48 protein-coding genes and 5 pseudogenes (1 of these 53 cut by a window edge) are annotated in these 57,298 nt (G+C 65.3%); 24 read left to right on the top strand and 29 right to left on the bottom strand.

Going from position 1 to position 57,298, the window contains the following annotated elements; genetic code table 11:
* Positions 1-799, top strand: the 3' portion of a protein-coding gene (gene dgcA, locus ALC15_RS34685; protein WP_050631174.1) for an N-acetyl-D-Glu racemase DgcA. It extends 203 nt beyond the left edge of the window; 799 of the gene's 1,002 nt are visible here — the last part of the coding sequence; the start codon falls outside the window, past its left edge; it ends in the stop codon at positions 797-799.
* Here the strand turns inward: dgcA and ALC15_RS34680 are convergent.
* Complete coding sequence (locus ALC15_RS34680; RefSeq protein ID WP_050631173.1) at positions 769-1,971, bottom strand: MFS transporter; 1,203 nt, start codon at positions 1,969-1,971, stop codon at positions 769-771. The genes dgcA and ALC15_RS34680 overlap by 31 nt on opposite strands.
* Positions 1,972-2,046: 75 nt before the next feature.
* On the opposite strand from ALC15_RS34680, the gene ALC15_RS34675 reads away from it, so the two are divergent.
* Positions 2,047-3,360: a hypothetical protein gene (locus ALC15_RS34675; protein WP_063781910.1), complete on the top strand. Its 1,314-nt coding sequence runs from the start codon at positions 2,047-2,049 to the stop codon at positions 3,358-3,360.
* Positions 3,361-3,498: 138 nt separating this feature from the next.
* Positions 3,499-5,082, top strand: a complete 1,584-nt coding sequence (locus ALC15_RS34670) for a caspase family protein (protein WP_050631172.1) — start codon at positions 3,499-3,501, stop codon at positions 5,080-5,082.
* Positions 5,083-5,156: 74 nt separating this feature from the next.
* Here ALC15_RS34670 and ALC15_RS34665 read toward each other — a convergent pair whose 3' ends face one another.
* The 4 genes and pseudogenes from ALC15_RS34665 to thiD all read right to left on the bottom strand — a co-directional run bounded on the left by ALC15_RS34665 (position 5,157) and on the right by thiD (position 9,126).
* On the bottom strand, positions 5,157-6,146 hold the full coding sequence (locus tag ALC15_RS34665) for a threonine/serine dehydratase family protein (protein ID WP_050631171.1): 990 nt from the start codon (positions 6,144-6,146) through the stop codon (positions 5,157-5,159).
* Positions 6,147-6,273: 127 nt separating this feature from the next.
* Positions 6,274-7,292 (bottom strand): annotated as a pseudogene (locus tag ALC15_RS34660) (glycosyltransferase family 4 protein); the annotation flags it as partial.
* Positions 7,289-8,101: a UDP-2,3-diacylglucosamine diphosphatase gene (locus ALC15_RS34655; RefSeq protein ID WP_050631170.1), complete on the bottom strand. Its 813-nt coding sequence runs from the start codon at positions 8,099-8,101 to the stop codon at positions 7,289-7,291. The gene ALC15_RS34655 and the pseudogene ALC15_RS34660, both read right to left, overlap by 4 nt.
* Positions 8,102-8,328: 227 nt before the next feature.
* The gene (gene thiD, locus ALC15_RS34650; protein ID WP_050631169.1) at positions 8,329-9,126 is read right to left on the bottom strand and encodes a bifunctional hydroxymethylpyrimidine kinase/phosphomethylpyrimidine kinase; all 798 of its coding nucleotides are present in this window, start codon (positions 9,124-9,126) and stop codon (positions 8,329-8,331) included.
* 191 nt (positions 9,127-9,317) lie between these two features.
* Between thiD and ALC15_RS34645 the strand changes: the two genes are divergently transcribed.
* The gene (locus ALC15_RS34645) at positions 9,318-9,563 is read left to right on the top strand and encodes an Lrp/AsnC ligand binding domain-containing protein (protein ID WP_016845986.1); all 246 of its coding nucleotides are present in this window, start codon (positions 9,318-9,320) and stop codon (positions 9,561-9,563) included.
* A 137-nt stretch (positions 9,564-9,700) separates the two neighbouring features.
* Here the strand turns inward: ALC15_RS34645 and ALC15_RS34640 are convergent, their stop codons facing one another.
* Positions 9,701-10,306, bottom strand: coding sequence for a TetR/AcrR family transcriptional regulator (locus ALC15_RS34640; RefSeq protein ID WP_063781907.1), 606 nt, complete (start codon positions 10,304-10,306; stop codon positions 9,701-9,703).
* A gap of 125 nt (positions 10,307-10,431) precedes the next feature.
* Between ALC15_RS34640 and ALC15_RS34635 the strand changes: the two genes are divergently transcribed.
* Together ALC15_RS34635 and ALC15_RS34630 are read left to right on the top strand one after the other, a co-directional pair.
* A complete protein-coding gene (locus ALC15_RS34635) occupies positions 10,432-11,106 on the top strand; it encodes a hypothetical protein (protein ID WP_128089664.1) in 675 nt (224 codons plus the stop codon).
* Positions 11,107-11,126: 20 nt separating this feature from the next.
* Positions 11,127-11,480, top strand: a complete 354-nt coding sequence (locus ALC15_RS34630; RefSeq protein WP_198961103.1) for a DoxX family membrane protein — start codon at positions 11,127-11,129, stop codon at positions 11,478-11,480.
* A 38-nt stretch (positions 11,481-11,518) separates the two neighbouring features.
* On the opposite strand, the gene ALC15_RS34625 is transcribed toward ALC15_RS34630, so the two are convergent.
* Positions 11,519-12,457, bottom strand: coding sequence for a c-type cytochrome (locus ALC15_RS34625; RefSeq protein WP_050631165.1), 939 nt, complete (start codon positions 12,455-12,457; stop codon positions 11,519-11,521).
* A gap of 165 nt (positions 12,458-12,622) precedes the next feature.
* Between ALC15_RS34625 and ALC15_RS34620 the strand changes: the two genes are divergently transcribed.
* The gene (locus ALC15_RS34620; RefSeq protein WP_050631164.1) at positions 12,623-13,045 is read left to right on the top strand and encodes a CHRD domain-containing protein; all 423 of its coding nucleotides are present in this window, start codon (positions 12,623-12,625) and stop codon (positions 13,043-13,045) included.
* A 90-nt stretch (positions 13,046-13,135) separates the two neighbouring features.
* Here ALC15_RS34620 and ALC15_RS34615 read toward each other — a convergent pair whose 3' ends face one another.
* The 6 genes from ALC15_RS34615 to ALC15_RS34590 form a co-directional block, all read right to left on the bottom strand.
* Positions 13,136-13,582 carry a c-type cytochrome gene (locus ALC15_RS34615; protein WP_050631163.1) on the bottom strand — a complete coding sequence of 149 codons (447 nt, stop codon included), beginning with the start codon at positions 13,580-13,582 and terminating at the stop codon, positions 13,136-13,138.
* Between the two features lie 102 nt (positions 13,583-13,684).
* Positions 13,685-15,994 carry a xanthine dehydrogenase family protein molybdopterin-binding subunit gene (locus tag ALC15_RS34610; RefSeq protein ID WP_050631162.1) on the bottom strand — a complete coding sequence of 770 codons (2,310 nt, stop codon included), beginning with the start codon at positions 15,992-15,994 and terminating at the stop codon, positions 13,685-13,687.
* Between the two features lie 128 nt (positions 15,995-16,122).
* The gene (gene murJ, locus ALC15_RS34605) at positions 16,123-17,652 is read right to left on the bottom strand and encodes a murein biosynthesis integral membrane protein MurJ (protein WP_050631161.1); all 1,530 of its coding nucleotides are present in this window, start codon (positions 17,650-17,652) and stop codon (positions 16,123-16,125) included.
* Positions 17,653-17,754: 102 nt separating this feature from the next.
* Entirely contained in the window at positions 17,755-18,906 is a 1,152-nt protein-coding gene (locus ALC15_RS34600) for a DegT/DnrJ/EryC1/StrS family aminotransferase (protein ID WP_050631160.1), read from the bottom strand.
* A 50-nt stretch (positions 18,907-18,956) separates the two neighbouring features.
* Positions 18,957-19,973 (bottom strand): Gfo/Idh/MocA family protein, encoded by a 1,017-nt coding sequence (locus ALC15_RS34595; protein WP_050631159.1) that lies wholly within the window; start codon positions 19,971-19,973, stop codon positions 18,957-18,959.
* Positions 19,974-20,220: 247 nt separating this feature from the next.
* The gene (locus ALC15_RS34590) at positions 20,221-21,633 is read right to left on the bottom strand and encodes a mannose-1-phosphate guanylyltransferase/mannose-6-phosphate isomerase (protein WP_050631158.1); all 1,413 of its coding nucleotides are present in this window, start codon (positions 21,631-21,633) and stop codon (positions 20,221-20,223) included.
* A gap of 348 nt (positions 21,634-21,981) precedes the next feature.
* Between ALC15_RS34590 and ALC15_RS34585 the strand changes: the two genes are divergently transcribed.
* A complete protein-coding gene (locus tag ALC15_RS34585; protein WP_050631157.1) occupies positions 21,982-22,950 on the top strand; it encodes a lysylphosphatidylglycerol synthase transmembrane domain-containing protein in 969 nt (322 codons plus the stop codon).
* A 28-nt stretch (positions 22,951-22,978) separates the two neighbouring features.
* Entirely contained in the window at positions 22,979-23,989 is a 1,011-nt protein-coding gene (locus ALC15_RS34580) for an MraY family glycosyltransferase (RefSeq protein WP_050631156.1), read from the top strand.
* Positions 23,990-23,994: 5 nt separating this feature from the next.
* Here ALC15_RS34580 and ALC15_RS34575 read toward each other — a convergent pair whose 3' ends face one another.
* From ALC15_RS34575 to rfaD, 7 genes and pseudogenes are all read right to left on the bottom strand, one after another.
* Positions 23,995-24,936, bottom strand: coding sequence for an NAD-dependent epimerase/dehydratase family protein (locus ALC15_RS34575; RefSeq protein ID WP_050631155.1), 942 nt, complete (start codon positions 24,934-24,936; stop codon positions 23,995-23,997).
* Entirely contained in the window at positions 24,933-25,895 is a 963-nt protein-coding gene (locus tag ALC15_RS34570) for a glycosyltransferase family 4 protein (protein WP_244486386.1), read from the bottom strand. Before ALC15_RS34570 ends, ALC15_RS34575 begins: the two co-directional genes overlap by 4 nt.
* Positions 25,896-25,933: 38 nt before the next feature.
* Positions 25,934-26,146 carry a hypothetical protein gene (locus tag ALC15_RS46700; RefSeq protein ID WP_244486385.1) on the bottom strand — a complete coding sequence of 71 codons (213 nt, stop codon included), beginning with the start codon at positions 26,144-26,146 and terminating at the stop codon, positions 25,934-25,936.
* A gap of 48 nt (positions 26,147-26,194) precedes the next feature.
* Positions 26,195-28,108 (bottom strand): nucleoside-diphosphate sugar epimerase/dehydratase, encoded by a 1,914-nt coding sequence (locus tag ALC15_RS34565; protein ID WP_050631154.1) that lies wholly within the window; start codon positions 28,106-28,108, stop codon positions 26,195-26,197.
* An 83-nt stretch (positions 28,109-28,191) separates the two neighbouring features.
* Complete coding sequence (locus ALC15_RS34560; RefSeq protein WP_050631153.1) at positions 28,192-29,472, bottom strand: O-antigen ligase family protein; 1,281 nt, start codon at positions 29,470-29,472, stop codon at positions 28,192-28,194.
* An 8-nt stretch (positions 29,473-29,480) separates the two neighbouring features.
* Positions 29,481-30,952: pseudogene (rfaE1, locus tag ALC15_RS34555) on the bottom strand (D-glycero-beta-D-manno-heptose-7-phosphate kinase).
* Positions 30,953-30,970: 18 nt separating this feature from the next.
* Entirely contained in the window at positions 30,971-31,951 is a 981-nt protein-coding gene (rfaD, locus tag ALC15_RS34550; protein ID WP_050631152.1) for an ADP-glyceromanno-heptose 6-epimerase, read from the bottom strand.
* A gap of 137 nt (positions 31,952-32,088) precedes the next feature.
* On the opposite strand from rfaD, the pseudogene waaF reads away from it, so the two are divergent.
* Positions 32,089-33,152: pseudogene (waaF, locus tag ALC15_RS34545) on the top strand (lipopolysaccharide heptosyltransferase II).
* On the opposite strand, the gene ALC15_RS34540 reads toward waaF, so the two are convergent.
* Entirely contained in the window at positions 33,134-34,174 is a 1,041-nt protein-coding gene (locus ALC15_RS34540) for a glycosyltransferase family 4 protein (RefSeq protein WP_050631181.1), read from the bottom strand. The pseudogene waaF and the gene ALC15_RS34540 overlap by 19 nt on opposite strands.
* A gap of 137 nt (positions 34,175-34,311) precedes the next feature.
* On the opposite strand from ALC15_RS34540, the gene galE reads away from it, so the two are divergent.
* Positions 34,312-35,325, top strand: coding sequence for a UDP-glucose 4-epimerase GalE (gene galE / locus ALC15_RS34535; RefSeq protein WP_050631151.1), 1,014 nt, complete (start codon positions 34,312-34,314; stop codon positions 35,323-35,325).
* A gap of 108 nt (positions 35,326-35,433) precedes the next feature.
* Positions 35,434-37,242: an ABC transporter ATP-binding protein gene (locus ALC15_RS34530; RefSeq protein WP_050631150.1), complete on the top strand. Its 1,809-nt coding sequence runs from the start codon at positions 35,434-35,436 to the stop codon at positions 37,240-37,242.
* On the opposite strand, the gene ALC15_RS34525 is transcribed toward ALC15_RS34530, so the two are convergent.
* Positions 37,243-38,436: a dipeptidase gene (locus ALC15_RS34525; protein ID WP_050631149.1), complete on the bottom strand. Its 1,194-nt coding sequence runs from the start codon at positions 38,434-38,436 to the stop codon at positions 37,243-37,245.
* A gap of 147 nt (positions 38,437-38,583) precedes the next feature.
* Here ALC15_RS34525 and ALC15_RS34520 point away from each other — a divergent pair, with 147 nt between their 5' ends.
* The gene (locus ALC15_RS34520; RefSeq protein WP_050631148.1) at positions 38,584-39,285 is read left to right on the top strand and encodes a fumarylacetoacetate hydrolase family protein; all 702 of its coding nucleotides are present in this window, start codon (positions 38,584-38,586) and stop codon (positions 39,283-39,285) included.
* Between the two features lie 62 nt (positions 39,286-39,347).
* Here ALC15_RS34520 and ALC15_RS34515 read toward each other — a convergent pair whose 3' ends face one another.
* Both ALC15_RS34515 and ALC15_RS34510 read right to left on the bottom strand, forming a co-directional pair.
* Positions 39,348-39,641: a hypothetical protein gene (locus tag ALC15_RS34515; RefSeq protein WP_050631147.1), complete on the bottom strand. Its 294-nt coding sequence runs from the start codon at positions 39,639-39,641 to the stop codon at positions 39,348-39,350.
* Positions 39,642-39,814: 173 nt separating this feature from the next.
* Positions 39,815-40,045, bottom strand: a complete 231-nt coding sequence (locus ALC15_RS34510; protein WP_050631146.1) for a hypothetical protein — start codon at positions 40,043-40,045, stop codon at positions 39,815-39,817.
* A 55-nt stretch (positions 40,046-40,100) separates the two neighbouring features.
* On the opposite strand from ALC15_RS34510, the gene ALC15_RS46695 reads away from it, so the two are divergent.
* Positions 40,101-40,520: a hypothetical protein gene (locus ALC15_RS46695; protein WP_244486384.1), complete on the top strand. Its 420-nt coding sequence runs from the start codon at positions 40,101-40,103 to the stop codon at positions 40,518-40,520.
* 3 nt (positions 40,521-40,523) lie between these two features.
* Here the strand turns inward: ALC15_RS46695 and ALC15_RS34500 are convergent, their stop codons facing one another.
* The 3 genes from ALC15_RS34500 to pdxR form a co-directional block, all read right to left on the bottom strand.
* Complete coding sequence (locus tag ALC15_RS34500; protein WP_050631145.1) at positions 40,524-40,901, bottom strand: SPW repeat protein; 378 nt, start codon at positions 40,899-40,901, stop codon at positions 40,524-40,526.
* 24 nt (positions 40,902-40,925) lie between these two features.
* Entirely contained in the window at positions 40,926-42,284 is a 1,359-nt protein-coding gene (locus tag ALC15_RS34495; RefSeq protein ID WP_050631144.1) for an MFS transporter, read from the bottom strand.
* A 118-nt stretch (positions 42,285-42,402) separates the two neighbouring features.
* Positions 42,403-43,851 carry a MocR-like pyridoxine biosynthesis transcription factor PdxR gene (gene pdxR / locus ALC15_RS34490; RefSeq protein WP_050631143.1) on the bottom strand — a complete coding sequence of 483 codons (1,449 nt, stop codon included), beginning with the start codon at positions 43,849-43,851 and terminating at the stop codon, positions 42,403-42,405.
* Positions 43,852-43,940: 89 nt separating this feature from the next.
* Here pdxR and ALC15_RS34485 point away from each other — a divergent pair, with 89 nt between their 5' ends.
* Entirely contained in the window at positions 43,941-44,399 is a 459-nt protein-coding gene (locus ALC15_RS34485; protein WP_200914723.1) for a cupin domain-containing protein, read from the top strand.
* 31 nt (positions 44,400-44,430) lie between these two features.
* Positions 44,431-45,456 (top strand): MFS transporter, encoded by a 1,026-nt coding sequence (locus ALC15_RS34480; RefSeq protein ID WP_244486383.1) that lies wholly within the window; start codon positions 44,431-44,433, stop codon positions 45,454-45,456.
* Between the two features lie 190 nt (positions 45,457-45,646).
* Here ALC15_RS34480 and ALC15_RS34475 read toward each other — a convergent pair.
* Positions 45,647-47,343 (bottom strand): annotated as a pseudogene (locus ALC15_RS34475) (NAD-dependent malic enzyme).
* Between the two features lie 382 nt (positions 47,344-47,725).
* On the opposite strand from ALC15_RS34475, the gene ALC15_RS34470 reads away from it, so the two are divergent.
* The 4 genes from ALC15_RS34470 to ALC15_RS44980 all read left to right on the top strand — a co-directional run bounded on the left by ALC15_RS34470 (position 47,726) and on the right by ALC15_RS44980 (position 51,536).
* Positions 47,726-49,063 (top strand): MFS transporter, encoded by a 1,338-nt coding sequence (locus ALC15_RS34470; RefSeq protein ID WP_094194307.1) that lies wholly within the window; start codon positions 47,726-47,728, stop codon positions 49,061-49,063.
* Positions 49,064-49,270: 207 nt separating this feature from the next.
* Positions 49,271-49,597 (top strand): hypothetical protein, encoded by a 327-nt coding sequence (locus ALC15_RS43690; RefSeq protein ID WP_128089663.1) that lies wholly within the window; start codon positions 49,271-49,273, stop codon positions 49,595-49,597.
* Positions 49,598-49,662: 65 nt separating this feature from the next.
* Positions 49,663-50,925 (top strand): caspase family protein, encoded by a 1,263-nt coding sequence (locus tag ALC15_RS34465; protein ID WP_050631141.1) that lies wholly within the window; start codon positions 49,663-49,665, stop codon positions 50,923-50,925.
* A 455-nt stretch (positions 50,926-51,380) separates the two neighbouring features.
* Entirely contained in the window at positions 51,381-51,536 is a 156-nt protein-coding gene (locus ALC15_RS44980) for a hypothetical protein (RefSeq protein WP_167350189.1), read from the top strand.
* Positions 51,537-51,620: 84 nt separating this feature from the next.
* Here ALC15_RS44980 and ALC15_RS34460 read toward each other — a convergent pair.
* Positions 51,621-52,549, bottom strand: a pseudogene (locus tag ALC15_RS34460) (aspartyl/asparaginyl beta-hydroxylase domain-containing protein).
* Positions 52,550-52,902: 353 nt separating this feature from the next.
* Between ALC15_RS34460 and ALC15_RS34455 the strand changes: the two are divergent.
* The 4 genes from ALC15_RS34455 to ALC15_RS34440 all read left to right on the top strand — a co-directional run.
* Positions 52,903-54,102 (top strand): ABC transporter substrate-binding protein, encoded by a 1,200-nt coding sequence (locus ALC15_RS34455; RefSeq protein ID WP_050631140.1) that lies wholly within the window; start codon positions 52,903-52,905, stop codon positions 54,100-54,102.
* A 10-nt stretch (positions 54,103-54,112) separates the two neighbouring features.
* On the top strand, positions 54,113-55,831 hold the full coding sequence (locus ALC15_RS34450; protein ID WP_200914722.1) for an FAD-dependent oxidoreductase: 1,719 nt from the start codon (positions 54,113-54,115) through the stop codon (positions 55,829-55,831).
* Entirely contained in the window at positions 55,828-56,592 is a 765-nt protein-coding gene (locus ALC15_RS34445) for an SDR family NAD(P)-dependent oxidoreductase (RefSeq protein WP_050631138.1), read from the top strand. The genes ALC15_RS34450 and ALC15_RS34445 overlap by 4 nt, the downstream gene beginning before the upstream one ends.
* Positions 56,593-56,621: 29 nt before the next feature.
* Positions 56,622-57,298 (top strand): IclR family transcriptional regulator (locus tag ALC15_RS34440; RefSeq protein ID WP_050631178.1); only part of this gene is annotated, 677 nt, incomplete at its 3' end.

The raw sequence follows: 57,298 nt of genomic DNA, 5'->3' as shown, positions 1-57,298 counted from the left end.
CATCCAGGCGATGCAGGAGCCGCTCGCCGGCGGCATGGATCGCGCGGCCTTGCAGGGGCGGATGCCGGCCGGGGCCGCCCGCAATGCGCTGGACTGCGCCCTGGCGGACCTCGAGGCCAAACGCGCCGGTCAGCGGATCTGGAACCTGCTCGGCCAGCCCGCACCGGAACCCCGCACCACCGCCTACACGATCTCGCTCGGGATACCCGAAGTGATGGCGGAGGCCACCGCGAAGGCCGCGCATCGCGCGCTGCTCAAGATCAAGCTCGGCGGCGACGGCGATGGCGCGCGGATCGCCGCCGTGCGCAAGGCGGCACCGCGCTCCGAACTGATCGTCGATGCCAATGAAGCCTGGACCGAGGACAACCTTGCCGCCAACCTCAAAGCCTGCGCCGATGCCGGCGTCACGCTGATCGAGCAGCCGCTGCCGGCGGGCAAGGACGAGGCGCTGGCGCGGATCAAGCGCCCGGTTGCGGTGTGCGCCGACGAGAGCGTGCATGACCGCGCCTCGCTCGCGGGCCTGCGCGGCCGCTATGACGCGGTCAACATCAAGCTCGACAAGACCGGCGGGCTGACCGAGGCGCTTGCCATGGCGGACGCCGCCCGCGCGCTCGGCTTCGAGATCATGATCGGCTGCATGGTCGCAACCTCGCTGTCGATGGCGCCGGCGATGCTGATCGCGCAAGCCGCGCGCTTCGTCGATCTCGACGGTCCGCTGCTGCTGGCGAAGGACCGCGACAATGGCCTGCGCTACGAGGGCAGCCTGGTCTATCCGCCCGACGCGGCGCTGTGGGGATGATGATGGGTTAGGCGACGACGCGCCAGCCACATCACGAGCCCGCCTGCCGCCGCCATCGCGGCCATCATGTCGTAGACGCCGAGCCCGAAGCGCGCATAGACCATGCCGCTGATGATCGCCGTGGTGCTGGCGACGATGCCGCCGCAGGCGGTGAGATAGCCCTGCGCGCGCGCCATCACATGAACCGGCACGTGATGCACCATCAGCCCCATGATGCCGACCTGGGTCAGACCGAAGCTTAAGCCATGTCCGAGCTGGACCACGGCCAGCACCGCAAGCGGCGGGTCCTGCGCGGTGATCGCCCAGCGCGCGACGGCGCTGGCGGCCGCGATCATCACCAGCACCGCCGATGGCAGCGTGAGGCGTGGCGAGGCAGCGAACAGCACGATCTCGGCGATTACGCCGAGCACCCAGAGCACCGCGATGGTCAGGCCGCTGAAGCCGGCCTGCTGCCAGGCAATCGAGGCGAAGATGTAGTAGGCGCCGTGGCTGCCCTGGATCAGCGCCGAGGCCACGATGATGGCGAGGAAAGTGGGATTGCGCAGGAGCCGCGGCGAACCGGCCGCGTGCGTGACTGCGGCGACCGGGCGGCCCAGCGGCCGCAAGGTCAACCCGACCAGCGCGCCGAGCACAGTCACGGCCGTGATGATCCAGATCAGGTCGACCTCCGCGACATAGCGCAGCAGGAACCCGCTGATCAGCGCGCAGACCGCGAAGGCGGCCGAGCCCCAGAGCCGCAGCGGTCCATAGCTGAGGCCGAACTGCCTGACGCCGCGCAGCGCGTAGGCGTCGGTGAGCGGCACCATCGGCGTCCAGACGCAGCAGGTCAGCGCATAGACCGCGAGCAGCACGAACGGCTGGTGCTGGGTGCCGATCACGGCAAAACCGAACGCGGTGGCTATTCCCGTGGCGATGATGGCGCCGCGCAGCATCTGGCGCCGTTCCGCGGCTGCTGTGACCAGCGGCAGCACGGTGAAGCGCGTCACCGGCGGCACCGCGGTGATGATGCCGATCCAGGTGGCGTCGATCCCGATCGCCTTCAGCCACACGGTGAAGAACGGCAGATGGACCCCGGTCATGCCGAACAGCGTGGCGTAGAATGCCGCGAGCCTTCGCGCGAATCGCCGCGATGCAACCTTTGCTGCAATGGGGATTTGTGATTCGGAAGACATCAATTCAATTGCGATTCGCGCGATATCGTGGTGATCGTTAGCGTAACGCGCTGTGATTTGCGCGAAGAGATTGTGATGGCCGAAGAAGCATTCGCCCTGTCGCCGATATCCGCCCGCGCGGCCCTGCCGAGCGAGGAGGACTATGCCGCGATCAGCGCGGCCTTCATGGAGACCTCGCGGGGCCGCTGGTTCCTCGGCGAATATGCCAAGCGCAACCGCAACGCCGACACCCGCATGGTGCTCGATGCCGTGGCGCGGATCGAGGACAGCCTCAGCGCGCAGCGGCAGGCTGCCCAAGCTGCCGTCAGGGACGAGCAATTGGCGCAAGCGCTGGCCGCGCTGCGCGGCGCGATCGAGGCCGCCCAGGCCTCCGCCATCACAGCGCTCGACGGCGTCAGCTTCGAACAGAATCTTGCGCCGGTGCGCAAGGGCGTGCGGGTGATCCGGGAGATCTCCTGGCGGCTGCGCGAGATCGGCAATGATGGGCGGATCTGCGACATCATCGATTCGCAGGCCGGTGCGATCGAGGCCGGCGCGTCACAGGTTTCGATGGACGACGCCAAGGCCGTGCTGGACGCTGCCTTCGCGGGGCTCGCCCGCCGGCTCAGCGAGTTCGATCCGGACAAGGCGGCAATGCCTGCGACCAAGCCGGTCATGGCCGAAGCACCGGTTGCGGAACCGGCAGCGGCCACTGCTTCATCGCCGCCGTCAGCCGAAAGCGCCGCAGAGAGCGCGATCCCCGTTGCGACGTCGCCGCCCGCGCCGTCGACACCGCCTCAGGAAGCCGCTGCAGCGCCGGCCGCCGAAGCCGCGATGCCCGCTGCAACGCCGCCCGCCGAGGCTGCCACGGTGGCAATACCGCAGCCGAGCGAAGCCTGGCTCAAGGCTGAAGCCGCACTGGCCGAAGCCGAGGCCGCCGAACTCGCCCGCGTCACCGACGAGGCGGCCGCCGACGCCCATGACGAAGCGGTGCTCGACCTGATCGCGATGGAAATGGGCGCACCCGATCCGGTCGACGAAGAGGCGATCGCCGAGGAAATGCGCGCCGCCGAGGAGCTGCGTGTCGCCGAAGCGATGGCCGCCGAGCCAGAGCCCGAAATGGTTGCACCGGCCATTCAGCCCGAGCCTGCACCGGAGCCCGAGCCGAAGGTCGAGGACAAGCTCGAGCCAGCACTGGTGGTGGAAGCGGCGGTTGCAGCGGCTCCGGCGGCGGTGCCACCGCCTCTCCCGCCGACCGTTGCGGCTGCGCCGGCTCCTGCGGCAGAGGTCTCGCTCGGCTCCACCATCATCGCCAGCGGCCTTTTGAAAAAACCGAACGTCGCGGCCAACGATCCGCTCGCGCCGATCCGCCGCATGACTCAGGCCGAGAAGATCGCGTTCTTCTCGTAAGCGCAGGCGTGCTCACGCTACGGCTTCACCTCCGATTGACCGCCCACGCTCCGTGACCCAGCTCACGTACCGCGGCCGCATCCGCGTCTAGCCTCCCCTGCGACCGGTCCGCACCGGGATCAGCATTGGGAGCGCGCGATGGTCCGCCTGACATCCATCATGATATCGGCCGCCTTGCTCGGCCTGTTGAGCCTTGCTGCGCCCGGCACAGCGTTTGCCGAGGCCACCGGCGTCACCGTCGGCAATGCAACGCAGGCACCGGCACCATCCATCGATCAGACCGCTTCGCCGGCAACACCGACCGCAGCGACGCCGGCTGTACTACGCGGCCCCGAGCAGCGCGTGGCGCTCGTGATCGGCAATGCGAACTATGAGAATGCGCCAAAACTCGCCAATCCCGGCAATGACGCGCAGTCGATGGCCGAGCTGTTGAACGCGGCCGGCTTCGAGGTGATCTCCGCGACCGACCTCCGGCAGGGCGACATGGTGAAGGTGTTGCGGGATTTCTCCGACAAGGTCGCGGCGCGTGGCCCGGGCACGGTCGCCATGATCTACTACGCCGGCCACGGCGTGCAGCTCGCGGGCGAGAACTATTTGATCCCGGTCGATGCGAAGATCGCGACGCCGTCCGACCTCGACGGCAATTCGGTGCGCCTCGTCGACGTGATGGGCACGCTGGAGAACATCCCGAGCCGGATGCGGATCGTGGTGCTCGATGCCTGCCGCAACAACCCGTTTCCCAACGTCAACGAAGCCGGCCGCGGCCTTGCCGTCGTCGACGCACCGAACGGCTCGATCGTCGGCTATTCGACCGCGCCCGGCATGGAGGCGCAGGACGGCAGCAACGGCCACAGCCCCTACACCAACGCCTTCCTGCGGCTGGCGCGCGAGCCCAACCTGCCGATCGAGCAGCTGTTCAAGCGCATTCGCCTCGAGGTCAACTCGACGACCGACGGCCGCCAGACGCCGTGGGAAAGCTCGTCGCTGACCTCCGATTTCTATTTCTTCGGCGACACCGCCGTCGCGTCATCGCGTGTGCCCGCGAACGACCCAGTCGTGCAGATGGCATCGAACCTGCCGAATCGCTCGGTGCGCCAGGCCTATGACTTCGTGCTGTCGGAGGGCCGGCCGGATTATTACGAGGAGTTCATCCGGCTCTATCCGCGCGATCCGCTGTGCGACCGTATCCGCTTCCTGCTGACCAACTGGCTGCAGGTCGCGGCATGGCACAAGGCGGTGCTTGCCAACACGCCGTTCGCCTACAAGACCTTCCACGACAATTTCGCCGGCGGTCCCTACGCGCAGCAGGCCTTGAAGCTGCAGATGCAGCCGAAGGCGGTGCCGCTGATGCAGTTCACGCGGCTTTCAAATCACCTGGCCTTGCAGCCGGTCAATGCGGGCCTGCAGGGCGCCGGCGGCAATGGCCAGATCGGCGGCGGCAGGATCGTCAACATGCCCGCGCCCGGAGCGAAGCCGGCCGGGATGCCGAGCACGATCGGCAAAGGCAACATCGCGAGCCTTCCTGCTGCAAATGCCGGCAAGAACGCATCAAGCCCGATCATGAAGGACGGCGACCGGCACCGCGTCCGCACCGGCCGGCAGACTATGCAAGTCGATCGGATGCGATCAGGCGGGGGTGGCCGTGCCGTGTTCCACGCAAGCCCGTCAGGCTCGCATCCCGGCGGAATGGGCGGCGGCCACCATGGCGGCTTCAGGCACTGATCGGCCACGCCGCACAACGAAACGGGGGCAGAGCGACCATCGCCCTGCCCCCGCAGCTTTTCAAAACGCCGATCTCAGGCGACGAGCTTCGCGAACAGGTCGGCGTCGACATTGCCGCCCGAGAGCACGATGACGACGTTCTTGCCCTTGGCGTCGATCCGCCCCGCAAGCAGCGCGGCGAGCCCGATGGCGCCACCGGGTTCGACCACGAGCTTCAGCTCGCGATAGGCAAAAGCAACAGCTGCACCAACCTCTTCGTCGGAAGCGTTCACACCGTTTGCGAGCAACTTGCTGTTGATCGCAAAGGTGAGCTCGCCCGGCATCATCGCCATCAGCGCATCGCAGATGGTGCGCGGCGCAACCGCATGCGCCTCGCGATGCCCGACCTTGAGCGACAGGGCGTGATCGTCATAGCCCGCGGGCTCGGCGACGATCACCTGGGCCTGCGGATATTTTGCCTTCACCGCGGTGGCGACCCCCGCGATCAAGCCGCCGCCCGACGCCGGCGCGACCACGATGTCGGGCGTGAGCCCGAGCGCCGCCATGTCCTCGGCGATCTCGCGGCCGGCGGTACCCTGGCCCGCGATCACAAGGGGATCGTCATAGGGAGGCACCAGGGTGGCGCCACGCTTGCTGGCGATGCCGCTCGCGATCGCCGCGCGGTCGTCGCGATCGCGATCGTAGAGCACGACTTCGGCGCCATAGGATTTGGTCCGCTCGCGCTTGGTGAGCGGCGAGTCCGCAGGCATCACGATGGTCGCCTGCATGTTGAGGATCTTTGCCGCCGCGGCGACGCCTTGGGCGTGATTGCCCGAGGAGAACGCCACGACGCCCCCGCTCCGCTGGTCCTGCGGGATCGAGGCGAGCTTGTTGAAGGCGCCGCGGAACTTGAACGACCCGGTCCGCTGCAGCATCTCGGGCTTGAGGAAGACCCGGCTGCCGACACGTTCATTGAGAACGGGGAAGGTCAGGAGCGGCGTGCGCACCGCGAACGGCGCGACCACCCTTGCGGCGGCATCGATGTCCGCGGCAGCGACGGGTGGATTTAGAACGGTGTCCGTCATTTGCGATTTGTATCGCGGTGGGATGCAGCCCGGCAAGACGCTTTAGTGTGACTTGTCTAGCGTGAGGTGGGATGCGGGGCCGGCAGGGCCGCGAAATGGTGCTCCTCGGCGCCGAATTCGAACACTTCCCCCTCGCCGTCGGGCGCGCGGGGCGGATGTTCATGCAGCGCTCGATGAACACCCGGGCCGACGCCTGCCAGGTGTGGAGCGCGGCGAAATCGACGCAGCCTGCGGCGGGATGCTGAGCGCCTCCAGGCAGGCATGGTGCAGATCCTCATCGAGCACGCCGACCGGCGCCGCGCCGATCACGTCACGGGGACCGGTGACCGGAAAAGCGGCAACCGGCAGGCCGCTCGCCAATGCCTCGAGCAGCACCAGGCCGAACGTATCGGTGCGGCTGGGGAAAACGAACACATCGGCCGCGGCATAGATTTCAGCCAATTCTTCCCCGTGGCGGGCGCCGAGGAAGACGGCTTCGGGATATTTCCGCTCCAGCGCCGCCCGCGCCGGGCCGTCCCCGACCACCACCTTGGTGCCGGGCAGATCGAGATCGAGGAATGCCTCGAGGTTCTTTTCCACCGCCACCCGGCCGACGCTGAGATAGACCGGCTGCGGCAGGCAGAGGTCGACGTCGCGCGGATGGAACAGCGCGGTATCGACGCCGCGCGACCACAGCACCACGTTGCGGAAGCCGCGCTGGCGCAGCTCGGCGGCCAGCGCCGGGGTTGCCGCCATCACCGCCCGGCTCGGCCTGTGGAACCAGCGCAGCGCGCGCCACACCCAGGCTTCCGGAACCGGCGAGCGGGCCGAGACATATTCGGGGAAGCGGGTGTGGAAGCTCGTCGTGAACGGCAGGCCGTGCTTGCGGCAATAGCGGCGAACCGAAAGCCCGATCGGGCCTTCGGTCGCGATATGGATGCTGTCGGGCCTGGCCGCCTCGATCAGGCTCGCGACCTTGGCGCGGTACGGCAGCGCCAGCCGGAGATCGCGGTAGCTCGGCATCGCGAAGGTGCGGAACTCGTCCGGCGTCAGGAAACTGACCTCGACGCCGAGCGATTTCGCCGCCTGTGCCATCATGGTCAGCGTGCGGACAACCCCGTTGACCTGGGGATGCCACGCATCGGTCGCGACCAGGATATGCGTCATGCAGCGCGTGCCGTCACTCGCGGAACTTGCGCGATCCGGCGCACCGGGTCGGTCCAGGTGATGATTTCGAAGCTGCCGTCCTCGTGCTCGGCGAGCGCGGTGCAGCTCTCCACCCAGTCGCCGCAATTCATGTAGCGGATGCCGTGTTCGTCATGAATCGTCGCGTAGTGGATGTGTCCGCAGATCACGCCGTCACAGCCGTGGCGCCGCGCCTCGCCCGCAAGCGTGGCCTCGAACGCGCCGATATAGTTCACCGCCTTCTTGACCTTCAGCTTGGCCCATTGCGACAGCGACCAGTAGGGAACGCCGAACATCTTGCGGAAGAAGTTGACGAAGCGATTCATCTGGATCGCGAAGTCGTAGGCCTTGTCGCCGAGATGGGCGAGCCAGCGCGCGTTCTGCACCACGAGATCGAAGATGTCGCCGTGGATCACGAGATAGCGCTTGCCGTCGGCGCCGGTATGGACAGTGTTCTCCACCACATCGATGCCGCCGAAATGCGTGCCGTAATATTTGCGCAGGAACTCGTCGTGGTTGCCGGGGACGTAGATCACCTTGGCGCCCTTGCGCGCCTTGCGCAGCATCTTCTGCACGAAATCGTTGTGGGTCTGCGGCCAGTACCAGTTCGACTTCAGCGCCCAGCCATCGACGATATCACCAACGAGGTAGATCGTGTCGGCATCGTGAGAGCGGAGGAAGTCCAGCAGACGGTCGGCTTGCGAACCGCGGGCTCCGAGATGGACATCGGAGATAAACAAAGTGCGAAAGCGCCGCTCGGGGCTTTCTTCACTCAAGGAGTCACTTCCCATGCCCGTGCACCTAACAGATTCCTGTGACAAGGCGATGACGATCCCCGCGACCTGAGGCTCCACAAAGAGTTAACGAGAATCAGCAGCGCGCCCCTGCCCTGCGGATAACAGCCGCATGCGACAATCTGGCGACATCGGCGGTCGCCGCTGTGCGCAACAGACGCGGTGTTGCTGCATGTCGCGGCGGAACAAGGTGCGCAGCCGACGGAGCTACGCGCTGCGGCAGCTCAATAATATTTGTGGAAGTGATGCACCGGCCCGTGGCCGCGGCCGACGGCGAAGCGATCGGCGGCGGCGATCGCCTCTGAGATCCATGTCTTGGCGTTGCGCACGGCGATCTCCATCGTCTCGCCCTTCGCGAGTCCTGCCGCGATCGCCGACGACAGCGAGCAGCCGGTGCCGTGGGTGTTTGATGTCGCGATGCGCGGCGCCGATAGCGCGATGCTGCACTCGCCTTCGATCAGGTAGTCGATGCTGTCGGCGCCGTGGCCGTGACCGCCCTTCACCAGCACCGCGCGACAGCCCATCGCCAGCAATCGTTTGCCCTGCCGCTCGACGTCGGCCTCGCTTGCGGCGACCGGCTCGTTCAGCAGCGCCGCTGCTTCCGGCAGGTTCGGCGTGACCAGTGAGGCCAGCGGAAACAGCATGGTCTTCAGCGCATCGACCGCCTCGGCGGCGAGCAGCCGATCGCCCGAGGTTGCGACCATCACCGGGTCGAGCACGATGTGCCGCGGCGCCCAGCGCTTCAGCCCATCGGCGATCGCCGCGATGGTCTCGGCCTGCGCCACCATGCCGATCTTGACCGCGCCGACGGCAAGATCGGAGAACACGGCATCGATCTGGGCGGTGACGAATGCGGCGGGCACCGGCTGGATGCCGCTGACCCCCGTGGTGTTCTGCGCGGTCAGCGCCGTGATGGCAGAGGCGCCATAGACCCCGAGCGCGGCAAAGCTCTTGAGGTCGGCCTGGATGCCCGCCCCGCCCGAGGAATCCGAGCCGGCAATGGTGAGCGCGACCGGCGTCATTTTGCGGCACCGGCGTTTGATAGGAATGAGACCATCTGGAATGAGACCATCATCTGTCCTAGCCCGGCCGCCGATTGCCAGCAAGTTCGCCTGACTTTACCGCAAGTTGGCCCTGCGCCTGCCCCCTTGTCCCCTTGCCTTGGCCGCCGGTTTTTGGCCTATAGTCGGCCAAATCCCCGGAGACGACTTTGATGGTTCCTTTCTTCGTCCAGATCAAATGCAAGCTCGGCCAGTCCTACACCGTCGCCAACGCGCTGGCGGAAGCCGAGATTGCCTCCGAGATCTATTCCACCGCGGGCAATTACGATCTGCTGGTCAAGTTCTATGTCGACCACGACACCGACATCGGCCATTTCATCAACGAGAAGGTTCAGGTGATCCCGGGCATCCAGGACACCCTCACCATCATCACCTTCAAGGCATTCGGCGCGAAGTAGCGCAGCGATCTTCACGCGTGCCGGATTGGACGGGCGCGCCGCTAAAGCGCGATTAGGTTGAACCATCATCGCGCTTTAGATTCTTGCTTAGGCATGATCTTTTCGGAAAACCGCTTCGCACTTTTCCGGATCATGCTCTAGGCTGATGGCGCCGCGTCGATCAACGCCTTCAGGAATGTGACGACGATCCGGCCACTGCGACTGACTTCGCCGGCCCGCGACAAGAGCGCCATGCCGCGGCCCAATGCGATGAAGCCGGTGGCGATCTCGACGGGATCGGCGGGCGGCTGCTTGCCAAGCGCTTCGAACAGACGCGTCACCAGCACGCCGAGGGCACGGCGGTGCTTGCGGTTGAGCTCGTTATAGCCTTGCGCGAAAGTCGGGCTCCGCAGCGCCTGCAATTGTAGCTCGATCGCCAGCACGGCAAACCCCGGATCCGAATTGGCGGTGGCGGCCCATTTTTCGAGGCCGGCCATCACCTTCGCAGGCTCGCCGGATGCCTGGCCCAATACGCTTTCGATTTTTGCACGCTCCTCGGATTGGTGCTGTTGCACCAGCTCCAGGAGGATCGCCTCCTTGTCCGGAAAATTCGAATAGAACGCGCCCTGCGAAAATCCGGCCGCGTCGGCGATGTCGCGCACCGAGGCCTGCGCAAACCCCTTCTTGATGATCTCCTCGCGCGCCGCCTCGATCAGGAGAGTCTTCGTACGCGCCTGACTTTCCTCGCGATTCAACCTGGGCAACGGATCGGCCTCCCGAATTTGCAAATACCAATTGATTTTCAGATATCATCTGATATCTAATTTCAGATAGCAGTTGATATTTATAACTCGACGAGTCGGCTGGACGCGCACGGAGTAGCTATATCATGCAGATCAGGGGATTGGACCGCACGCTCGCGATTCTGGCGACGCTCGCGGCGTTGACCGTCGCCGCCATGGTGATCGGTATCCTCACCACCAAGGGTTCGCAGGACTTCTTCCAGACCGCCCGCTCCGTGGAAAGCTATGGCGCCCATCTTGGAACCCAGCTCGTGCCGTTCGGTGTGCGGCTCAATCTCGGGCTCGATAATCTCTTCATGATCTTCTACGGCGCATTTTTCACCGTGCTGGCCGCCCGGCTGCGCACGATGTTGGACCCCTATCTGCTCGGCATTGCGCTCGCCGCCATGATGCTCACCGTTGTCCTCGATTGCGTCGAGAACCACCACATCATGACCATGGTGCATGCGATCCAGAACGGATTGCCGCTGTCGCCGGCCGACGGGGAGCTGCAGATGATCGCCTCCCAGGTCAAGTTTCACGCCAGTTATTTCGCGGCCCTGCTGTTCTCGTTCGGCTTCCTGCAATTCGGCAGGCTCGGCCGGACGATCGCCGTGGTGCTGTGGTGCTACATCCCGTTCGGCGTCCTGATTTCGGTCACGCCGGTGGAGCAGGCGAAGGCGCTGGTGCTGGGACGGACGATCTTCTTCGTCTTTGCCTTCATCCTGTCCGCCGTCCTGTTCGCTTCACAGGCGAGAAGCCACGCTCGGAACAAGCAATGACAAGCCCGGAGGGTCCACTGATGCCGATCACGATGGTAACGATTGCCGGACGAAGCCTGCTCGCGTTGCTGTTCATCCTTGCCGGCGCAGCCAAGATCGCCGGCCCCAAGCCGTTCCTCGACCACATGGCGGCACACCACATTCCCGGCTTGCTGCTGCCGCTGGTCATCGCGCTCGAGCTTGGCGCGGGCCTGGCGTTGCTGATCGGCTGGCAATCATGGCTCGCCGCCGCCGCGCTGGCGCTGTTCTGCCTTGCGACCGCGTTCGGATTTCACCTCGACCTCGCCAACAAGGCGGAACGAACGCTGTTCTTCAAGGACCTCGCGATCGCCGGCGGCCTGATGGTCATTGCCGCCGGCGCGTGGCGCGGATAGCAGGTCAAGCATCGCAGATAGGAGCCGTCACCGCGCCATCAGGAGGGATTCGTCTTGTCCGCCTTGCGCGTCGGCTTCGGCGGTCCGTCGACTGGCGGCAGCGACTTGATGTAGTCGGCGATCGCGTCGCGATCGGACGGCGAGAGCTGCGAGGTGTTGCGGATCACGCGCACCATCGAGCCGCCGGCGCTATCGCCGTCCGGTGTCTGTCCGCTCTCGAGGAAGTAGGCGATATCCTTGGTGCTCCAGTCGGCGATCCCCCGCGGCGTGATGTTGGGCACCCAGCCCTCGCCCTCGGGATTCGGGCCACCGGCGAAACGTTGCGAGCTGACGATGCCGCCGAGGAAATTCCGCGGGCTGTGACACTCGGCGCAATGGCCGAAGCTGTTGACGAGATAGGCGCCGCGATACCAATGCGCCGAGCGGCTTGCGTCGGCGACGAACGGCTTGCCGTCCATGAACAGGAATTTCCAGACCCCGACATTGCGCCTGATGTTGAAGGGAAACGGCACGTCGTGGTCGCGCACCTTGCCGGCGACCGGCGGCAGGGTCTTCAGATAGGCGAACAGGTCGCGCACGTCGTTGACCCTGGCGTGCTGATAAGACGTGTACGGAAAAGCCGGGAAATAGTGCGTCCCCGACGGCGAGGTGCCCTTCATGACCGCGGTGACGAAATCGGCCTCGCTCCAGCGCCCGATACCATCGTTCGGATCGGGCGAGATGTTCGGCGCGTAGAAGGTGCCGAACGGCGACGGGATCGCGAGCCCGCCGCCGAGCCTGGTGCGGTCGTCCTGCTTCGGCACCGCATGGCAGGAGGAACATCCACCCGCATTGAACGTTGTGAGCCCGTTGGCGAGGTTGGGCTGGTAGGCGGGCAGCGCGCCTGCGGCGACGGTCGCGGGGATCGTCAGCCACCAGAACACACCGAAGCCGATCAGGCCGGCCAGGCCAGCCAGCAGGAGAATTCGTCGCAACATTCACCGATCCGTCATTGGTCGCGTCAGTTCATCAACCAGTATGATTGCAACCGGTCGCACAAGCTCGCATCAAATTTGTCGCACTCCCGATCAATTTGGGAATAAATCCGGAGCGCCGCGGTTTGAAGATTGCAACCATCGTGTGACGTCAAAGGGGAGAGAACCATGCCAAACAAGACCTTGCTAGCCACGCTGACGCTCGGCGCCGCGATTGCATTCGCGGGCCCGGCCCTGGCCGAAAAGCTGCACGCCAAGCTGGACGCCAAGTCTGAAGTGCCTGCGAATACCAGCGCCGGTACCGGCACCGCCGACATCGATTACGATGCCGCCACAAAGAAACTGAGCTGGAAGCTGACCTATTCCGGCCTGACGGGCCCTGCGACCGCAGCGCATTTCCACGGCCCCGCCGAAGCCGGCAAGAATTCCGGTGTCGCAGTGGCAATCCCGAACGCGACGTCGAGCCCGGTCGAAGGCAGCGCCACGCTGACCGACGCGCAGGCCGCTGACCTCCTCGCCGGCAAGTATTACGTCAACGTCCACACCGCGGCGAACCCGGGCGGCGAGATCCGCGGCCAGGTGACGAAGTAAGGTCAACGACAAACGGCCAGCACAACAAAGGGCGGACGCGTCACGACGTCCGCCCTCTTCATTGCTCGAACGATGACGGCCCGATGACCATCAGCCCTTCTTCAGGCGATAGGTCTCGTGGCAGCCGCCGCACTGCTTGCCGATCACCGTCAGTTCGGCCTTCAACGTGTCGACATCCTTGATCTTGCCCTTGGCGTCGGTGACGGACTTGGCAAAGCTCGCGATGTGCTGCTCGAAGCCGGCCTTGTCTTCCCAGATCTTCGGCCCGGCCGAGTAATCGCCATCCGTCTTGAGGCCCTTGCTGCTTTCGGGGAACAGCGTCGGCAGCTTCTTGGCGGTGTCCTCGAACTTCGCCAGCGCAGCGTCGACGGTTGTCTGGTCATAGGGCTTCTCGCCCTTGATGATGGCGCCGAGCGCACCGGCGTTCTTGCCGGTCTCCTTCATCTGGGCCTGGGTCTGCTTGACCTGTTCCTGGTCGGCCACGACGGCACCCGCACTCAACACCAGCATCGCAGCAACGACGACAATCCGCTTCATCGGCAAAATCCCTCAATTCGCTCTGTCCCGGTCCGCAGGTGCGCGGCCGGCCTGGTTTGCAAACACCGCAGGCGGAATCTTCATTCCGCCTGCGACAATTTATCAGAGAGTATGGCGGCGCTGCGCCTCGCGGATCGCGACCCAGACCCGCTCGGGCGTCGCCGGCATGTCGATGTGGTCGATCCCGAACTCGCGATGCAGCCCCTCGACGATCGCATTGACGACCGCCGGGCATGAGCCGATCGCGCCGGCCTCGCCCGCGCCCTTCACGCCCATCGGGTTGGTCGTGCACGGCACGTTGTGGGTCTCGAACACGAAGGACGGGCCGTCCGAAGCACGCGGCATCGCATAGTCCATGAAAGTGCCGGTGACGAGCTGGCCGTCGGTCTGGCTGTAGACCGCCTGCTCCATCAGCGCCTGGCCGATGCCCTGCATCGCGCCGCCATGAACCTGGCCGGCCAGCATCAGCGGATTCAGCGTGACGCCGAAATCGTCGACGATGACGTAGCTGACGATCTTGATGATGCCGGTTGAGGGATCGATCTCGACCTCGGCGAGATGCGTGCCGTTCGGATAGGTGCCGTCGGCGCTCGCGAAGGTCGCGCTTGCGTTCATCTTCGATGTGTCGCCGCCGGGACGCTTGGCGAGATCGGCAAAGCTGACCGAGCGGTCGGTGCCGGCGATGCGGATGCGGCCGTCTGCGATCTCGAGGTCGCCGGCGCCGGCTTCCAGCGCCTGCGCCGCAAGCTCCTTCAGCTTGTTGCCGAGTTCGTGCGTCGCCCGCTGCACGCTGACGCCGCCGGACGGGATCGATGCCGAACCGCCGGTGCCGAGGCCGGTCGCGATCTTGTCGGTGTCGCCCTGCAGCACATGGACCCGCTCGGGCGGCACGCCGAACTGCTCGGCGACGATCTGCGCATAGGCGGTCTGGTGGCCCTGCCCGCTCGACTGGGTGCCGATCAGGATCGAGATATCGCCATTGGGATCGAGCGCCACGTTGGCGGTCTCCTCGCCCATGGTGCCGCAGACCTCGACATAGCTCGCCATGCCGATGCCCCGCACCAGGCCGTCCTTCTTGGCCGCCTTGGCGCGCTTGGGAAACTCCTTCCAGTTGGCGATCTCCATCGCGCGCTTCATGTGCGCGACGAAGTCACCGGAATCGTACACCTTGCCGGTCGCGGTCGTGTAGGGCAGCGACTTCGGCGGAATGAAGTTCTTGCGGCGGATGGCATCCGGCGTCATGCCGAGCTTTCGCGCGGCCGCGTCGACCAGCCGCTCGATCACATAGGCTGCCTCCGGGCGACCGGCGCCGCGATAGGCATCGACCGGCACCGTGTTGGTGAACACGGTGCGGACGCGGCAATGGAAGGCCTGGATGTCATAGAGGCCCGGCAACATGCCGGCGCCGCCGTGCGGGATATAGGGTGCGAAGGTCGAAAGATAGGCGCCCATGTCGCCCATCAGGTCGACATCCATGCCGAGGAATTTGCCATCCTCGGCGAGCGCCATCTTCGCGGTGGTGAGATTGTCGCGGCCCTGCGCGTCGCCCATGAAATGGTCGGAGCGCTCGGCGGTCCATTTGACCGACTTCTTGAGCTTGCGCGCCGCGACCGAGATCAGCGCATATTCGCGATAGGGAAACAGTTTTGTGCCGAAGCCGCCGCCGACATCCGGGCAGATCACCCGCATGTTCTCCTTCGGCATCTTCAGGATCATGTCGCAGAGGATCTCGCGCAGCCGATGGCTGCCCTGGCTGCCGATCGTCAGCGTCAAATGATCCTTCTTGGCGTCGTATTCGGCGACCGCGGCCCGCGTCTCCATGAAGTTGGTGATGACGCGCGGATTAACGATGGTGATCTCGGCCACCGCATGCGCCTTGGCGAAGGCGGCCTCGGCGGCGCCCTTGTCGCCGATCGAGACGTCGAACAGCACGTTGCCGGGCTTGTCCGGCCAGACCTGCGGCGCGCCCTTCTTCACCGCGTTGACGAGGCCTGCCACCGCCGGCAGCGGCGTCCATTTGACGTCGATCGCCTCGATCGCGTCACGGGCATGATCGACGGTATCGGCGACCACAAAGGCGATAGCGTCGCCGACATGGCGGACTTCATCCTTTGCAAGGATCGGATAAGGCGGCGCCGTGAACGGATCGGTTTCGAGGTTGAACAGGCACGGCAGGCCGCCCAGTTCGGCGACATCGGCCGCGGTCAGGATCAGCGCCACGCCGGGCATGCCGCGGGCCTTGCCGGCATCGATCGTGTAGGTCGCATGCGCATGCGGCGAGCGCAGCATCAGCGCGTGCAATGCGGGAGACGGTGCGACGTCGTCGGTGTAGCGGCCCTTGCCGCGAATCAGAGCGTCGTCCTCCTTGCGCCGCACACTCTGTCCGACGCCGAATTTGATGGGAGCTGCCATCGTCTCTCCAATTTCCTTGGTGTGTTTTGCGCATATTGGCGTGGTTGTCCGCGAAGCGCAAACCGCTTTCCGCCGCACGCGGCGCTATCGCACAACCGGCTCCTATGCATTTGATTTGACAGGTAAAACTATACGCGCCGCAGGGCAAACAGCCAGCCGCGGCCGAACAGCGTGAGGATCAGCAGGGCATAGACGAAGACGCCGACCGCAACCAGCAGCAGCAGGATCATCTCGTCGCGGAAATGCTGCATCGGCGCAAACCACACCACCGCGAAATGCGAGGTCAGCCACAGCGCGACCGCGAGCAGCACGCCGCAAATCGCAAAAGTGCCGAACGAACGGATCAGCGCGCGATCGCGCGCGAGATAGCCGCGGCGCACGGCGAAGAACAGCACGAGCAGCAGGTTGACCCAGGCGCCGACCGCGGTTGCCAGCGCGAGCCCGACCTGCGCCAGCGTGCCGACCAGTGCGATCTTCAGCGCGACGTTGACCGCGACCCCGGTCAGCGCCGCCTTCACCGGGGTTGCGGTATCCTTGCGGGCGTAGAACGTCGCAACCGCGCTGCGAATCATCACGAAGGGAATCAGCCCGACCGCATAGGCCGCCAGCGTTGCGCCCGCGCTCGCGGCATCGGCCTTCGAGAACGCGCCGCGGGCGAACATCGCGCGCATGATCGGATCGGCAACCGTCAGGAACGCCGCCACGAACGGCACCGAGAACAGCAGGGTGAAATCGAAGGCGCGGCGCTGCGCGGCCATGGCGCCGACGTGATCGTCGGCGGTCAGGCGCCGCGACATCTCCGGCAGCAGCACGGTGCCGATCGCGATCCCGATCACGCCGATCGGCAATTGGTTGAGGCGGTCGGCATAATACAGCGCGGACAGCGCGCCCGCGGGCAGGAAGGTCGCGATGATGGTGTCGGCGAACAGCGCCACCTGCGTCCCCATCGAACCCAGGGTCGCCGGGCCCAGCGCGCGGAAGAAGGCGCGGACGTCCTCGTCGAGCCTCAGCGGCGCAAACCGCGGCAGGCCGCCATGGCGCGAGAGGTCGCCGGCGAGCAGGGCAAATTGCAGGAAGCCCGAGATCAGGACACCCCAGGCCGCGGCATGACCGGCGCTGGGGAAGAACGCGGCGAGCGCCAGCGTCATCATCATCGCGAGGTTGAGGAAGATCGGTGCCGCGGCGGCGCTGGCGAAGCGATGCATCACGTTGAGCATGCCGCCATAGAGCGTCACCAGCGTGATCAGCAGCAGATAGGGAAAGGTGATCCGCGTCAGTTCGATCGCGAGCCTGCGCTGTTCGGCGTCGTCGGTGAAGCCCGGGGCGAGGATGCTCATCGCCTGCGGCATGAATGCCATCGCCACCACAAGCAGGATCACCTGCGAGGCGAACAGCAGCGTGAAGATGCGGTCGGCGAACAGCCGTGCCGACGCCTCGCCCCGCTCGCCATGGACATGGGCGTAGGCCGGCACGAAGGCGGCGTTGAAGGCGCCTTCGGCAAAGATCGCGCGGAAATGATTAGGTAGCCGCAGCGCCACGAAGAACGCGTCGGCGACCGGTCCGGCGCCGAGGATCGCCGCGAGCATGATGTCGCGTGCGAACCCGGTGACCCGCGAGAGCAGGGTATAGCCGCCGACGGTGAAGATGCGCCCAAGCATGCGCTGCTTCTAGCGCATGATTGCGTTACGAAAAAGTTTCGTATCAGGCCGTTAACGATTTAGGCATGATCGAGCCCGAAAACCGGAAACCACTTTTCGGGATCATGCCTGTAGCGCGCTGCGCACAGCCGCGATGACGCGGTCCTGCGCCGCCTCGTCGAGATAGGGGTGCATCGGCAGGGCAATGACGTCCTTCGACAGCCGCTCGCTGACCGGCAGGCCACCGTCGGCAACCGGATAGTGGCTGTAGGCCGTCTGCTGATGGACCGACTTCGGATAGTAGATCATGGTCGGGACGCCCTGCGCCTTCAACGCCGCCGCGAAAGCGTCGCGATCGATGCCCTCGGACAGGCGGATGGTGTACTGCGCCCACACCGAGGTGCAGCCGGGAGCAACGCGCGGCACCGCGACGAGGTTGCCGAGGGCGCGCGAATAGCGTTCCGCGACCTTGTTGCGCGCCGCGATCTCGTCGTCGAATATCTTCAGCTTCTCGAGCAGGATCGCCGCCTGCATGGTGTCGAGCCGCGCGGTGAGGCCGAGCCGGACGTTGTCGTACTTGTCCGAGCCCTGCCCGTGGACGCGGATGCTGCGCAGCGTGCGTGCGAGCTCCTCGTCGTCGGTGAAGATCGCGCCGCCGTCGCCAAAGCAGCCGAGCGGCTTGGCCGGGAAGAAGCTGGTGCCGGTCGCGAGCCCGAAAGTGCCGAGCCTGCGGTTCTTGTAGGTGGCGCCAAAGCCCTGCGCGGCGTCATCCAGCACGAAAAGGCCCTCGGCCTCGGCGACCGCGCTGATGGCATCGTGGTCGGCGCTCTGGCCGAACAGGTCGACCGGGATCACGGCCACCGGCTTCAGTCCGCGCGCCCGCGCCGTCGCAATGCCGCGCTTCAGCGAGTTGACGTCGATGTTGAAGGTCTCCTCGTCGACATCGACGAAGACCGGCGTCGCACCGGTCAGCGTCACGACCTCGCCGGTCGCGCAGAAGGTGAAGGTCGGGCACAGCACCGCATCGCCCGGGCCGACATTCTTCGCCATCAAGACCATCAGCAGCGCGTCGGTGCCGCTGGCGCAGCTCACCACTTGCTTGGCGCCGGTATAGTTCGCCAGCGCCTTCTCCAGCGCGGTGACCTCGGGCCCGTTGATGAACTGGCAATGGTCGAGCACGCGCGCGACCGCGTCATCGATCGACTTGCCGAGCCGCCGGCGCTGCGCGGAAATATCGATGAAGGGAATGGGCTCAAGCTGCATATGCTGGTTCATGGAAGCTCTTTGCACGTGTTGGATGGATGACAATCAGCCGGTGAAGACGATCAGCCGGCGATGCGGCGCGGTCCCTTGCGCATCGTCGAGGCGGCGGGCCGTGCGGGCGCTTCCAGGCAGCGGATCGCGATCTCGAGGCTGGCGACGCCTTCGTCGCCGGACACCGCCGGCAGCTTGCCGCTTCGCACGGCATCGAGGAAGGCGATCAGTTCGGCGCGGAGCGGCTCGTCGTGTCCGACCGGCAGATGACGCATCGAATAGCTGCCGTCCGGCTTGAAGCCGAAACATTCGGTGACCTGGCGCGTGAGCAGGTCGCCCATCACATACTTGCCGCGGGTCGCGACCGTGACGTTGCGCGCCTTGAACGGCGTCAGCCAGTTGGTGTTGATGTGGGCGAGCACGCCGGACGCCGTGCGGAACTGGAGCAGCGCGATGTCCTCGCGCTCGGCCACCGCGCTCGAGAGCTGCGGCTGCACCTCGACGATGTCGGACTCGGTGAACCAGCGGATCAAATCGATGTCATGCACTGCGAGATCGATCACGACGCCGACATTGGACATCCGCGGCGGGAACGGTCCGACCCGGGTGATGCCGATCGACAGGATGTCCTCGCCCGAGATCGCCTGCTTGATCGCGGCAACCGCCGGGTTGAAACGCTCGACATGGCCGACCATCAGCGTGACGCCGGCCCGCTCGGCGGCGGCGACGATCTCGCGGCCCTCTTCGACCGTGGATGCGACCGGCTTCTCGACCAGGATGTGGATGTTGCGCGCGATGCAGGCGAGCGCGATCTCGTGATGGAGATGGGTGGGAGCTGCAATCGTCACCGCATCGATGCCCTCGGCGAACAGCTGATCGAGGCTTTCGAAGGCGCGGCAGCCGACCAGGTCGATGGCGCGCGTGCGGTGTTCGGGCAGCGGATCGACGATGCCGATCAACGTGACGCCGGGCAGTCCAGCCAGCACGCGGGCATGGTTGCTGCCCATCACGCCGGCGCCGATCACGCCGACGCGCAGGGCGCGGCCGATATCGGCCTTCGCGCCGGCTACGGACACTTTTGCATTCATATCGTAGACCCCAAGTAACGTTCTGGCGGTTGTCCCGGCTCCTCAGGGAGCCACACCGGCTCCGAGGGAATCAGCACCTAGGCCCTCTTCCCGATCTGCGCCTTCGGCGCAAATCACCCCGCTTCGTTGGCAGCCGCTATAGCACGGCGTCACAAATGTGGCGATTGCCAAGGGCGAAATCCGGACACGTTTTGATTCAAAGAGTTACATCGCCCCGCGGCCGCAGATTCGCGCGGGAACCGGCGCCTCAGCTGCGCTGATAGTCGTCCTCGATGCGGATGATGTCGTCCTCGCCGAAGTAGCTGCCGGTCTGCACCTCGATCAGCTCGAGCTGGATCTTGCCGGGATTCTCCAGCCGGTGCACCGCGCCGATCGGGATGTAGATCGACTCGTTCTCGTGCACCGTCTTAACCAGCTCGTTGACGGTGACCTGCGCGGTGCCGCGCACCACGATCCAGTGCTCGGAGCGGTGATGGTGCTTCTGCAGGGACAGCCGCCCGCCCGGCTTGACGATGATGCGCTTGACCTGGTGGCGGTCGCCATTGTCGACCGACTGATAGGAGCCCCAGGGGCGATGCACCTTGATGTGGTTCTCGGTCACCCCGGGCGCGGTGACCTTCAATTTCGCGACCAGCCGCTTCAGCCCGTTGGCGTCTTTCTGGCGCGACACCAGCACGGCGTCCTGGGTCGCAACCACGACGAGGTCGTCGACGCCTTCGAGCGCGACCAGCGCCCGGTCGGTCGCGACGTTGCAATTGCGGCTGTCCTCGAACACCGCCGCACCGCGCGCCGCATTGCCGAGACTGTCCTTGTCGGAGAGCTCCCAGACCTGACGCCACGAGCCGATGTCGGACCAGCCGCACGCCACTGGCTCCACCGCGGCAAGAGCGGTCTTCTCCATCACGGCGTAGTCGATCGAGATCGCCTCTGCCGCGCCGAATGCCGATGCATCGAGCTTGACGAAGCTGAGATCGCGCGTTGCGTTAGCGACCGACTGCTCCACCGCAGCAATGCTGTCCGCATCGACGTTGCGATACTCGTCGAGCAGCACGCTGGCGCGGAACATGAAATTGCCGCTGTTCCAGAGGTAACCCGCATCGATATAGCCTGCCGCCGTCGCGGCATCCGGCTTCTCGACGAATTTTGCCACCGCGCGCACCTCGCCGGCGACCACCGCGCCCGGGCTGATGTAGCCGTATTCGGTGGCAGGCCGTTCCGGCTTGACGCCGAATGTCACGATGCGGCCGGCTTCGGCAGCCACCAATCCGCCGCGGCACGCGGCCACGAAGGCCAGCGTGTCCCGCACCAGATGATCGGCGGCGAGCGCCAGCACGATCGCTTCATTGTCGCGGCTCTGCGCGAACGCCGCACCGGCCGCGATGGCGGGCCCGGAGTCGCGGCGCATCGGCTCGAGCAGCACGTCGGCCTCGCGGCCGATCTCGGCCAGCTGCTCCAGCACCATGAAGCGATAGGCCTCGTTGGTGATCACGATGGGACGCTCGAACAAGGTCGGATCAGAGACCCGCAGCAGCGTCTCCTGGAAGGTCGAGCGCGCCCCGAACAGCGACAGGAACTGCTTCGGATGCACCTCGCGTGACGCCGGCCAGAGCCGCGTGCCAGCGCCGCCACACATGATCAGGGGAATAATTCGTCGATCCATCGATGCCTCTAGTCCTGTCGTGCACGTCCTATCGTATCCATCCGCGGACGGCACACCGAATTGGCCGGGCCGCCGCGGCCGGCAGCCCTGTTCCTGGAGAGCACGATCCGAGCAGTCACGCGCCCCCACGCGTCTGGTCGGATTTTACCGGTTTCGTAAAACTCCCGGTGAGCGGCGGGGCGTCCCCGCTCCAGCCTGTTTAGCCGCCCCGTCGCGCCTGCCGCAATAGGGACCAGTACGGGTATTGCCAGATCGCCGCGGAAACCATACCAAGGCGGCGAATTTGGGCGCGCGAAAGCGTTTTGCGCTGTTTTTGACACATCCTGAAACCTGGCAGCGCGAACGGAAATGCGCCGAATCCTGCTTTCGACCGTCAAGATCCTGATCTCGGCCGCGCTGCTCTATTTCTCGCTGCGCAAGGTCAATCTGTACGATCTGGCCTCCCGCATCCAGGTCGAGAGCCTCGGCTGGCTCGGCCTCGCCATTGCGATCACCTTCCTGCAGATCTTTCTCGGGGTGCTGCGCTGGCGCGAGATCAGCGTCGAGTGCGGCGCGCCGCTGGGGACCGCCCAGGCGATGCGCTTCAACGTGATCGGCACCTTCTTCAACCAGACCCTGCCGTCCTCGATCGGCGGCGACGCCGTGCGGCTCTGGCTCGTCGCGCGCGCCGGTGCCGGCTGGCGGGCAGCCACCTATTCGATCTTCGTCGACCGCGCGGTCGGACTGATCGCGCTCGCCGTCGTGATCGCGGCCACCCTGCCCTGGAGTTACCGGCTGATCTCCGATTCCAACGGCTGGACCGCATTGCTGCTGCTCGACCTTGCGGCGCTCGCGGCCGGATTCGGCTTCCTGGTGATCGGCCTGTTGCCGTGGGCCTGGCTGAAGCAATGGTGGGCAACGCACCACATCCACGCCTGCGCGGTCATCGCGAACCGGGTGCTGTTCAGCCGCAAGCACGGATTGCGGGTGGCGGCGCTCTCGATCGCCATTCACGTGGTGACGGTCGTGATCGCCTGGTGCGTGGTGAAGTCGATCACCGCCCCGGTCACCTTCGGCCAGATCTTCCAGCTGTTGCCGCCGGTGATGCTGATCACGATGATGCCGATCTCGATCGCCGGCTGGGGCGTGCGCGAGGCCACCATGGCGCTGGCCTTCGGCTATGCCGGATTGATCGCGAACGAGGGTGTCAACATCTCGCTGTTGTTCGGCGCGGTGTCGTTCGCGGTCGGCGTATTCGGCGGCCTGGTGTGGATCCTGAGCCCCGAAAAGGCCGCCAAGGGCGCAGCGCCGATCGAAGTCCCGGGATCGCAATCGTGAGTCCCGGGATCGCAGCGACCGGACCAGCATGAGCAGCTTCGAGATCCTCCTGTCGTTGATCGCAGCGGCTCTGGCCGCATCGATCTCGGCCGTCCTGATCCGGGCGACACGGCCGGTGCTGCTGCGCGTGGCGCTGGCGAAACCGAATGCGCGCTCGTCGCACCGCATTCCAACGCCGCAGGGCGCCGGCATCGCGGTCATTGCGGCCACGCTGCTCGCAGGCGGGATCGTCATCGTGCTGGCCGGATCGCCGGACCTGACGATTCCATTCACGGTGTTCGCGGCCTGCCTGTTCATCGCGGTGGTAGGCTTTGCCGACGACCTCCGCTCCCTGCCCGTCGTCCCGCGGCTGCTGCTCCAGGGCGCCGCCGTTGCCGCCGTGGTGTTGTTGATGCCGGGCGAGCACAGGCTCGTCTCGGCCTGCCCGCTCTGGCTCGAACGCAGCCTGTTGCTGGTCGCCGGCCTCTGGTTCGTGAACCTCGTCAACTTCATGGACGGGCTCGACCTGATGACGGCGGCTGAGGCCGTGCCGATCACGGTGGCGGTCGCCCTGCTCGGCTGGTTCGGCCATGTCCCCGCGGCAACCACGCTGGTCGCGGCCGCGTTGTGCGGCGCGCTGCTCGGCTTCGCGCCGTTCAACCGGCCGGTGGCCAAGATATTCCTTGGCGATGTCGGCAGCCTGCCGATCGGCCTGCTGCTCGGCTGGTGCCTGCTCGAGCTCGCGCTGCATCAGCAATTTGCCGCCGCGCTGCTGCTGCCGCTATACTATTTGACGGATGCGACGGTCACGCTGTTTCGCCGCATGGCGCGGCGCGAGCCATTCTGGGCCGCGCATCGCTCGCACTTCTATCAACGCGCGACCGACAACGGCTTCACGGTGTGGCGTGTGGTCGGCGAAGTCTTTGCGCTCAACCTGGTGCTGGCGCTGCTCGCATTCGCCTCGGTCGCGCTCAACTCGCTGGTTGCTGACCTCGCCCTGCTGCTGGCCGGCGCGATCGCAGTCGCCTGGCAGCTGCGCCGGTTCTCGCGCGCATTCTGACCGGCTCAGATATCGGTTCGGCTCAACGCGCGCCTCAGCCCCTCATCGAGGCTGATCGGCTGCTGCCATCCGGTGCTTGCGATCTTGGACAGATCGAGTTCAAGCGAGGCGAACAGGCTGTCATAGGCCTCCTTGCGGCCACCCATCGTCAGCGACACCTTCAGGAGCGGCGGTGGCAGCCAGAACAGGCGCGGCGAGGTTTCCGCCGCGCGGGCCAACCGTTCGACGAACTCCCGCGTCGAGACCTGCTCGCGATCGGCCACCAGAAACACGTCGAAATCGTTTCCCGGTTGCGACAAGCGATGCAGGATGAACGACGCTAGGTTTTCCGCCGACAGGAACGCGCGGCGGTTCCTCACATAGGCCAGCGGAAGCGGCATGCGATTGAGCACCGCGCGCTTGAGCAAGGCGAAATTGCCTTTCGCACCGGCGCCGTAGATCAGCGGCGGCCTGATCACGGTCACCCTCATGCCGCTGCCCGGCGCAATCTCCTTGAGCCCGACTTCGGCGGCCGCTTTCGAGTTTCCGTAGAGGCCGCGGGGCGTCAGGACATCATCCTCGCGAAACGGAGGGCGCCCGTAATTGCTGCGCCCATGCACCAGGATCGTGCTGACAAAGACGAAATCCCGAACCCCCGCCGCAACCGCCGAACGCGCCAGATGCAGCGTGCCCTCGATATTGACGTTGCGGTAGAGCTCGATCGCCTGTTCGTCGGACTGCTGGTGAACGCGAGCCGCAAGATGAACGACGGCGTCCACGCCCTCGAGCGCGGCGCGCCAGTCAGTGGCAGGGCTGAGCGAGCCGATCGCCACGTCGTTTGCATCCTGCGGCGCGGTTCGCACCGCGCGCCGCACCAGCCAGCCGTTCTGCGCCAGCTCGGGCACCACATGGCGGCCAACGAAGCCGCTCGCACCCGTCACCAGAACCGTCGGGCGGCGATCAGTCATGCTGTCCGCTCCATATCGTGATTGGATAACAGCTCTGCGACCAGCGCAGCATAGCTCGACAGGGCCCGCTCGGCACTGAAGGTCCGCGCGGTTGCGACGGCGCGCTCGGCCATCTCCGTGTCCTGCGATCGCGACGCCAGCCTGACGGCATCGGCGAGTTGATCGGGCCGCCCCGGCGTGACGACCCAGCCGAGCCCGTTCTCGCTGACGGTCAAGGCTGCCTCGGCCTCGGGCTCGGAGACCAGGATGACCGGCCGGCCGGCCGCGAGCAGATTATAGAACCGGCTTGGCACCGATACACCGGCAACGTCCTTGCGATAGGGGATGAGCCAGACATCCGCACTGGAGAGCAGCGCATCCAGCTCGCCATCCGCGACGCGGTCGACCAGCGTGACGTTGGCGAGTTGCGCTGCGGCCTGCATCTCCTTCAACCGCGCAAAGCCCATGCCCCATCCCGAGAGCACGAAGTGGATATCGGGCTCGTCGCGCAACAGCCGCGCGGCCTGGAAGACGATGTCCGGATCGTGGGTGAAGCCCAGATTGCCGGACAGGCCGACGACGAAGCGGGCGGCAATCGCCCTGCGAAACGGATTGTCGGGGCTGACGGGACGATTGCCGGGGGCGAGCGTGGCCCAGTTCGGAATGAACCTGATCTTGTCCGGCGTCATCCCGCCATAGCGCAGCAGCAGCTTCTCGGCGTCGCGGCCGATGACGATCACCACGTTCAAGACACGGAACATCAGCGCGTTGATGCCGCGCATCGCCCGCGCGACCAGCGAAGACGGCCGCAGCAGTCCGGCCATCACGAGAACGTCCGGAAACAGGTCGTGCAGGATCAAGGCCGACCTGGCCCCCTTCAGCCTCGCCGCGATGGCAACCGCATAGGGAAGCGCGAACGGAGCAGTCACCGTCAGCGCCACGTCGCCCCGCTGCAGCCGCGACAACAGCGCAAAGAACATCCGGCCGGTGAACAGCGCCTCGGCCAGTGCGCGCTTGATCAGCGCCGCCTTTCCCGGCAGCCAGTTCCTGATCTCGACGACGGCGGGCCGCCCCGGCGCCGGCGCCTCGCCGAGCCCGGCATCCCCGAGACCACCACCACCTCCGCCTCCTGCGCGATCCGTTCGGCGATCGCAGACATGATCGCGGCGGTCGTGCTGTGGTCCGGCGGATAGTGCTGGCTGGCGACCACGACTTTTCGAGAACTGGGCATCAATGGCTTTCGAAACGGTCCTGCCTCATCGTCAGCGGGACGGCGCCGTCAGGCGGCATTCGACCCGAACTCGGGCACCGCGTCCTGGAGGACGGCATGGATAGTCACGCGGTCATCTCGCTCGATCGCATCTTCGAGCGCCGCGAGCCACTTGCGCAGCGTCGACATCGGAGGCTGGTTCGGCTTGGCGGCCATGACGCCGGCGACGCCGATTTCGAGTGTCGGCTCCTGGCTTGCGAACAGGATCTCGTTCAGCCGCTCGCCCGGACGGATGCCGCTAAACACGATCTCGACGTCGACGCCCGGTTGCAGGCCCGACAGGCGGATCATCCGCTCGGCGAGATCGACGATCTTCACCGGCTGCCCCATGTTCAGCACATAGACCGAGACGTCAGGCCGTGCCGGCGTCATTGCGTGGGTCGCGGCGGTGATCACGAGATCGCAGGCTTCGCGGATCGTCATGAAATAACGGACCATGTCCGGATGGGTGACGGTGATCGGCCCGCCGGCCTCGATCTGCGCCTTGAATTTCGGCACCACGGATCCGTTGGACGCCAGCACATTGCCGAACCGCACCGAGATCAGCCGCATATGCGACTTGCCCTTGGCTTCGATCATCAGGTCGTGATCCATCGCCTGACAATACATCTCGGCGAACCGCTTGGTCAGGCCGAGCATCGATACCGGCTCGATCGCCTTGTCGGTCGAGATCATCACCATGGCGCTCGCGCCCGCGGCGCGCGCCGCGTCGGCGACGTTCACAGACCCGAAGATGTTGGTCTTGACCCCTTCGCTCCAGTCGCGCTCCAGGATCGGCACATGCTTGAGCGCCGCGGCATGGAACACGATGTCGGGCTTGAACTCGCTCATCAGGCGCGTGATACGCTCGCGATCCCTGATGTCGGCGATCCTGCCCTCGATCTCGGGGCCGGTGTCGCGCGCGGACAGCGCCTCGGTGACCGCATAGAGCGCAGGCTCGGAGTTCTCGACGACCAAGAGGCGCGCGGCGCCGAAGGTCGCGACCCGGTCGCAGATCTCCGCACCGATCGAGCCGCCGCCACCGGTCACGATGACGGACTTGCCCTTCACCAGCGCCTCGAGCCGGGCGTAGTCGATCTTCTGGCTCGGACGCAGCAGCAGGTCCTCGACCGCGACATTGGTGAGCCGCGGCGCATCGCCGCCCTCCAGCGACGGCAGGCGGCTGACCATCAGGCCAAGCCGCTTGGCGCGCATCAGCAGGCTCTCCGGATGCGCGTCCGGCTCGAAGGCCGAGGGCGTCATGACCACGCGCTTGATCGGCCGCTGCCGGCTCTCGAAATCCCGAATCACGGCCTCGATGTCATCGACGCCGCCGACGACGGGGATGTTGCGGATCATCTGGCCGCGGTCCGCGGCCGAGGGCGACAGCACGCCGACCGGCCAGAGCCGCTTGATGGCACCGTTCTCGATGCCGCGCAGCACGACTTCGGCATCGGCCGTGCGCCCGACCAGCAGCGCCGGCGCGGCATTGTCGGACCGGGCATGAAGCCGCGTGCGCGAATAACGGAAGTAGCGATAACCCAGCCGCAACGCGCTCAGCGCGAACACTTCCAGGAAGAAGAACAGGATGATCGTGACCCGGCCGAGGAACACCGGGCTCAGCGAGGCTGCTCCCGTGAAAAAGTAGACGTAGTCCAGCACGACCAGCGCCAGCGTCAGCACCGCTGCGACCCGCAGGATGTTCACCGCGTCCGGCAACGAGGTGAAGCGCCATTTCGCCGTCGTCAGGTTGGAGAAATAGCTGACCACAATGCTGAACAGCACGAACCACGGCAGAATGCGCAGCAGATGCGGCAACCGATCCGTGAGCAGGCTGCCTTCGAACCGCAGATAGAAGCTCGCCAGCAACGCAAACGTCGTCGCGAGCGCGTCATGCGCCAGGATCAGGAAGTTGCGCAGGGTGAATTGTGAAAGACGCGTCATCTAGCAGACGGGTTGCTGGCAACTGGGAGTTGGCGACAAGACATTGGCAGGCTGTAGCGTATCTGCGGAGCCCTTGCCAGCGATCATGGACGGATCGAAGGCTCGGGTTCCAAATCGGTCCCCGATCGCCCCTTCAACGCCATGCCGCCAGCAACCCCGACGCCCAGCACATACATCCAGCCTTCGTGAAAGTCGAAGATGTGTGAATTAAACAACGAACTTGTAATATTCTGTACCACGACGAGAAGCCCGATCCAGTTGACGAGGCCGTCGCCGCGGAACAGCAACAGGTGCAGTAGCCACATCGCGTACAGTATCGCCACACCCACAATGCCCCACTGCACGGCGACGTTCAACGTTTGATTGTGGGGATTTCCGATCACTTCGGCGGAAGCCTGGTTCATGCCGCCGGTCGCGACGCGCTCGAACAGGCCCCGCGTTGCTCCGGTGCCGTGGCCGATGACCGGGGCTTCGGCGAAGAAGCCGAGCGACTTGCGCCAGAATTCGAGCCGCAAGCCGAGCGACGTCGGCTCGTTGCGCTCCATGTAGAGCTTGTAGTCACGCCCGAATGACTCGGCCGTCCGTCGCAGCGGCGACGATCCATACCACGCCACCACGGACAACGCGGCGGCCGCGCAAAGGATCAGGACGATGCTGCGCCAGCGCAGATGCAGCAGCGCAAACACCGCGAACATGATCGGAACCGTCACGATCGCCGTCCGCGACACCACCACGAGCGCCATGTTGGCGAACAGGCTGAGCGCAATAGCCAACAGCAGCACGGCCGGCAAGATGCGTTTGTCCCGCAGCAACATCACGATCGGATAGGCCAGCGCGACCGCGCACAGCGTGAATTCCTGGCTCTGGTCAATGTAGTTCTTGACGAACACCCCCTGTTCGCCCGGCGCGGCCGCCCGCAGCGCGAGGTGCGGATAGGCCAGCACCAGCCAGGACATCAGCATCAGCAGCGTGCAGGACACGAGGAAAGCCACGAATACCCACGTGCCGCGGGTCGAGCGCTGGAAATGATAGAGCAGCACCGGGAGCACCAGGAGCTTTGCGGTCGGCCCGACGGCATACAATCTCGTGCCCCAGGCGGCGTCCGACCACAGCGTTCCGGCGAGCGCGAGGCAGAACAACGCGATCGGCGCCACGCAGATCGGCCGCTTCAGCAACGTCCAGAACGCCCGGAGGTCGACGGTCGGCGCAATCGCGATCAGCAGCACCACACCGAAGATACCGACCAGCGAGGTCGACCACGGCAGCGACAGCGCGATCAGAACCGCGACGACGTCGGTCGTGGTGTGCCAGCGCGCCGGATCGCGCCAGGCCGGACACGCCGCGGTCGGTGCCGATGATGCCATGCTCGCGCTCACGCCTTGCCCTCGCGGGCGCGGGCAACCAGCGACGTCGTGCTGTGGCCCTGCAGGATCTCGACCAGCACCACCTCGCCACCGGCGGCCTCGACGATCTCGTGACCGACCACCTGCTCGCGGATGTAGTCACCGCCCTTGACCAGCACGCTCGGCCGCACCTTGGTGATCAGATTGATCGGCGTGTCTTCCTCGAAGATCGCGACGAGATCGACGGCTTCCAGCGCCGCCAGGACCTCGGCGCGGGCGCGCTCGTTCTGCACCGGACGCCCCTCGCCCTTCAGTCGCTTCACCGAGGCATCGCTGTTCAAGCCGACGATGAGGCGGTCACAGGCGCGCGCGCGGCGGTCAGGACCTTGACGTGACCGGGATGCAGGATGTCGAAACAGCCATTGGTGAAGCCGATGCGCAGATCCTGCCGGCGCCATTCCTCTAGATACGCATCGATATCGCCACCGGCCGGGACGATCTTCTCCTCGGCCGCGAGCGACGCGTGAGGCAGGATCCGTCGCCGCAGTTCGGCGGACCTGACGATCGCAGTGCCGGTCTTGCCGACCGCAACCGCCGCCGCGGCACTCGCGATCCGCAGCGCGCCGTCCCAGTCGGCACCGCCGGCGAGCGCGAGCGCCAGCGCCGCGGCGACGGTATCGCCGGCCCCGGAGACGTCACGCACCTTGACCGGCAGCGCCGGCACATGGATCGATCCGCCATCCCGCGTCACCAGGGTCATGCCGCGCTCGCCCTGCGTCACCAGCATCGCCTCGCAATCGGCGAGGACCATCGCATCGGGCGCCGCCTGCGCGATGTTGTCATGGCTGTCGGCGCGGCTGCGGGTCGCCTCGGCGAACTCCTTGCGGTTCGGCGTCAGCACGGTCGCGCCGCGATAGATCGCGAGATTGGCGCTCTTGGGATCGACGATCACGCGCTTTTTCGCCTGACGCGCGGCGTCGATCACGTTGCGGATCACGCGCGCGGTGAGCACGCCCTTGGCATAGTCGGACAGCAGCACGATGTCGGCCTGCGCAAGGCGCGGCAGGATGGCGTCGATCAACTGCTGCTCGACGGCGGGCGCCGCCGGCGCCGCGAGCTCCCAATCGGAGCGCAGCATGTGGGTCGAGAACTGTTCGGAGACGAAGCGCACCTTGCGCGTGGTCGGCCGCGCGGCGTCGCGCACCAGCACGGTTTCGATGCCGGCCTCCTTCGCCAGCGCCTCCGAGAGCACCGTGCCGGCGGCATCCTCGCCGATCAGGCCGACGAAGATGCAGCGCCCGCCGAGCGAGGCGATATTGCGCGCGACGTTGCCAGCGCCGCCGATATTGATCTCGCTGCGCCTGACCGCGATCACCGGCGCCGGCGCCTCCGGCGAGATCCGCGACACCTCGCCATAGACGAACTCGTCGAGCATGAGGTCGCCGACGCAGAGCACGGTCTGGCCGGACATTGCACGGGAGATCGCTTCAAAATCGAACATCAGTCACCGTCATCCGCTCTAGCGATAGCGATCCGCGCGATCGAGGAAGCCGTTCACATAGGCCCCGACCGCGTCTTCCAGGCGGGTGAATCCGCCATTGTACCCAGCGTGCGCGAGACGATCGACGACGCTCTCGGTGAAGTATTGGTAACTGCCGCGAATCTGCTCGGGCATGTCGACATACTGGATGTTCGGCTGCAGCCCGAGCGCGCCATACGCCGAGACGATCAGGTCCTTGAAGCTGCGCGCCTTGCCGGTGCCGACATTGAACAGCCCGGAGACCCTCGGCGTCGCGATCAGCCACATCATTACCCGCACGACGTCGTCGACATAGATGAAGTCGCGGCGCTGGTCGCCGTCGGCGATGCCCTCGCGATGCGACTTGAACAGCTGCACGACGCGGCCGGCTTTGATGTCGTCGAAGCGGCGCGCCAGCACGCTCATCATCGGACCCTTGTGATATTCATTCGGGCCGAACACGTTGAAGAATTTCAGCCCGGCCCATTGCGGCGGCAGGGGTTCGCCTTTCAGAGCGCGCTCGGCGACGGCGAGATCGAACAGGTTCTTGCTCCAGCCGTACAGGTTCATCGGCCGCAGCCGCTTCAGCGCCTCGACCGAGGCGTCGTCGTCAAAGCCCTGCTCACCGTCGCCATAGGTCGCAGCCGAGGAGGCATAGATGAAAGGGGTCGCATTCGCGGTGCACCAGTCGAGCAGCCGCATCGAGAGACGGAAATTGGTCTCGATCACCAGATCGCCGTCGGTCGCCGTGGTCTCGGAAATCGCGCCGAGATGGATGACGGCTGAAAGCCGCCGCCCCTTCAGCCAGTCACCAAGCTCGGCCGGGGGAACAACGTCGGCCAGCTGACGCTTGGCCAGGTTCCGCCACTTGCCGTCCTGTCCAAGGATGTCGCAGACCGCAACGTCGCTGCGCCCGGCGTCATTCAACGCAGCCACGACGTTCGAGCCGATAAAACCGGCGCCCCCGGTTACCAGAAACATGATGAAATCCCGCCAGATTCCCGTTGTCAGCCGCCAGCTTTGCCCCACTCCCGCGCCACAGGCAACGACGGCTTTACCTCTTATCGCGAACCGGTTACCGACTTGGCCGCGCCGGTCCGGCCTTGGCCCATTTAGAAATGAATATTGATTCAATATCTGATATCGAAACTGAGGATGCCGAGGATACCAGACCTATCCTCGTCGTGCCCTATGTTTGGATCGGCGATTTCGTGCGCGGCCACACTGTGGTCAGGGTGCTTCGCAAGCGCTGGCCGAACCGGCCGGTTGACCTGCTGACGTCAAGGCTTTGCGCCCCTCTGGTCGACTACATGCCCGGTGTCCGCGCCGGGATCGTGTTCGACCTGCCGCGCAGCCGGCTGGCGCTGGCCCAGCAGCGGGCACTGGCGGCCGAGCTTCGAGCGCGGAATTACGCCACCGCGCTGGTGCTGCCTCGGACCTGGAAGTCCGCCATTGCACCGGCGCTGGCGGGCATCCCGGAGCGGATCGGCTTCTTCGGCGAGGCACGGTTCGGCCTGATCAATGCGATGCGGTGGGGCGAACAGAAGCAGCCGCGCTTCATCGACAAGAACGCCATCCTAGCGCTACCGGACGGCGCCGCCCGACCTCCCGAATGGCCGGTGCCGCAGCTTCGGGTTCCCGCGACGAGATCGGACAATGGCGGCAGGCCAACGGGCTCGGCAGCAATCCCGCCATCGTATTGGGCCCCGGCTCGGTCGGCGCCTCCAAGCGATGGACCTATTATCCGGAGGCCGCGCGGCTGTTCGCCGAACGCGGGTTCGACGTCTGGGTGGTCGGCGGCCCCGGCGAGAAGGCATTGGCGCAGGAGATCGTGGCTGCCGGCGGTGCGCGGGTCCGCGATCTCACCGGCACCGATTTGCGCAACGGCGTGCTGGCGATCGCCGCGGCCAGTGTCGCGATCGCCAACGATTCCGGGCTGATGCACATCGCGGCCGCGATCGGCACGCCGACCATGGGCATCTTCGGTCCGACCGATCCGTATCTCTGGGCGCCCCTCAATCCGCTCGCCGCGACGGTGCGACAGACCAAAAGCAAGCTGCCTTGCCAGCCGTGCCAGCGCACGGTCTGCACCATGAACGATCATCGCTGCATGCGCGACATTGCGGCCGAGGAGGTCGTGGAGATTGCGCAGCGCGTGCTGGCTCAGATCAGCGTGCGATAGACCCTGGCGATCGCGGCCGCCTCCGCATCCAGGCTGAACTTATCCACAACTCGTTGGCGCGCCCGCGCCCCCATCGCTTCGGCCGATGCCGGATCGCGCATCAGCGGCTCGAGCGCGGCCGCCAGCGCGTCGGCGTCGCCGGGCGGCGTCAGCACGCCGGTCGCGCCATCCTCGACCACGAACTCGGCGGCGCCCGCGCGCGCGGCCACGAGCGCAGCGCCGGCCGACATCGCCTCGATCAGGGTCAGGCCAAAGCCCTCGTTGCGTGAGGTGAAGGCATAGATCGTCAGCCGCTGGTACCAGCGCACGACATCCTCGATCGGCAGTTCACCCGTGATGACGATGCGCGATTGTAGCCCCGCGGCCTCGATCTTCCGCTTCAGCTCGCCCGCGAAGGCGAGTTGCTCCGGCACCACGGCGCCGACGATGACGGCGGTGAAATCGGGATAGCGCGGCAGCAGCCTGCACATCGCCTCGACGAACACGTCGCTGCCCTTCTGCGCGCGCACCCGCCCGAAGCAGCCGATCGCATGGCGTCCCGCCAATCCACTCTCGGCAAACGCCGCCGCGCGATCGGCCGGCGGCGCATAGCGATCGGTGTCGACGCCGTGCATCACCACCGTGGCGTCGCGCTTGAGATAAGAGGCCGACAGCGGGCTGGTGGCGATGATCGCATCCATGTTGCGGATCAGCCAGCGCGTCAGCCATGTGTGATGACGCTGCGCGGCCGAGGTGAACAGCAGCTTCAGCGGCCAGCCGAGCGCACGCAGCACGAGCCCTGCGATCATCTCGTCGTTGCGCCGCGCGTGCCAGATCACCGGCTGAGCGCGCCGCCACAGCCGCATCAGATCGGCAAATCCCATCGCGTCGATGCCGTCGGGGCGGTGCGAGCCGAGCCAGCCTGCGCGAAACATCTTTGCAAGCTTCGGCGCGACCATGCGGTTGGTCGCGGTGACACCCGAATAGCGCCGGTGCAGGTTGGGCACGATGAGCTCAAGCTCGCCGGCAGGTGTGTTCTCGATCGGCACGCAAGTCTCCGTTTCGCGCCAGTTCCTATACGCAACATTAAGCATAGTGGCCAGTTCGGCCGCGGCGAAACCCCCTCTTCACCGCACTCCCGCTAGCATCGCCGGTTAAAGATATCGGGAGAGCTCTACACATGACCGTGCTCGTGACCGGCGGTGCCGGCTATATCGGAAGTCACATGGTTCATGCGCTGGTCGATGCCGGCGAAAGCGTCGTCGTCGTCGACAATCTTTCCACCGGCTTCTCCGCATTCCTGCCCGAAGGCGTTCCGCTGTTCATCGGCGATGCCGGCGACGAGAACCTCGTCGAGGGCGTGATCGCACAGCACGGCATCGACAGCATCATCCATTTCGCCGGCTCGGTGGTGGTGCCGGATTCGATGCGCGATCCGCTCGGCTATTACCGCAACAACACCATGACGACGCGCAGCCTGCTCAATGCTGCCGTGAAGGGTGGCGTCAGCCGCTTCATCTTCTCCTCGACCGCCGCCGTCTACGGCAATCCGGACCAGGTACCGGTGCCGGAGATCGCGCCGACTCGTCCGCTGTCGCCCTACGGCTCGTCCAAGCTGATGACCGAGATCATGCTGCACGATGTCGCATCGGCGCATGGCATGAACTACGTGGTGCTGCGCTACTTCAACGTCGCCGGTGCCGACCCGAAAGGCCGCGTCGGCCTTGCCACCATCGGCGCCACCCATCTGCTCAAGATCGCGGTCGAGGCCGCGACCGGGCAGCGCGCCAAGATCGACGTTTTCGGCACCGACTATCCGACCCAGGACGGCAGTTGCGTGCGCGACTTCATCCATGTCAGCGACCTCGTCGAGGCGCACCGCTCGGCGCTGGCCTATCTGCGCGGCGGCGGGCAATCGGTGACGATGAATTGCGGCTACGGCCGCGGCTATTCCGTGCTCGAGACCATCGAGGCGGTGCGCCGGGTCTCGATGCGCAATTTCGCGGTCGCCTATGCCGCGCGCCGGCCAGGCGACATCATGACCATGGTGGCGGATACGACACGGATCCGCTCGCTGCTCGACTGGACCCCGCGCTACGATGATCTCGAGACCATCGCGAGCCACGCGCTGGCCTGGGAGGAGAAGCTGTTCCGGGAGCGCGGGGGCGCCGCGCGACAGGCAGAATCGGCCTAAAAATCAAGCCGTTATCAAGCCTTTATTGTGCTTGAAAAAGCCCCGCCAAGCGGGCAATGAGGTCCGCAACCCTGACGGCCGGCGCTGCCCGCCGTCAATGGAACGCGGATGGCTCAGTTTCCAAAGAAAATTACCGACGATCCCTACGGCGCGGCGATCCTGATCCGCCGCCTGGTCACGGAACAGGGGATCACCTACTGGCGGCGTTATCTGACGGCGTTCGCCCTGATGGCGGTTGCCGCCGGCTCGACGGCGGGCGCCACCTATGTGCTCGGCCAGGTGATCAACCAGGCCTATGTCGACAAGAACATCCCCGGCATCGCCATGTTCGCCGGGATCACCGTGGTGCTGCTGTTCATCAAGGGCGTGGCGACCTACGGCCACATGGTGATCCTGTCGAAGATCAGCAACGCGATCCTGGCGCGGAACCAGCGGCAATTGTTCGCCAAGCTGATGAGCGAGAGCATCGGCTTCTTTTCGCAGCGGCACTCGTCCGAGTTCCTGGCGCGGCTCACCGCCGGCGCCAAGTCGATCACCGACGTGCTCAACATGCTGGTCAATGCGATCGGCCGCGACTTCCTGATGCTGATCAGCATGCTCGCGGTGATGATCTGGCAGGACCCGCTGATGTCGTTCATCGGGCTCGTGGCGGTGCCGCCGGCGATGCTGATGCTGCGCAGGCTGGTGAAGCGGATCAAGGGTCTCGCCTACAACCAGTTCACCGGCACAGCCGATATCATGGAGACGATGCAGGAATCGCTGCAAGGCATCCGCACCGTAAAGGCGTTCACGCTGGAAGACGCCATGCAGCAGCGGATCGACGAGAACATCTCGATCGTCGAGCGCAACGCCAACAAGATGGCGCGGGTCGCCAACCGCTCCAATCCGCTGATGGAGATGCTCGGCGGCTTTGCCGTCGCCGGCTGCCTGATGTATGGCGGCTATAGCGTGGTGGCGCTCGGCTCCACGCCGGGGCAGTTCTTCACGTTCCTGACCGCCTTCCTGATGGCGACCGAGCCGGCCAAGCGGCTGGCGCGTCTCAACATCGACCTCAACAGCCAATTGGTCGGCGCGCGGATGCTGCTCGAGGTGGTCGACAGCCCGGCCAGCGAGCAGGTCGATGACGACAAGCCGGCGCTGAAGCTTTCCGACGCGCGGATCGAGCTGCGCGACGTCAGCTTCGCCTATCGCCCCGGTGAAGCGGTGCTGAACCGCATGAGCTTCACGGCCGAGCCCGGCAAGGTCACCGCCCTGGTCGGCCCCTCCGGCGGCGGCAAATCCACCGTGCTCGCGCTGCTGCTGCGCTTCTACGAGACGCAGGAGGGCGAAATCCTGATCGACGGCCAGTCGATCTCACAAGTCTCGCGCAGATCGCTGCGGCAGCAGACCGCCTATGTCGGCCAGGACGTCTATCTGTTCCGCGACACCATCCGCGCCAACATCGCCTTCGGCAAAGGCGGCGCCACCGAGACCGAGATCATCGACGCCGCCAAGGCCGCCTGCGCGCACGACTTCATCATGAGCTTCCCGCTCGGCTACGACACGCCGGTCGGCGAGCACGGCACGCAGCTGTCCGGCGGGCAGCGCCAGCGCATCGCGGTCGCCCGCGCGCTGATCAAGAACGCGCCGATCATCCTGCTCGACGAGGCCACCGCCGCGCTCGACTCGGAGTCCGAAAAGCAGGTGCAGGAGGCGATCGAGCATCTCTGCCAGGGCCGCACCACGATCGTGATCGCGCACCGCCTGCACACCATCATGCATGCCGATGCGATCCTGGTGGTCGAGCGCGGCGAGATCGTCGAGCGCGGGCGTCACGAGGAACTGTTGCGCCGCGGCGGCCGCTACGCCTCGTTCTTCCGCCTGCAACACCGTCAAGACGCGCCGCTGGCACTGGCGCCGATCAGCGCTGCCGGCTGATCATCCTTTCCCGTCCTTCGGGACGATGCCTGCGCGCAGCACGCGCAGGACATTGCCGCCCATGACCTTGCGGATGTCGTCCTCGGAGAACCCGCTCGACATCAGCGCCTGGGTCACGGCGGCGATCCCGCCGGCATCGAATCCCGTGATGGTCGAGCCGTCGAAATCCGAGCCGAGGCCGACATGGTCGATCCCGACGAGGTCGCGGACATGGGCGATCGCCCGCGCGACATTCTTTGGATCGAGCGAACACACGGCGCCCTGCCAGAAGCCGATGCCGATCACGCCGCCGGTCCTCGCGACGCCCCTGACCTCATCGTCGGTGAGATTGCGGTTGACCTTGCAGGTCGCCTGAACGCCGCCGTGGCTCGAAACCACCGGACGCGTCGCCATCGCCAGCACGTCGGCGACCGCCGCGTGGCTCGCATGGGCGAGGTCGACGATCATTCCGATCGCTTCCATCCGCTGCACCACCTGCCGGCCGAGCGGCGTCAGCCCGCCCTTTGCCACGCCGTGCATCGAGCCTGCGACATCATTGTCGAAGAAGTGCGTGAGGCCGGCCATCCTGAAGCCGGCGGCGTAGAGCACATCGAGATTGTCGATATTGCCTTCGAGATCATGCAGGCCTTCGACCGAGAGCATGCCGCCGACCACCGTCACGCCGTTCTTGCGATCCGCGAGGAGGCGATCGATGTCGGCCGGTGTCGTGACCACGCGAAGCCGGCCAGCGGACCTGTCGGCGAAGCTGTGCAATTTCTCCGCATGCCACAACGAGCGCTGCAGCGGCGAGAACCACGTCCGAGGCGGCTGCAGATCGATGATGGCGAGGTTCGTGATCGTGTCGGTGTCGTCGGCGTTGGCATCGTAGTTCTGGCCCTTGGGCGACTTGGTGACCGACGAGAACACCTGCAAGGCGTACCGGCCCTCGATCAAGCGCGGCAAGTCGATATGGCCACGATCCGATCGCGCGATCAGATCGCGCTTCCACAACAGGCTGTCCGCGTGCATGTCCGCCACGTCAAGCGTCGCCTGCAAGGCCTGCGCGGCGGGCGTGATGTCCACGGCCACGCGCTGGACCTTGTTCTGTCCCCGATCGATCCGTTCCGGGGTCACCACAAAAAAGCGAACGGCGGAGGTGGCCAGGACCGCCGCGACCAGGGCAAGACCGATCGAAAGCCATCTCCGCGTCGGCATCACCGCTCGCGCCTGCCGAAGGCAGCCGCGCCCGGCGGAAAGCTGGCCTCACCTCTGCGCCCGGTGCAACCGCAGCCACTAGCCCTGAGCGGCGTAAGCGCGTAAAAACCGCCCGCGCTCCCTCCTTCAACCCTCCGGGACCCGTTCATGAACGCCGCCTCCACCGTCATTCCGCTTCCCCCGCAGCCCTCGCTTCCCGTCGTCGGCGAGTCCGGCACCTATCCGGTCCGCCGCATCTGGTGCGTCGGCCGCAACTATCTCGAGCATATCAGGGAGATGGGCAATGACGAGCGTGCACCGCCGTTCTTCTTCGGCAAGCATGCCGACATGCTGGTGCCTGATGGCGCGACGATCCCCTACCCGCCGCTGACCAAGGACCTGCATCATGAGGTCGAGTTGGTGGTGGCGATGAAGAGCGGCGGGCTCAACATTCCCGCCGACAAGGCGCTGGAGCACGTCTACGGCTATGCCGTCGGCATCGACCTGACCCGCCGCGACCTGCAGATCGCCTCACGCAAGAAGGAGCGGCCCTGGGAGATCGGCAAGTCGTTCGACTATTCGGCGCCCTGCTCCGCGATCCAGCCGGCCTCGAAGATCGGCCACCCCAAGGCCGGCAAGATCTGGCTCACCGTCAACGGCAAGGAAGCGCAGAAGGGCGACCTCACCGAATTGATCTGGAACGTGCCGGAGATCATCTGGCAGCTCTCGCAGCAGGTGAAGCTCGCCGCCGGCGACATCATCATGACCGGCACGCCGGCCGGAGTCTCGCAGTTGCAGGTGGGCGACAAGCTCGAATGCGGCGTCGACGGCGTCGGCAAGCTCGCCGTGACGATCGGCAAGCCTGAATAGTTACCCGCTGCAACCCAGCAGCACAGCGCGGCCCCGAACCTGGTTCGGGGCCGTTTGCGTTTTCAGAATTGCTCGTGTCCGGGATGATTGGGGTCGCCGAAGTATCCGCCACCTCCGCTGCCACCCGCACTGTCACCGCTGTAACCCGTTCCGAGGTAAGGCGGCGGATCGACCGGCTGGCGATGCGGGCCACCCGAACCGCCCGAGCCGCTCGAGCCGCCCGAGCCGCCCGGCGGCAGTTTCGCACCGACATTCTTCGGCGGCACCATGTGAAGTCCACCCGCCTGTGCGGAGCCCAGCGCGGTAACGCCGAACGCGACAACGGCAGCGAAAGCAATCAGCGAATTGCGTGTCATGCGACGTCTCCTTGAACTCGGGCCGGGCACCACGCACCAGCTCCGACGCCGCAATCCTCGCATGATCGTCGCAGGGCGCCTGTGACGTGGGTCACGCGCGGGCGCTGCCCGGCGAACATCGTATCAGCCGGGAAGACCCGGACTTGAGGTCCGGGGCTTTTCGCCGCACGCGGTCAGCGCATCGTGCCGGGCATGCAGGGCGGCTCGGTGAAGGGCGCGGTTGCGAACGATCCGACCTTCGGCGCGCGCACGCAATCAGTCGTCTTGCTGCTGATCGGCGTCGTCGTTGTCGTCATCGAGGCATGGGCACGCCGCGCCGCAGCATTGTTGTTGGCGGCCGACGCCTGAGCCGAATATGCAGCTGCCGCAACCAGCGCAAGCGCAGCGAAGGTCAATTTGGTCATAAGAATTCTCCGCGTGGATGAAGCCGACCAAGCTCGGCTCCTGTGACCAACGACCGTGTTCGCCAAGAAATATTTCATCACGTGCGATCACCGAACCGCGAGCACTTCATCACGATCGCGGATCGGGAATACCGGAACGACGCGGACAATCCATTTCATCAAGGCCGCGCGCAAACGCGGCGATGACGGCACGGAGCTTCTCATGATTGATCTTCGACGACTCGGCAAACAACTTGGCCTGGCCGCTTTCTTGTCTGCGGCAATGGCGACCGCTTGCTTCGCGCAGACGACGGTTCAGGATACGAATGCCTACGCATCAAACGAAACCGCGACCAGACCGTGGCTGGCGCCGGTCGGCCATCGCCAGCCGCGGGCCGCCGACATTCCGGCCGCGGCAGCATCATCGCAGCAGATCATCGACCAGGAAGATGCAATCGTCGACCGCAAGATCAGGGGCATCTGCCGCGGCTGCTAACCTCTAGTGCTTTGCGGCGTCCTGCGGCGCGGCTGCGCCAAGATGGGTCTTCTCGTACTCGAGCCACAGTTCGAGCAGCGCCATGAACGCGACCACCGCACCCGCAGCGATGGCAAAGTGCATCGCGCGGGTGTGGGTGAAGCCGAGCAGCCAAGGCGAGACGATCAGCCAGCAGCCGACGAACAGATTGATCCACTCCTCCCAGATCGCGAACGCTGCGATCGCCGCCAGCGACATGATCGCGATCGCGGCTCCACTGATCCTGAGATCGATCGCCGCGGTCGGGTTGGCATGCGCGAACAACCACGGCGCAGCGAGCAGGAAGATCGCTGCGGCCAAATTGTAGAGATCGAGCGCCGATTCCTTTCGCCATTTCACCATCTGCTGCTCCTTGCCGTCTCACACTCACCGCTGATGCGCGGCCGCTGCGTTGATGTCCTTGCCGGTGTAGTCGGTCATCAGCGCGGTTGCGACCAGCGTGATGACGGCGCAGATCGCGATGTAGACCGCGATCGCAATCGACGAATGATAGGTGCCGAACAGCCAGGCCGCGACCAGCGGCGCCGGTCCACCGGCGATGACAGATGCGAGCTGGTAGCCCAGCGAGGCGCCGCTGTAGCGCAGGCGTCCGGTGAAGCTCTCTGCGATCAGCGCGGCCTGCGGCCCGTACATCATGTCATGCGGAACCAGCGAGAGAATGATCGCGAGGAAGATGACCGCCACCGATCCGGTGTTGAGCATCGCGAAGTAGATGAAACCGAACACACCGGTCGCAGCCGCGCCGATCATGTACATGTTCTTGCGGCCGATCTGGTCGGAGAGATGCCCGAACACCGGGATCGAGACGAACGAGACCACCGACGCGGCGAGTACCGCCGTCAGCAACATGTCGCGCGACATCTTCAGCGTGCCGATGCCGTAGGAGAACACGAAGGCGGTGAAGATGTAGAATGGCGCCTGCTCGGCCATGCGCGCGAAGGCGGACAGCAGGATCTCCTTCGGATGGTCGCGGATCACCGTCAGCATCGGCGTGCGGTCGAGCTGACGTTCGGCCAACAGCTTGCTGAACACTGGCGTTTCCAGAATGCCGAGCCGGATGTAGAGGCCGACACCGACTAGGATGATGCTGAGCGCGAACGGAACGCGCCAGCCCCATGCCAGGAACTGGTCGCCTGACATCTGGCTGAAGGCGAGCACGGCAAGATTGGCGAGGAACAATCCGCAAGGCACGCCGAATTGCGGCCATGACGCGATCAGTCCGCGCGAGCGATCGTTGCGCGCCCATTCCATCGACATCAGCACCGAGCCGCCCCATTCGCCGCCGACGCCGACACCCTGAACGAAACGCAGCACGGTGAGGATCACCGCACCCCAGATGCCGATGCTGGAATAGGTCGGCACCAATGCCACCGCCGCGGTCGCGAGGCCCATCAGCAGCAGCGTCGCGATCAGCGTCGACTTGCGGCCGATGCGGTCGCCATAGTGGCCGAAGATCGCAGCCCCGATCGGCCGGGCGATGAAGCCGACCGCGTAGATCGCGAAAGCTTCCAGCGTACCGACCCAGGGGTCGGAATGCGGAAAGAACAGCTTCGCGAACACTAGCCCGGTGACGGTGCTGTAGAGGAAGAAGTCATACCATTCGATCGCGGTTCCGACCGTGGAGGCGATCACCGCGCGGCGCAGCTGGAGCTGATGCTCGGCTGGCGTGAGTTGGTTGGCGTCGAGCCCGGAGGTTGGGCCAAGCGCAGGGCCGAATGTCGTCATGGGAGCGTCTCCCTCGGACAAGCCCCCGGGGTGGATGTCTGACCGATCGGGTCGTTTGAGTACGAACGAGATCGCTGCGCCGAAGGTTCCAGCGGAATGAAACGTGGAGCCTAGTACTTTAGTCGGCTCGCGTTCGCCGCTCGGTCACGGGCTCAATTGCGCGCCTCAGCCGCCGCGCGATCGCCGGCGCATCGGCCTCAGCAGCATTGGTGAAGCCAACCAGCAAGCCCTGCCCGCAGTCATTCCGAACGCAGCGGCTCGACAGCGGCTCGGCGCCAAATCCATCAGCCCGGGCAAGCTGCGCAACCTTTGTATCCTGCGCGCGGCTCATGAACCGAAGCAGCAGGTGCATGCCGCCTGGCTGCAGCTCGATCCCGATGCGCTCGCCGAATTCGGCGGTCAGCGCGGCAGCGAGGGCGGCACGGCGAGCAGCATAGAGCTTCCGCATCCGCTTCAGATGGCGCGCGAAGTGGCCTTCCGCCATGAAGCCTGCAACGACCCGCTGAGCGAAGGGATTGAGGCCGCTGCCATGGCCGGCCGTGACCGCGATGAAGTTGTCGAGCAGGCAATCCGGCAGCACCAGATAGCCGAGCCGCAAGCCCGGAAAGAGCGTCTTGCTGAACGTCCCCGAATAGATCACCCGCTGGCCGCGATCGAGACTCTTCAATGCCGGCAGCGGCCGGCCGACGAAGCGGAACTCGCTGTCATAGTCGTCCTCGATGACATAGGCATTCGCCTGGTTCGCCCACCGAAGCAGCTCCATACGGCGCGGCAGCGAAAGCGAGACGCCCAGCGGACTTTGATGCGACGGCGTGACAACTGCGAGCCGTGCCCGCCGCGCCTGCCTGATGCCTTCGCCGACCTGCATTCCGTCAGAGTCGATGGGCACAGCGACCAGTCTGGCGTGGGCCAATTCGAGTGCGGCGCGCACCGGCGGAAAGCAGGGGTCTTCGATCCACGCGCGATCGCCGCGCCGCAGCAGGATCCGCAGCGCCAGATCGAGGCCGCCCTGAAAGCCGTTGGTCACCAGCACCTGGCGCCAGTCGCAGGCGATTCCGCGTGAGGATGCCAGATAAGCCGCGATCGCCTGCCGCAACGGTTCGAAGCCGGCCGGATCCGGATACATCATGTCGGAAGCGGAGCTCCGCCGCGCCTCCTGCGCGATCACATGGGTCCAGAGCTTGCGCGGGAAGAGATCGATGGCGGGCAGTCCCATCTGCAGCAGCAGGGGTTCGGCGCGCCCGCTCGGCCGGCTGCTGGACCGCACCGGACGCATCGCATCGTCATCGAGCGCTGCGGCGTCGCGCAACTCCGGCGACACGATCGTCCCCGCCTGGCTGCGCGTGACGACGTAGCCCTCCCCGGCCAGCATGGCATAGGCGGCGTCGACGGTGCCGCGCGCCATCGCGAGCTCCGCGGCAAGAACGCGGATCGAAGGCAGCCGGTCGCCCGGCCGCAGCTGCCCGGACGCGATCGCGCGCCGGAAGCGCTCATAGAGCTGGCGCGAAAGCGGCATGCCGCCGCTTCGAACCAGATCGGCCGTCAGTCTGTTCGGACGCTTCATCATGGCCTAGCCAATATGGAGACTCTTGGCCCTTATGAATAGACCATTCGCCCGCTAGATGGTGGCCCTGGATCAACACAGGAGCCCACGACATGACATCCACCATGCTTCGACGCGACTTCAATCGCGCCTCGATCGCAGCGCTGCTCGCGGCCCTCGCCGCTGCGAGAGGATCAGACGCCAATGCGCAGCCGCAACAGACTGCATCGGGAACGAAACAGTCCTCCCGGCGCGATGTGATCAGGCAGCGTCTGCCGGGCGATCCGGCGCGCGACATCACGCTCGTCGAGGTGACCTATCCGCCGGGAACCGGATCGCCCGTGCACGCCCATGCCAACGGCGTGATGGCCTATGTCGTGTCGGGCATGGTGGCATCGCAGGTCGGCGACGGCCCGGAACGGACCTACAGCGCCGGCGAAGCCTGGTGGGAGCCGGCCGGCGCCATTCATCGTGTTTCGCGCAACCCGAGTTCGACCGAGCCGGCGACCCTGCTCGCGATCTATATCGCGCCGCGTGACGCAACCGCCGCGGATCTGATGAAGCCGCTATAACCATCCAACGCCTCGGGATCTCTTGACGACGATGCAGAGTGCTCTCACCGCCGCACTGAGCGCGGCGATCGCGGTGATCGTCTTGCCGTTGTTCGCCGCGCAGTCTCTGTCAGCTCCGATCGCCGCCTCGTTCGGACTGACGGAAAGCGCAGCCGGCCTGATCGCCATGATGCCGATGCTGGGCTATACCGCCGGGCTCGTGCTGCTTGTCCCGTTGATCGATATCTTCCGGATGCGCTCTGTCATGCTGGCGACGCTGCTGGCCGGGACCATTGCGCTGGCGGCCGCGGCCTGCTCGCCGTCGGCGACGCTCTTCCTGCTCAGCGCATTCGTCGTAGGGCTGACGACCAGCGCCACGCAAATGGTCGTGCCGCTCGCAGCCGGTCTCGCGGAGCCGGCAGCGCGCGGCCGCGTGATCGGCAGGGTCATGAGCGGGTTGATGATCGGCGTGCTGCTGTCGCGACCGAGCGCTAGCCTGACGGCCAGCCTGTTCGGCTGGCGTGGAGCTTACCTCGCCGACGCTGTTGTGCTGGCGGTGGTCTGCCTCGCCTGCGCATTGATCGTGCCTGCGCGTTCGCAAGCCAGCCGCTTGAGCTTCCGCGAACTGATCTCGTCGCTCTGGATAGTGCTGCGCAGCGAGCCGGTGCTGCAGCAGCGCGCGGCGTGCCAGGCGTTGTGCATGGGGGCTTTCGGCGCCTTCTGGACCGGCGTGCCGCTGCTGCTCGCAGCGCCTCCGTTCGAGCTTGGACAGATCGGGATCGGCGCGTTTGCCCTCGCCGGCATCGGCGGAGCGATCGTGGCGCCGGTCGCCGGATGGGCCGCCGATCGGCGTCTCGACGAGACGGCGACACGCCTTGCCCATATCTGCGTGGTCGCCGGATCCGGTCTCGCCTTCATCTTCGGTGCCGGTCGACTTGGCTTCGATCCGGCGACGGACCGCGGCGCCGCGTTGCTGCTGGTTCTGGCTGCGGTCATCATCGATCTCGGCGTGATCGGCGATCAGACGTTGGGACGCATGCCGTCAATTGCCTGCGTCCGGACATTCGCGGCCGCCTGAACGGGCTCTATACCGGATTGTTCTTCCTCGGCGGAGCCGCAGGCTCCGCGCTTGCCGGAGTTGCCTGGACGCACGGCGGATGGACGTCGGTCTGCGCGCTCTGTGTCTGCTTCGGGCTCGGCGCCATCGTCGTCGGCCGGATCACGTCAGTACGAGGCGCGCGAGACTGGCAGGACGCAAGTGTCCTGCCCTAGGGCCGATCGCTGCGCCGATACGGAACGTAGCGCGGCGTCCAGACCTTGGCGTGGATGCGGGCCTCGACCTGATCGATCGGAATATCCTTGGCGAGTCCTTCCTTGTGCGCCTGGAGCGCCACCGCCAGCGCCACCGTCAGCGCGACTTCGCGCAGCGCGCTGACCGGCGGCAGCAGATTGTGCTTCGGGTTGTTGCGGGCGGGCGAGACGCTGGCGAGCGCCTTGGCGGCGGCCATGAACATGCCGTCGCTGACCCGGCTGGCGCCGACCGCGAGCGCGCCGACGCCGACGCCCGGGAAGATGTAGGAATTGTTGGTCTGGTCGACCTTGAAGCGCGCGCCGTCGCGGGTGATCGGCGGGAACGGGCTGCCGACGCCGATCAACGCCCGCCCCTCGGTCCAGGCCTCGATGTCGGCCGGCGCCGCCTCCTCGCGCGAGGTCGGATTCGACAGCGGGAAGATCACCGGCCGCTTGTTGCACTCGGCCATCGCGCGGACGATCGGTTCGGAGAACGCGCCGGCCTGGCCGGAGACGCCGATCAGCACGGTCGGCCTGGCGTTGCGCACCACGTCGAGCAGCGCGATCTTGTCGGGATGGCTTAGCTGCCAGCCTGCGATCGCCTGCTTGCTCTGCACGAACGGAAGCTGGAACGGGGCGAGCCCGCTCATGCCTTCGAGCAGCAGCCCGTCGCGGTCGACCATGAAGAAGCGCTTCGCCGCCTCGCTCTCGGACAGGCCGGCATCGACCATCGCGGCGCGGATCAGGCTGGCGATGCCGCAGCCGGCGGAGCCGGCGCCGAGAACGGCGACGCGCTGCTCGGTGAGCGGCACGCCGGTGACGTTGATCGCAGAAAGTAAGGCGCCGGTCGCCACCGCCGCGGTGCCCTGGATGTCGTCGTTGAAGGTCAGGAGCCGGTCGCGATAGCGCTCGAGCATCCGCGTCGCGTTGTTCTTGGCAAAGTCCTCCCACTGCAGCAGCACGCGCGGCCAGCGCTTCACCACCGCCGAGACGAACGCCTCGATGAAGTCGTCGTAGGCCTGGCCGCGGACGCGCTCGTTGCGCCAGCCGATATAGAGCGGATCGGCCAGGCAGTCGGGATTGTCGGTGCCGACATCGAGCATGATCGGCAGCGTGGTCGCCGGATGCAGGCCACCGCAACCGGTATAGAGCGCGAGCTTGCCGATCGGAATGCCCATGCCGCCGGCGCCCTGGTCGCCGAGGCCGAGGATGCGCTCGCCGTCGGTCACCACGATCGCTTCGACGTGATCGAAGCGCGGATGGGCAAAGATGCGGTCGATCCGGTGCTGGTGCGGAATGCTGAGGAACAGCCCCCGCGCTTGCGAAACAGCCGACTGAATTTCTGGCAGCCCTCGCCGACGGTCGGCGTGTAGACGATCGGCAGCAGCTCTTCCAGATTGCTGACCAGGAGCGCGTAGAACAGTGTCTCGTTGGTGTCCTGCAATTCGCGCAGGAAGGCATAGCGCTCGATGTCGGTCTCGTAGCCGCGCAACGCCTCGAGGCGGCGCGAGACCTGCTCGTCCAGCGTCAGGATATTGGGCGGCAGCAGGCCGTGCAGGTCGAACGCCTCGCGCTCGGCCTCGGAGAACGCCGTGCCCTTGTTCAACTGCGGATCGGCCAACAGTTCGTAGCCGCTGAGCGCGGTGGTGGCGAAATCTGCAGTGGACTGGGACATGAGAAGGCCTTTCGGTAGGATGCCGGTCAGGACTGTAGCACTTCGATGCGCATGACCGGAACCCGAGTTCTTGTCCGCCAAGTTCTTGTCCGGCCATGCGGCCGGATCAATTGCCTCGCAGCCGTTGATGACAGTGCGATGAAGCCGGCGCCGATGCCCGGATTGGGTGGGTCGGCCGCACCGCGGCTTTGAATCGTTGCACGGTGCCCGATCACATCATCGCGAGCGCGTGATCACTCGTCATGCCGGAGAGCAATCGGGAGCGCGAGACAACATTTTGTCCATGTCAAATTCGCAACGCAGGCCGCGCAACTTCCGTTCTGGTTCGACACGACACACGCCGATACTGTCCGGCAAAATCAAAGGTGAGGAAAAACGAATCATGTCGGGAATCGAGCTTGCGACGCCACGTCTGAAATCAATTCAGCGCGTCGCGCTGGCTCTGCTGGTCGTTGCAGGGGTCGTCAATTACATCGATCGCGCGACCCTCGCAGTTGCCAATCCCCTGATCCGCGAGGAACTCGGATTGTCGATTGCCGACATGGGCTATCTGCTTTCGGCGTTCCTCTGGGCCTACGCGTTCTCACAGCTCCCCACCGGGGCGATGGTCGACAGGCTGGGTCCGCGCCTGCTTCTCGCCATGGGCCTCAGCCTGTGGTCGCTCGCGCAACTCATCGGTGGCCTGGTGCAGAGTTTCGGTCAGTTCTTCGGGGCCCGCGTCCTGCTCGGAATCGGCGAGGCCCCTCAGTTCCCGACCGGCGCGCGCGTGGTCCGGGACTGGTTCAATCAGCGCGACCGCGGCCTTGCGACCGGCGTCTTCAATTGCGCGTCATCGCTCGGCACGGCCATCGCCGTGCCGCTGCTGACCTACCTCATGCTGACATTCGGCTGGCGCACGATGTTCGTGATCATGGGCGTCGCCGGCCTCGTCGTCGCCGCCTGCTGGTATGCGCTCTATCGCAATCCCGAGCAGGTCGCGCTCACCGCTCACGAGAACGCCTACCGGACGCAGGGCGATCCTCCCGGCCAGCGCACCAAGGTCACGTTCCGCGACTGGTCGCAGCTGTTCCGCTTCCGCACCACCTGGGGCATGATCTTCGGCTATTTCGGCTGCATCTACCTGACCTGGATCTACACCGCCTGGCTGCCGGGTTATCTCGAGATCGAACGCCATATGAGCGTAAAATACACCGGATGGGCGGCGGCGGTCCCGTTCGCCTGCGGTGTCGTCGGCGGCGTCATTGGCGGATACATCGCCGACATCCTGGTGCGCCGCGGCGTCGAGCCGCTCAGGAGCCGGCGCTACCCGGCCGCGATCTCGCTGCTCGGAACGGCGGCCTGCACGGTGGCCGCGGCCTATGTCGAGAGCAACACGCTGGCGATCGCCTTCATCTCGATCTCGCTGTTCCTGGTCTATGTCACCAGCACCTGCGCCTGGGCGTTGAGCTCGGTCGCGGTGCCGACCAATTGCACCGCCTCGATCGGTTCGGTGCAGAACTTCGGCGGCTATCTCGGCGGCGCGCTGGCGCCGACCGTGACCGGCCTGATCGTGCAGAAGACCGGTTCGTTCGTGCCGGCGCTCGTCGTCGGCGCCCTGATCGGCGTCGTCTCGGCGGGATGCTATCTGTTCATCGTCGACCAGCCGATCACGGCGGCCGATATCGATGCCGCTTCCGACGCGATCGGTTCACTCGGCGTCGGCGCCAATCGGGAACCGTAAGCCGCAACGAGGCAGAAATCGTCTGGCGGATGAGCGACGCACCATCCGCCAGGTCTTGGTCGAATGGCGGATTGGTCGGCCACCCATTTTCGCGCGCGACAACCGTAGAGATACGTGGCCTCTCCCCACGAATCCACTCAACTTGTACTTGCGGGGCTCCCCAAAATGAGACAGTTTTAGCTTGGGCTATATGGGGAGGAGGAATCCATGAAAATTAGAGCCATATTGTTTGCTGGTTTCAGCTCGCTGTTTTTGGTCGGCTGCGATTCAAACGATGCACAGCGAGCGATTGATTCGGGTTGCCAGTATTTGCCGGCGGCGATCACAGTCGCGAAATTGGCAGCAGTGATGTTCCCAGGCGTTGCAGAACTATCGATTGACCAGGTTGGGCAAGTTGCCAAGGCCGCATGCGATGCAGTTAAGGACGCTCGCGGAAAATCGCAGGGCAAGAAAGCGCTGATCACCCCCGTTGTAAGGGTGAATGGAAGGCAGATCTATCTTTATCCGGATCCAAGCCGTCCCAATCAACGATAGCAAAGCGTGACGACAGGAGCTCAGCCAACTCGAATTGGCTGAGCCGGCGCATGGGAAGCTGTCTGATGCTCCAAGATCTGGGAAGCGTACGTTCACGCGGCCTGGCCTTCGCTCGCGCGAAGCTGCTGGGCCTGTTATTCATCCTGCTCCCGAGCGTCTATCCGCTCGGGCTTGCGCAGGCCGAGCCGGTCCGACGCGCTTTCGTCGTAGGAATTTCGAACTATGACGACGAGGCGTTGCGACTGTTGGGACCAAAGAACGACGCCAGTCTGGTTGCCAAACAACTGTCGAAATTTGCGTACCAGCAGGTCACGCTCGTCGACGAGGAAAATACGACATTCAGAAAGCTGACCGACCGCTGGGCCACATTTGTGAACTCTGTCAGGCCCGGCGACGCCGTCGTCATTTACTTTTCCGGCCATGGAGTTGCCGTCGACAATCTGAACTACCTGGTAGCCCGGGATTTCCGTCGATCTGACATGGCCGCCAGCAGCAATGCATCCAATCTCAAGTTGTTCTCGATCGAAAAGTGGCGTTCCGACTTGGTGAAGAAGCGAGCCGCAGTGTCGGTTTGGATATTTGATGCGTGTCGGGACAATCAGATCGGGCTAGAGACCAAGGGGCTCACTTCAATCAAAGCGCTTTCCGGAAATCTCATCATGTACTCGGCCAGAGCCGGACAGGAATCCGGCGACGCGGCCGACAAGAACCAGCCATCCGCTTACACCAGGTACTTTCTGGCCGCGCTGGATCAGCTGCCCAGGCAGGATGCGGTTTTCCTTGCAAGAGTCGTTCAGTCAGAGGTAGCTCAAGCGCATCACGACCAGCTTCCGGAAATATCGTCATTGATGAGCGACAATTGGTGTTTCAACATCTGCGATCCAAACTCAATCATTCGACTGAAATTTGACACTGCCGGCGGTTCATACGAGGTCGCCTCCAAACGCGAATTCGCCCAGAGCAAGTCCATCAGATCTACGGAACGAAGACAAAATGCGGTCTTTATCGGGACAGCATCGCAAGCTCACCTCTGTTCAAGTGGCCATCGACAGGCAAATGCTCGCTTCCAATGCTCCGTACTGAAAGACTTTGCAGAGGCAAAGTTCAGCAGCTACTTGGGGCAGCCCATAACGCCGCTACAGCCCGTCGCGATTTATCGAAGGCCGCCCATCGTGAAGGACACGATCAAGTACCTATGTCGGGTCGGATACGTTGATGCGGAAAATGGCCTTGAAGTTACCGGCGTTCTTTCGTTCGAATATCGGAACGAAACGTATTTTTGGGCGACGGTGAAAGATCGGCGCGAAACCTGTCAGAAGCAGACGTAGCGCCGATTGATTGGCTCCGCCACGCCTGCGCCAGGGTGAATCTTGTTGAGCTAGGCAATACGCATTGTTGCTCGCCGGTCAGACGTGGCTTCCCGTCCTCACCAGCCCCGTCTGCAGCGGCGCCACTCCGATCGCTGCAACCCCCATATTACGATCGGCCCGAGGATCAACGCGGTCACAACATACCTTGGTATAGGCTCACCGATTCCTTGTGATGCCCTGCGTTTACGCTCGTACAGTAGAGAGCGATGGCGCGTGATTCCTATACTCCCGACTGCTCCATCGGATGCACTGCTGTCGGCGTCGCTGTGCCGGCGCGACCAGCAACAGATTCATCGTGGGCGCGACTTGCGTTGCGAAATCTGTGATCGGGATCACTGCTCCGGGGAGCGCAGCGCACGACTATCGCGGGCAGCAAATATCGACTTGAACGCAGGTTCCCGAGGAACACTGAAATGATCGTCAACATTCAGAAGCTGGATGGCCTGTGGCACCTCATCGTCGGGTCGTGCAAGATCCGAACTCCGTTCCTGGAAACCCAGGACCGCGAGTGGGTGGTCGCCTACGCCAGGCGCGTCTACCCCGGCGCCAAGGTTTTCGAACGCGACTGACGCGCTCGCGCGTCACGTCTTAGACAAAAAGCCCCGGAGCATGCTCCGGGGCTTTTGCATTCAAGGTAGCGAGCCCGTGCGCGATCAGCGCAACGCCGACACCACGATCAGGCCGAGGATCAGCGCGGTCGCGGAATATTTCAGCGTGTAGTAGACGCTTCGGTTCCATTCCTTGACCTTGCGGCTGCCGAGGTGGAGCTCGTACAGCTTGCCGAACACCTTGTTCAGCGCGCCGACATGCTCGCCGTCGACGTTCTGGGTCGCCGATGCCTTGACGATGTTGTGGCTGACCCAGCGGTTCATCGCCGTCATGAAGCCGTACTTCATCGGGCGCTCGACATCGCAGAACAGGATGATGCGGTTGACGCTGGTCTTGTTCTCGGCGCTGTGAATGAAGGTCTCGTCGAACATGAAGGCCTCGCCGTCGCGCCAGACGCATTCGACGCCGTCGACGAGAATGCGGCACTGGTTCGAGTTCGGCGTCACCAGGCCAAGGTGATAGCGCAAGGAGCCGGCGAACGGATCGCGATGCGCCCCTAGCTTGCCGCCGGGCGGCAGCATCGCGAACATCGCACCGTGCACGTTCGGGATCGAATTGAGCAGCTCCACCGTCTGCGGGCACAGCGTCCGCGCCGACGGCAGGAAGTCGTCGTACCATTCAGATAGAAGCGCTTCCAGCCGCTCTTGAAGAACGAATAGAAGCCCCAGTCGTTGTTCTTGGCCGCGGCGCGGATGAAGCCCTCGTCGAACAGCCGTGTCGCCTCGTCGCGGATCGTCTCCCAGTTGTCTGACAACTTCTTCAGCTCGGGAAACTGCTCGACCGGGATCACCGGCGTGTTGGGCACCGCGGAGCCAGCATACATCAGCACATTGTAGGGTGCGAGATAGGTCGAGTGATCGCCGAGCTGACGGGCGAAGCGCAGCCGCTGTTTGCCGCGGAAGTGGACGTAGAGCGTGGAGGCCGCCAGCACGTAGAGAATAACGAGCTGCGGCGCGAAGAGCTGTCTCAACATGATCCGTCTATGATCGCAGCCCGCCGACGCTCTTCGTGCACCGCCCCCGCAAGAGCCGATCCCGACGAAGGCTGGCTCCGCGCGGGCGGCGAAGCGCATCGCCGTCCGCGAAAATTCCCCTGTTCATAGTGACTTGGTACTGCCGCAAGCTCTGGCGTGAGCTGGAAGCCCCGCAGCGCCATCCCGGATGAGCCATGTAAGCGTATGCTCACCAAATGTGAAGCGCCGCCGCATTCGAGGAGGGCACTGTGTGACAACATTCACACATCAAAATTCGTCATTGACAAATAGATTGATAATTACTAACTCTGGATCGACCCGCCAGAGAATGCGGATATCCATGAGGAGGAACGATGAGACACGTTTTGGCGGCAGCCATTCTCACTGTCATGACGACGGCCGCTCATGCCCAGGTTTCCGACGACGTCGTGCGCATCGGCGTGCTGACCGACCTGTCGAGCTGGGGCCGCGACAATTCCGGCCCGGGCTCGGTCGAGGCGGCCAAGATGGCGGTCGAGGAATTCGGCCCCACCGTGCTCGGCAAGCCGATCGAGATCATCTCCGCCGACCACCAGATGAAGACCGATGTCGGCGTCCAGATCGTGCGCGGCTGGTTCGACAACAACAAGGTCGACGCCGTCGTCGATATTCCCAATTCCGGCATCGCGATCGCCGTGCACAACATGGTGCGCGAGCGCAACAAGATCGCGCTGCTGTCCGGCCCTGGCGCGAGCTCGCTAACCGACGAGTTGTGCAGCCCGAACACCGTGCACTTCACGTACGACACCTACGCGCTGTCGAAGGTCACGGCTTCGGCGGTGATCGCGGAGGGCGGCAAGTCCTGGTACTTCATCACCGCGGACTATGCCTTCGGCCAGCAGCTCGAGAAGGACGCCACGCGCTTCATCAACGAGATGGGCGGCAAGGTGCTCGGCGGCGTCAAGCATCCGACCAACACGGCGGACTTCTCCTCCTTTGCACTGCAGGCGCAAAGCTCGAAGGCCGATGTGGTGGCGTTCGCCAATGCCGGCCAGGACACCGACAATTCGATCAAGCAGTCCGGCGAGTTCGGCCTCGTGCAGGGCGGCCAGAAGCTGGTCGGCCTCCTGATGTTCGACACCGACGTGCATGCGATCGGCCTCAACGCCGCGCAGGGCACCTATATGACGACGGCGTCGTACTGGAACATGGACGAGAAGACGCGCGCCTGGTCGAGGAAGTTCTTCGCCCGCACCAATGTGATGCCGACCATGATCCAGACCGGCGTCTACGGCTCGGTGCTGCATTATCTGAAGGCGATCCAGGCTGCCGGCACCGACGATCCGCAGAAGGTGATGGCAAAGATGCGCGAGCTTCCGATCGAGGACACCTTCGTGCACGGCGGCAAGCTGCGCGAGGACGGCCGCGTCATCCGCGACATGTATCTGGCGAGGGTGAAGAAGCCCTCGGAATCCAAGGAGCCGTGGGATTATCTCGACATCATCAAGACGGTGAAGGGCGAGGACGCGTTTCGTCCGGTCTCCGAGTCGAAGTGCCCGCTGCTCAAGAAATAGGATCGATCGCGTGGCCAACGAAGAAACATATCACTGCGATGCACTCGTCGTCGGCTCCGGCTGCGCCGGGCTGTCGGCGGCGGTCACCGCGGGCCATCACGGCCTGAAGGTCCTCGTCGTCGAGAAGGAGCCGCGGTTCGGCGGCACCACCGCGCGCTCCGGCGGTTGGCTGTGGATCCCCGGCACCTCGCTCGCGAAGGCCTGGGGCATCGAAGAGAGCCCCGACCAGGCCAAAACCTATCTGCGCCACGAGGCCGGCAACAGCTTCGACGCCGCGCGCGTCGATGCGTTCCTGACCGAAGGGCCGAAGGCGGTCGACTTCTTCACAACGAAGACCGCGGTTCGTTTCGACATGCCGCTGACCTTCCCGGACTATCATGCCGAAGCGCCCGGCGGCGCGCAGGGCGGCCGCTCGATGGTGACGCGGCCGTTCGACGCTCACGAGCTCGGCGACGCCCTGAAGAATCTCGGCAGCCCCCTGCCCGAGCTCACCGTGTTCGGCATGATGCTCGGCTCCGGCAAGGAGATCGTGCATTTCATGCGCGCGACGCGGTCGATCACCTCGGCCGCCTATGTCGCCAAGCGGCTGTCGAAGCACGCCGTTGACGTGGTGCGCAACGGCCGCGGCATGACGCTGACCAACGGCAACGCGCTGGCTGGACGGCTGGCGAAATCCGCCTTCGACCTCAAGATCCCGCTCTGGCTCAACTCACCGGTGCGCGAGTTGATTGTCGAGAACGGCGTGGTGCGCGGCGCAATCGTGGTGCGCGAGGGCCGCACCGTCCGCATCAACGCCAAACGCGGCGTCGTGCTCGCCTGCGGCGGCTTCCCGCATGACGTCGCGCGGCGGCAGAAGATGTTTCCGCATGCGCCCACGGGAAAGGAACATTACTCGCCGGGACCGACCGGCAACACCGGCGACGGCTTGCGGCTCGCGGAATCCGCCGGTGGCCGCGTCGACGACTCGTTGCCGAATGCCGCGGCCTGGGTGCCGGTCTCGGTCACCACCCGCAAGGACGGCTCGAAGGGCGTGATGCCGCATTTCATCGATCGCGCCAAGCCCGGCGTGATCGCTGTCATGCGCGACGGCAAGCGCTTTGCCAATGAAGGCAATTCCTACCACGACTTCGTGCAGGCGATGATCAAGGCAGCGAAGCCCGGCGAAGAGATCGCGGCATATCTCGTCTGCGATCACGAGACGTTGCGCAAATACGGCCTCGGCTGCGTGCCGCCGCGCCCGATGCCGCTGGGCCATCATCTGAAGACTGGCTATCTCAAGCGCGGCACGACGCTCGCAGAGCTCGCCGCGCAGGCCGGCATCGACGCCGGGGCATTCGAGGCAACCGTCGCCGAATTCAACACGACCGCGGCCGAGGGGCGCGATCCCGCCTTCGGCAAGGGCTCGCGCGCCTACAATCGCTACCAGGGCGATGCGCTGCACGGCCCCAATCCCTGCATCGCACCGATCCAGCACGGGCCGTTCTACGCCATCAGGATGGTGATCGGCGATCTCGGTACCTATGCCGGCATCCGCACCGACGCCAATGCCCGCGCGCTGGATGCCGACGGCCAGCCGATTGCCGGCCTCTATGCCGCCGGCAACGACATGGCAAGCATCATGGGCGGAAATTATCCCGGCGCCGGCATCACGCTCGGCCCCGCGCTGACCTTCGGCTACATCGCAGGCAAGCACATCGCCGGCGCAGCGGCAGAGCGAAGCGCGGCATGAGCACATTGCCGAACCTGCTTGCCGGCAAGCGCGCGCTGGTCACCGGAGCGGCGCACGGCAATGGACGCGCCATCGCGCTCGGCCTCGCGGCCCACGGCGCCGACGTTGTCGTGACCGACATCGATCGCGCCGGCGCCGAGCAAACCGCAGCCGACATCCGCGAGCGCGGCCGCGCGGCATGGTCCTTCGACCTCGACGTGACCGATGTCGAGGCCTGTTACGCGCTGGCGCAACAAATTTCGCGAGACATTGGGCCGATCGCCATCCTGGTCAACAATGCCGGCATCATCATCCGCGAGGGCATCGACTCGCCGCAGGCGCAGGACAATTGGCGGCGGGTACTCGACGTCAATTTGACCGGCACCTTCAACGTCACCCACGCGTTCCTGCCGGCGCTGCGCGAGACCCGTGGCGCGATCATCAATCTCGGCTCGATCGCCTCCTTCCTCGGCGTTGCCGACACGCTGGGCTACGCGCCGTCCAAGGGCGGCGTGAAGCTCCTGACTCAGGCGCTCGCCCGCGAGCTTGCCGCCGACGGCATCCGCGTCAACGCGATCGCGCCCGGCGTGATCGAGACAGCGATGACCGAAGCAACCCGCAACGACCCTGCCCGGCTGGCCGGATTTGTGAGCCGCACGCCGCTCGGCCGCGTCGGGCAGCCAGAGGAGCTGGTCGGACCGGTGGTGTTCCTGGCGTCGGAGCTGGCGTCTTATGTGAACGGCGTGACCATGCCGGTCGACGGAGGGTTTCTCGCCGTATAAGGACGTTGTCGGAGAGTTGGCAGGACGCGATGACGAGAGAAAGCCGCGGCATACAGTCGATCGAGGTCGGCGGAGAATTGCTTCGCGCGCTCGCCCGCAGCGGCGAGCCGATGATGCTGCGCGACCTCGCGCGCGAAGCCGGCATGCCGCCGGCCAAGGCGCATCCCTATCTCGTCAGTTTTTCGCGCATCGGCTTGATCGAGCAGGACGAGACCACCGGCCGTTACGAGATCGGCGCGCTGGCGCTCGAGCTCGGCCTGATCAGCTTGCGCCGGCTCTCCGCGGTGCGGATCGCGACTCCCAGGATCGCCGCGCTCGCCGACAGCATCAATCATGCGGTGTCGCTGTCGGTCTGGGGCACCCACGGCGCCACCGTGGTGCGGCTCGAGGAGCCGAGCCATCCCGTGCATATCGCGATGCGCGTCGGATCGGTGGTGGCGCTGCTGGAGACCGCGACCGGCCGTGCCTTCGCTGCCTTCATGCCGCCGAACGCCGTCAAGACCGCACTCGAAAGCGGCCTCGATCGCCTCGGCGTCGGCTACAATCCGAAACGCGAGACCATCGGCGCAAAGACGACGGAGATGCTGGCCGAGGTCCGAAGCCACGGGCTCGCGCGCGCGATCGGCGATCCCCTACCCGGCGTCAACGCCTTCGCCGCCCCGGTGTTCGATCACGCCGGCCATGTCGCGCTCGTGATCACTGCGAT

This window comes from Bradyrhizobium viridifuturi (assembly GCF_001238275.1).
In the GTDB taxonomy this organism is placed as follows: domain Bacteria; phylum Pseudomonadota; class Alphaproteobacteria; order Rhizobiales; family Xanthobacteraceae; genus Bradyrhizobium; species Bradyrhizobium viridifuturi.
This window is presented reverse-complemented; position numbering and strand designations above follow the sequence as displayed.

Coding starts and splice junctions, on each gene's coding strand:
- ALC15_RS34625 (WP_050631165.1), bottom strand. CDS start 12,457: ATGTTGCGACGAATTCTCCTGCTGGCTGGCCTGGCCGGCCTGATCGGC.
- ALC15_RS34455 (WP_050631140.1), top strand. CDS start 52,903: ATGAGACACGTTTTGGCGGCAGCCATTCTCACTGTCATGACGACGGCC.
- ALC15_RS34565 (WP_050631154.1), bottom strand. CDS start 28,108: ATGACGCGTCTTTCACAATTCACCCTGCGCAACTTCCTGATCCTGGCG.
- ALC15_RS34630 (WP_198961103.1), top strand. CDS start 11,127: ATGCCGATCACGATGGTAACGATTGCCGGACGAAGCCTGCTCGCGTTG.
- ALC15_RS34485 (WP_200914723.1), top strand. CDS start 43,941: ATGACATCCACCATGCTTCGACGCGACTTCAATCGCGCCTCGATCGCA.
- ALC15_RS34580 (WP_050631156.1), top strand. CDS start 22,979: ATGAGCAGCTTCGAGATCCTCCTGTCGTTGATCGCAGCGGCTCTGGCC.
- ALC15_RS34445 (WP_050631138.1), top strand. CDS start 55,828: ATGAGCACATTGCCGAACCTGCTTGCCGGCAAGCGCGCGCTGGTCACC.
- ALC15_RS34665 (WP_050631171.1), bottom strand. CDS start 6,146: ATGACGGACACCGTTCTAAATCCACCCGTCGCTGCCGCGGACATCGAT.
- ALC15_RS34635 (WP_128089664.1), top strand. CDS start 10,432: ATGCAGATCAGGGGATTGGACCGCACGCTCGCGATTCTGGCGACGCTC.
- ALC15_RS43690 (WP_128089663.1), top strand. CDS start 49,271: ATGAAAATTAGAGCCATATTGTTTGCTGGTTTCAGCTCGCTGTTTTTG.
- ALC15_RS34500 (WP_050631145.1), bottom strand. CDS start 40,901: ATGGTGAAATGGCGAAAGGAATCGGCGCTCGATCTCTACAATTTGGCC.
- ALC15_RS34675 (WP_063781910.1), top strand. CDS start 2,047: ATGGCCGAAGAAGCATTCGCCCTGTCGCCGATATCCGCCCGCGCGGCC.
- ALC15_RS34570 (WP_244486386.1), bottom strand. CDS start 25,895: ATGTTCTTTGCGCTGTTGTCGCGGCTGCAGCGGGGCGACGTGGCGCTG.
- ALC15_RS34520 (WP_050631148.1), top strand. CDS start 38,584: ATGAACGCCGCCTCCACCGTCATTCCGCTTCCCCCGCAGCCCTCGCTT.
- ALC15_RS34680 (WP_050631173.1), bottom strand. CDS start 1,971: ATGTCTTCCGAATCACAAATCCCCATTGCAGCAAAGGTTGCATCGCGG.
- ALC15_RS34515 (WP_050631147.1), bottom strand. CDS start 39,641: ATGACACGCAATTCGCTGATTGCTTTCGCTGCCGTTGTCGCGTTCGGC.
- ALC15_RS34620 (WP_050631164.1), top strand. CDS start 12,623: ATGCCAAACAAGACCTTGCTAGCCACGCTGACGCTCGGCGCCGCGATT.
- ALC15_RS34470 (WP_094194307.1), top strand. CDS start 47,726: ATGTCGGGAATCGAGCTTGCGACGCCACGTCTGAAATCAATTCAGCGC.
- rfaD (WP_050631152.1), bottom strand. CDS start 31,951: ATGTTTCTGGTAACCGGGGGCGCCGGTTTTATCGGCTCGAACGTCGTG.
- ALC15_RS46700 (WP_244486385.1), bottom strand. CDS start 26,146: ATGCCCAGTTCTCGAAAAGTCGTGGTCGCCAGCCAGCACTATCCGCCG.
- ALC15_RS34590 (WP_050631158.1), bottom strand. CDS start 21,633: ATGGATCGACGAATTATTCCCCTGATCATGTGTGGCGGCGCTGGCACG.
- galE (WP_050631151.1), top strand. CDS start 34,312: ATGACCGTGCTCGTGACCGGCGGTGCCGGCTATATCGGAAGTCACATG.
- ALC15_RS34480 (WP_244486383.1), top strand. CDS start 44,431: ATGCAGAGTGCTCTCACCGCCGCACTGAGCGCGGCGATCGCGGTGATC.
- ALC15_RS34645 (WP_016845986.1), top strand. CDS start 9,318: ATGGTTCCTTTCTTCGTCCAGATCAAATGCAAGCTCGGCCAGTCCTAC.
- ALC15_RS34615 (WP_050631163.1), bottom strand. CDS start 13,582: ATGAAGCGGATTGTCGTCGTTGCTGCGATGCTGGTGTTGAGTGCGGGT.
- ALC15_RS34670 (WP_050631172.1), top strand. CDS start 3,499: ATGGTCCGCCTGACATCCATCATGATATCGGCCGCCTTGCTCGGCCTG.
- ALC15_RS34575 (WP_050631155.1), bottom strand. CDS start 24,936: ATGACTGATCGCCGCCCGACGGTTCTGGTGACGGGTGCGAGCGGCTTC.
- ALC15_RS34525 (WP_050631149.1), bottom strand. CDS start 38,436: ATGCCGACGCGGAGATGGCTTTCGATCGGTCTTGCCCTGGTCGCGGCG.
- ALC15_RS34495 (WP_050631144.1), bottom strand. CDS start 42,284: ATGACGACATTCGGCCCTGCGCTTGGCCCAACCTCCGGGCTCGACGCC.
- ALC15_RS34560 (WP_050631153.1), bottom strand. CDS start 29,472: ATGGCATCATCGGCACCGACCGCGGCGTGTCCGGCCTGGCGCGATCCG.
- ALC15_RS44980 (WP_167350189.1), top strand. CDS start 51,381: ATGATCGTCAACATTCAGAAGCTGGATGGCCTGTGGCACCTCATCGTC.
- ALC15_RS34655 (WP_050631170.1), bottom strand. CDS start 8,101: ATGGGAAGTGACTCCTTGAGTGAAGAAAGCCCCGAGCGGCGCTTTCGC.
- ALC15_RS34510 (WP_050631146.1), bottom strand. CDS start 40,045: ATGACCAAATTGACCTTCGCTGCGCTTGCGCTGGTTGCGGCAGCTGCA.
- pdxR (WP_050631143.1), bottom strand. CDS start 43,851: ATGATGAAGCGTCCGAACAGACTGACGGCCGATCTGGTTCGAAGCGGC.
- ALC15_RS34600 (WP_050631160.1), bottom strand. CDS start 18,906: ATGAACCAGCATATGCAGCTTGAGCCCATTCCCTTCATCGATATTTCC.
- thiD (WP_050631169.1), bottom strand. CDS start 9,126: ATGACGCCGGTCGCGCTCACCATTGCCGGCTCGGATTCCTCGGGCGGG.
- ALC15_RS34465 (WP_050631141.1), top strand. CDS start 49,663: ATGCTCCAAGATCTGGGAAGCGTACGTTCACGCGGCCTGGCCTTCGCT.
- ALC15_RS34595 (WP_050631159.1), bottom strand. CDS start 19,973: ATGAATGCAAAAGTGTCCGTAGCCGGCGCGAAGGCCGATATCGGCCGC.
- ALC15_RS34530 (WP_050631150.1), top strand. CDS start 35,434: ATGGCTCAGTTTCCAAAGAAAATTACCGACGATCCCTACGGCGCGGCG.
- ALC15_RS34585 (WP_050631157.1), top strand. CDS start 21,982: ATGCGCCGAATCCTGCTTTCGACCGTCAAGATCCTGATCTCGGCCGCG.
- murJ (WP_050631161.1), bottom strand. CDS start 17,652: ATGCTTGGGCGCATCTTCACCGTCGGCGGCTATACCCTGCTCTCGCGG.
- ALC15_RS34610 (WP_050631162.1), bottom strand. CDS start 15,994: ATGGCAGCTCCCATCAAATTCGGCGTCGGACAGAGTGTGCGGCGCAAG.